Origin of the sequence: Leclercia sp. UBA1284, assembly GCF_002308415.1 — a bacterium.
In the GTDB taxonomy this organism is placed as follows: Bacteria; Pseudomonadota; Gammaproteobacteria; order Enterobacterales; family Enterobacteriaceae; genus Enterobacter; species Enterobacter pneumoniae.
In genome coordinates, this window is sequence record NZ_DBUS01000006.1 from 1,293,510 (window position 1) to 1,350,087 (window position 56,578).

56 protein-coding genes (2 of these 56 only partly in view) are annotated in these 56,578 nt (G+C 56.2%); 34 read left to right on the forward strand and 22 right to left on the reverse strand.

The annotated features are described in order from the left end of the window. Positions 1-85, reverse strand: partial view of an NUDIX domain-containing protein gene (locus tag B3511_RS09510; RefSeq protein ID WP_286781977.1) — the 5' portion only. It extends 500 nt beyond the left edge of the window; only the first 85 of its 585 coding nucleotides appear in the window; its start codon is at positions 83-85; its stop codon lies off the left edge, out of view. An 87-nt stretch (positions 86-172) separates the two neighbouring features. Here B3511_RS09510 and B3511_RS09515 point away from each other — a divergent pair, with 87 nt between their 5' ends. Further along, a complete protein-coding gene (locus tag B3511_RS09515) occupies positions 173-928 on the forward strand; it encodes a DeoR/GlpR family DNA-binding transcription regulator (RefSeq protein WP_046885638.1) in 756 nt (251 codons plus the stop codon). Positions 929-994: 66 nt separating this feature from the next. On the opposite strand, the gene B3511_RS09520 is transcribed toward B3511_RS09515, so the two are convergent. The 3 genes from B3511_RS09520 to B3511_RS09530 form a co-directional block, all read right to left on the reverse strand. Beyond that, positions 995-1,486 (reverse strand): GNAT family N-acetyltransferase, encoded by a 492-nt coding sequence (locus B3511_RS09520; RefSeq protein WP_286781980.1) that lies wholly within the window; start codon positions 1,484-1,486, stop codon positions 995-997. Next, entirely contained in the window at positions 1,474-1,740 is a 267-nt protein-coding gene (locus B3511_RS09525) for a DUF1778 domain-containing protein (RefSeq protein WP_040075705.1), read from the reverse strand. The genes B3511_RS09520 and B3511_RS09525 overlap by 13 nt, the downstream gene beginning before the upstream one ends. Positions 1,741-1,928: 188 nt before the next feature. Further along, positions 1,929-3,077 carry a PD-(D/E)XK nuclease family protein gene (locus B3511_RS09530; RefSeq protein WP_286781982.1) on the reverse strand — a complete coding sequence of 383 codons (1,149 nt, stop codon included), beginning with the start codon at positions 3,075-3,077 and terminating at the stop codon, positions 1,929-1,931. A 166-nt stretch (positions 3,078-3,243) separates the two neighbouring features. Here B3511_RS09530 and B3511_RS09535 point away from each other — a divergent pair, with 166 nt between their 5' ends. Further along, a complete protein-coding gene (locus B3511_RS09535) occupies positions 3,244-3,579 on the forward strand; it encodes a hypothetical protein (RefSeq protein ID WP_286781984.1) in 336 nt (111 codons plus the stop codon). 33 nt (positions 3,580-3,612) lie between these two features. On the opposite strand, the gene B3511_RS09540 is transcribed toward B3511_RS09535, so the two are convergent. Continuing rightward, positions 3,613-4,710, reverse strand: a complete 1,098-nt coding sequence (locus tag B3511_RS09540) for an NADH:flavin oxidoreductase (protein ID WP_286781986.1) — start codon at positions 4,708-4,710, stop codon at positions 3,613-3,615. Between the two features lie 120 nt (positions 4,711-4,830). Here B3511_RS09540 and B3511_RS09545 point away from each other — a divergent pair, with 120 nt between their 5' ends. From B3511_RS09545 to ampC, 5 genes are all read left to right on the forward strand, one after another. Then, the gene (locus tag B3511_RS09545) at positions 4,831-5,718 is read left to right on the forward strand and encodes a LysR family transcriptional regulator (protein ID WP_040075701.1); all 888 of its coding nucleotides are present in this window, start codon (positions 4,831-4,833) and stop codon (positions 5,716-5,718) included. A 266-nt stretch (positions 5,719-5,984) separates the two neighbouring features. Then, on the forward strand, positions 5,985-8,174 hold the full coding sequence (locus B3511_RS09550) for a TonB-dependent siderophore receptor (RefSeq protein ID WP_286781988.1): 2,190 nt from the start codon (positions 5,985-5,987) through the stop codon (positions 8,172-8,174). A gap of 131 nt (positions 8,175-8,305) precedes the next feature. Beyond that, positions 8,306-8,575: a type II toxin-antitoxin system antitoxin HipB gene (hipB, locus tag B3511_RS09555; protein ID WP_207291737.1), complete on the forward strand. Its 270-nt coding sequence runs from the start codon at positions 8,306-8,308 to the stop codon at positions 8,573-8,575. Further along, entirely contained in the window at positions 8,575-9,906 is a 1,332-nt protein-coding gene (locus B3511_RS09560; RefSeq protein ID WP_286781990.1) for a type II toxin-antitoxin system HipA family toxin, read from the forward strand. Before hipB ends, B3511_RS09560 begins: the two co-directional genes overlap by 1 nt. Positions 9,907-10,147: 241 nt before the next feature. Continuing rightward, entirely contained in the window at positions 10,148-11,290 is a 1,143-nt protein-coding gene (gene ampC / locus B3511_RS09565; RefSeq protein ID WP_286781991.1) for a class C beta-lactamase, read from the forward strand. Between the two features lie 32 nt (positions 11,291-11,322). Here ampC and B3511_RS09570 read toward each other — a convergent pair whose 3' ends face one another. Then, the gene (locus B3511_RS09570) at positions 11,323-11,694 is read right to left on the reverse strand and encodes a cupin domain-containing protein (RefSeq protein ID WP_286781993.1); all 372 of its coding nucleotides are present in this window, start codon (positions 11,692-11,694) and stop codon (positions 11,323-11,325) included. 157 nt (positions 11,695-11,851) lie between these two features. On the opposite strand from B3511_RS09570, the gene B3511_RS09575 reads away from it, so the two are divergent. The 4 genes from B3511_RS09575 to B3511_RS09590 all read left to right on the forward strand — a co-directional run bounded on the left by B3511_RS09575 (position 11,852) and on the right by B3511_RS09590 (position 15,143). Next, positions 11,852-12,745 carry a siderophore-interacting protein gene (locus B3511_RS09575; RefSeq protein ID WP_286781994.1) on the forward strand — a complete coding sequence of 298 codons (894 nt, stop codon included), beginning with the start codon at positions 11,852-11,854 and terminating at the stop codon, positions 12,743-12,745. A 63-nt stretch (positions 12,746-12,808) separates the two neighbouring features. After that, positions 12,809-13,168, forward strand: a complete 360-nt coding sequence (locus B3511_RS09580) for a DUF4440 domain-containing protein (protein ID WP_046885650.1) — start codon at positions 12,809-12,811, stop codon at positions 13,166-13,168. Between the two features lie 103 nt (positions 13,169-13,271). Then, positions 13,272-13,598 (forward strand): YebG family protein, encoded by a 327-nt coding sequence (locus tag B3511_RS09585; protein ID WP_212476104.1) that lies wholly within the window; start codon positions 13,272-13,274, stop codon positions 13,596-13,598. 708 nt (positions 13,599-14,306) lie between these two features. After that, positions 14,307-15,143, forward strand: coding sequence for an alpha/beta fold hydrolase (locus tag B3511_RS09590; RefSeq protein WP_286781997.1), 837 nt, complete (start codon positions 14,307-14,309; stop codon positions 15,141-15,143). A gap of 66 nt (positions 15,144-15,209) precedes the next feature. Here B3511_RS09590 and B3511_RS09595 read toward each other — a convergent pair whose 3' ends face one another. After that, positions 15,210-16,397: a PLP-dependent aminotransferase family protein gene (locus B3511_RS09595; RefSeq protein ID WP_040075691.1), complete on the reverse strand. Its 1,188-nt coding sequence runs from the start codon at positions 16,395-16,397 to the stop codon at positions 15,210-15,212. Positions 16,398-16,640: 243 nt separating this feature from the next. Between B3511_RS09595 and B3511_RS09600 the strand changes: the two genes are divergently transcribed. Beyond that, positions 16,641-17,411, forward strand: a complete 771-nt coding sequence (locus B3511_RS09600) for a hypothetical protein (RefSeq protein WP_212476102.1) — start codon at positions 16,641-16,643, stop codon at positions 17,409-17,411. 56 nt (positions 17,412-17,467) lie between these two features. Here B3511_RS09600 and B3511_RS09605 read toward each other — a convergent pair whose 3' ends face one another. Beyond that, the gene (locus B3511_RS09605; protein WP_286782000.1) at positions 17,468-18,526 is read right to left on the reverse strand and encodes an NAD(P)-dependent alcohol dehydrogenase; all 1,059 of its coding nucleotides are present in this window, start codon (positions 18,524-18,526) and stop codon (positions 17,468-17,470) included. A 110-nt stretch (positions 18,527-18,636) separates the two neighbouring features. Between B3511_RS09605 and B3511_RS09610 the strand changes: the two genes are divergently transcribed. The 4 genes from B3511_RS09610 (at position 18,637) to leuA (ending at position 22,442) form a co-directional block, all read left to right on the forward strand. After that, positions 18,637-19,038 (forward strand): winged helix-turn-helix transcriptional regulator, encoded by a 402-nt coding sequence (locus B3511_RS09610; protein WP_046885457.1) that lies wholly within the window; start codon positions 18,637-18,639, stop codon positions 19,036-19,038. A 45-nt stretch (positions 19,039-19,083) separates the two neighbouring features. Then, on the forward strand, positions 19,084-19,371 hold the full coding sequence (locus B3511_RS09615) for a VF530 family DNA-binding protein (protein ID WP_207291728.1): 288 nt from the start codon (positions 19,084-19,086) through the stop codon (positions 19,369-19,371). Between the two features lie 6 nt (positions 19,372-19,377). Then, positions 19,378-20,685, forward strand: coding sequence for a glycoside hydrolase family 10 protein (locus B3511_RS09620; RefSeq protein WP_286782004.1), 1,308 nt, complete (start codon positions 19,378-19,380; stop codon positions 20,683-20,685). A gap of 98 nt (positions 20,686-20,783) precedes the next feature. Next, a complete protein-coding gene (leuA, locus tag B3511_RS09625) occupies positions 20,784-22,442 on the forward strand; it encodes a 2-isopropylmalate synthase (protein WP_286782006.1) in 1,659 nt (552 codons plus the stop codon). Here leuA and B3511_RS09630 read toward each other — a convergent pair. The 8 genes from B3511_RS09630 to B3511_RS09665 form a co-directional block, all read right to left on the reverse strand. Continuing rightward, positions 22,439-23,203: an AraC family transcriptional regulator gene (locus B3511_RS09630; protein ID WP_286782008.1), complete on the reverse strand. Its 765-nt coding sequence runs from the start codon at positions 23,201-23,203 to the stop codon at positions 22,439-22,441. The two genes, leuA and B3511_RS09630, sit on opposite strands and share 4 nt — an antisense overlap. Positions 23,204-23,206: 3 nt before the next feature. Then, a complete protein-coding gene (locus B3511_RS09635) occupies positions 23,207-24,160 on the reverse strand; it encodes a hypothetical protein (protein ID WP_286782010.1) in 954 nt (317 codons plus the stop codon). Continuing rightward, positions 24,157-24,825 (reverse strand): hypothetical protein, encoded by a 669-nt coding sequence (locus B3511_RS09640; RefSeq protein WP_286782012.1) that lies wholly within the window; start codon positions 24,823-24,825, stop codon positions 24,157-24,159. Before B3511_RS09640 ends, B3511_RS09635 begins: the two co-directional genes overlap by 4 nt. A 119-nt stretch (positions 24,826-24,944) precedes the next feature. Further along, positions 24,945-27,020: a glycogen debranching protein GlgX gene (gene glgX / locus B3511_RS09645; protein WP_286782013.1), complete on the reverse strand. Its 2,076-nt coding sequence runs from the start codon at positions 27,018-27,020 to the stop codon at positions 24,945-24,947. A gap of 23 nt (positions 27,021-27,043) precedes the next feature. Beyond that, positions 27,044-29,542: a malto-oligosyltrehalose synthase gene (treY, locus tag B3511_RS09650; RefSeq protein ID WP_286782015.1), complete on the reverse strand. Its 2,499-nt coding sequence runs from the start codon at positions 29,540-29,542 to the stop codon at positions 27,044-27,046. Continuing rightward, a complete protein-coding gene (treZ, locus tag B3511_RS09655) occupies positions 29,539-31,329 on the reverse strand; it encodes a malto-oligosyltrehalose trehalohydrolase (RefSeq protein ID WP_286782017.1) in 1,791 nt (596 codons plus the stop codon). The genes treY and treZ overlap by 4 nt, the downstream gene beginning before the upstream one ends. Before the next feature lie 187 nt (positions 31,330-31,516). Continuing rightward, a complete protein-coding gene (locus tag B3511_RS09660; protein ID WP_286782019.1) occupies positions 31,517-32,731 on the reverse strand; it encodes a diguanylate phosphodiesterase in 1,215 nt (404 codons plus the stop codon). Between the two features lie 118 nt (positions 32,732-32,849). Beyond that, positions 32,850-33,311: a winged helix-turn-helix transcriptional regulator gene (locus B3511_RS09665; RefSeq protein WP_286782021.1), complete on the reverse strand. Its 462-nt coding sequence runs from the start codon at positions 33,309-33,311 to the stop codon at positions 32,850-32,852. A gap of 96 nt (positions 33,312-33,407) precedes the next feature. Here B3511_RS09665 and B3511_RS09670 point away from each other — a divergent pair, with 96 nt between their 5' ends. Then, positions 33,408-34,628 carry an MFS transporter gene (locus B3511_RS09670; protein ID WP_286782023.1) on the forward strand — a complete coding sequence of 407 codons (1,221 nt, stop codon included), beginning with the start codon at positions 33,408-33,410 and terminating at the stop codon, positions 34,626-34,628. Here the strand turns inward: B3511_RS09670 and B3511_RS09675 are convergent. Continuing rightward, positions 34,549-36,018 (reverse strand): alpha/beta hydrolase, encoded by a 1,470-nt coding sequence (locus B3511_RS09675; RefSeq protein ID WP_286782025.1) that lies wholly within the window; start codon positions 36,016-36,018, stop codon positions 34,549-34,551. The genes B3511_RS09670 and B3511_RS09675 overlap by 80 nt on opposite strands. A 274-nt stretch (positions 36,019-36,292) precedes the next feature. Here B3511_RS09675 and B3511_RS09680 point away from each other — a divergent pair, with 274 nt between their 5' ends. Genes B3511_RS09680 through B3511_RS09715 form a run of 8 tightly spaced genes read left to right on the forward strand, consistent with a single transcriptional unit; the run spans position 36,293 to position 44,117 of the window. Further along, positions 36,293-37,159: a MurR/RpiR family transcriptional regulator gene (locus tag B3511_RS09680; protein ID WP_286782027.1), complete on the forward strand. Its 867-nt coding sequence runs from the start codon at positions 36,293-36,295 to the stop codon at positions 37,157-37,159. An 11-nt stretch (positions 37,160-37,170) separates the two neighbouring features. After that, on the forward strand, positions 37,171-37,725 hold the full coding sequence (gene ddpX / locus B3511_RS09685; RefSeq protein WP_286782029.1) for a D-alanyl-D-alanine dipeptidase: 555 nt from the start codon (positions 37,171-37,173) through the stop codon (positions 37,723-37,725). 31 nt (positions 37,726-37,756) lie between these two features. After that, positions 37,757-39,295: an ABC transporter substrate-binding protein gene (locus B3511_RS09690; protein WP_286782031.1), complete on the forward strand. Its 1,539-nt coding sequence runs from the start codon at positions 37,757-37,759 to the stop codon at positions 39,293-39,295. Between the two features lie 42 nt (positions 39,296-39,337). Beyond that, positions 39,338-40,360 carry an ABC transporter permease gene (locus B3511_RS09695; RefSeq protein WP_040075672.1) on the forward strand — a complete coding sequence of 341 codons (1,023 nt, stop codon included), beginning with the start codon at positions 39,338-39,340 and terminating at the stop codon, positions 40,358-40,360. Beyond that, complete coding sequence (ddpC, locus tag B3511_RS09700; RefSeq protein WP_286782034.1) at positions 40,357-41,250, forward strand: D,D-dipeptide ABC transporter permease; 894 nt, start codon at positions 40,357-40,359, stop codon at positions 41,248-41,250. The genes B3511_RS09695 and ddpC overlap by 4 nt, the downstream gene beginning before the upstream one ends. After that, a complete protein-coding gene (locus B3511_RS09705; RefSeq protein ID WP_286782036.1) occupies positions 41,250-42,236 on the forward strand; it encodes an ABC transporter ATP-binding protein in 987 nt (328 codons plus the stop codon). The genes ddpC and B3511_RS09705 overlap by 1 nt, the downstream gene beginning before the upstream one ends. Further along, a complete protein-coding gene (locus B3511_RS09710; RefSeq protein ID WP_207293783.1) occupies positions 42,229-43,155 on the forward strand; it encodes an oligopeptide/dipeptide ABC transporter ATP-binding protein in 927 nt (308 codons plus the stop codon). Before B3511_RS09705 ends, B3511_RS09710 begins: the two co-directional genes overlap by 8 nt. Then, the gene (locus tag B3511_RS09715; RefSeq protein ID WP_286782040.1) at positions 43,155-44,117 is read left to right on the forward strand and encodes a mannuronate-specific alginate lyase; all 963 of its coding nucleotides are present in this window, start codon (positions 43,155-43,157) and stop codon (positions 44,115-44,117) included. The genes B3511_RS09710 and B3511_RS09715 overlap by 1 nt, the downstream gene beginning before the upstream one ends. Here the strand turns inward: B3511_RS09715 and B3511_RS09720 are convergent. Next, positions 44,114-44,863 carry an SDR family oxidoreductase gene (locus B3511_RS09720; RefSeq protein WP_286782042.1) on the reverse strand — a complete coding sequence of 250 codons (750 nt, stop codon included), beginning with the start codon at positions 44,861-44,863 and terminating at the stop codon, positions 44,114-44,116. The two genes, B3511_RS09715 and B3511_RS09720, sit on opposite strands and share 4 nt — an antisense overlap. A gap of 123 nt (positions 44,864-44,986) precedes the next feature. On the opposite strand from B3511_RS09720, the gene B3511_RS09725 reads away from it, so the two are divergent. Continuing rightward, positions 44,987-45,901, forward strand: a complete 915-nt coding sequence (locus B3511_RS09725; RefSeq protein WP_286782059.1) for a LysR family transcriptional regulator — start codon at positions 44,987-44,989, stop codon at positions 45,899-45,901. A 32-nt stretch (positions 45,902-45,933) separates the two neighbouring features. On the opposite strand, the gene B3511_RS09730 is transcribed toward B3511_RS09725, so the two are convergent. Both B3511_RS09730 and B3511_RS09735 read right to left on the reverse strand, forming a co-directional pair. After that, a complete protein-coding gene (locus tag B3511_RS09730; RefSeq protein ID WP_040075664.1) occupies positions 45,934-46,362 on the reverse strand; it encodes an OsmC family protein in 429 nt (142 codons plus the stop codon). 78 nt (positions 46,363-46,440) lie between these two features. Then, entirely contained in the window at positions 46,441-47,319 is an 879-nt protein-coding gene (locus tag B3511_RS09735; protein WP_046885435.1) for a LysR family transcriptional regulator, read from the reverse strand. A 109-nt stretch (positions 47,320-47,428) separates the two neighbouring features. Between B3511_RS09735 and B3511_RS09740 the strand changes: the two genes are divergently transcribed. From B3511_RS09740 to B3511_RS09765, 6 genes are all read left to right on the forward strand, one after another. Next, positions 47,429-48,280 (forward strand): Vmh family MBL fold metallo-hydrolase, encoded by an 852-nt coding sequence (locus tag B3511_RS09740; RefSeq protein ID WP_286782062.1) that lies wholly within the window; start codon positions 47,429-47,431, stop codon positions 48,278-48,280. Between the two features lie 51 nt (positions 48,281-48,331). Then, on the forward strand, positions 48,332-48,853 hold the full coding sequence (locus B3511_RS09745) for a VOC family protein (RefSeq protein WP_040075661.1): 522 nt from the start codon (positions 48,332-48,334) through the stop codon (positions 48,851-48,853). 140 nt (positions 48,854-48,993) lie between these two features. Further along, entirely contained in the window at positions 48,994-49,209 is a 216-nt protein-coding gene (bdm, locus tag B3511_RS09750; protein ID WP_040075660.1) for a biofilm-dependent modulation protein, read from the forward strand. Between the two features lie 95 nt (positions 49,210-49,304). Next, positions 49,305-49,442: a stationary-phase-induced ribosome-associated protein gene (sra, locus tag B3511_RS09755; RefSeq protein ID WP_040075659.1), complete on the forward strand. Its 138-nt coding sequence runs from the start codon at positions 49,305-49,307 to the stop codon at positions 49,440-49,442. A gap of 177 nt (positions 49,443-49,619) precedes the next feature. Continuing rightward, entirely contained in the window at positions 49,620-51,317 is a 1,698-nt protein-coding gene (locus tag B3511_RS09760) for an NAD-dependent malic enzyme (RefSeq protein WP_040075658.1), read from the forward strand. A gap of 494 nt (positions 51,318-51,811) precedes the next feature. Further along, positions 51,812-53,515, forward strand: a complete 1,704-nt coding sequence (locus B3511_RS09765; RefSeq protein WP_286782066.1) for an ABC-F family ATP-binding cassette domain-containing protein — start codon at positions 51,812-51,814, stop codon at positions 53,513-53,515. 41 nt (positions 53,516-53,556) lie between these two features. On the opposite strand, the gene B3511_RS09770 is transcribed toward B3511_RS09765, so the two are convergent. Next, the gene (locus tag B3511_RS09770) at positions 53,557-54,156 is read right to left on the reverse strand and encodes an inorganic diphosphatase (protein WP_233802374.1); all 600 of its coding nucleotides are present in this window, start codon (positions 54,154-54,156) and stop codon (positions 53,557-53,559) included. 273 nt (positions 54,157-54,429) lie between these two features. Here B3511_RS09770 and adhP point away from each other — a divergent pair, with 273 nt between their 5' ends. Then, positions 54,430-55,440 carry an alcohol dehydrogenase AdhP gene (gene adhP / locus B3511_RS09775; RefSeq protein WP_040075655.1) on the forward strand — a complete coding sequence of 337 codons (1,011 nt, stop codon included), beginning with the start codon at positions 54,430-54,432 and terminating at the stop codon, positions 55,438-55,440. A 32-nt stretch (positions 55,441-55,472) separates the two neighbouring features. Here the strand turns inward: adhP and B3511_RS09780 are convergent, their stop codons facing one another. Beyond that, positions 55,473-55,982, reverse strand: a complete 510-nt coding sequence (locus B3511_RS09780; protein ID WP_040075653.1) for an RrF2 family transcriptional regulator — start codon at positions 55,980-55,982, stop codon at positions 55,473-55,475. Positions 55,983-56,205: 223 nt separating this feature from the next. Here B3511_RS09780 and B3511_RS09785 point away from each other — a divergent pair, with 223 nt between their 5' ends. Further along, positions 56,206-56,578: the start of an NAD(P)/FAD-dependent oxidoreductase gene (locus B3511_RS09785; RefSeq protein WP_286782070.1), read on the forward strand. The gene runs 830 nt beyond the window's last position; the window shows 373 of its 1,203 coding nt (coding positions 1-373); it begins with the start codon at positions 56,206-56,208; the stop codon falls past the right edge of the window.

Sequence of the window (56,578 nt, forward strand, 5' to 3'; positions counted from 1 at the left end):
CGAAGGTGTACTTTTTCAGGCTATACCAGTCATCAGACAGGATTGTGGTATCGATAATACGTACTTCTGCACGTTTTGATTGCATGTTTTACTCTCCCTCGGTAGTCTGACCATCATAAGCAGCACATTCGTGCAAGATCAAATTAAAACGTGCAACTTCAGGAATAACCCGATGCTCACCAGTCAACGTAAACAACGCATCCTTGAGAAACTCAACGCCGAAGGGCAGGTATTATCGGGCGCGTTAAGTCTTGAATTCGCGGTCTCTGAGGACACCATCCGCCGTGATCTGCGCGAACTGGCGGCAGAAGGGCGCTTGCAACGCGTTCATGGCGGCGCGTTGCCGGCTTCGGGCGCGGTGGCCAATTTTGCTGAACGAAAAACGTTGCGCACCGATGCGAAAAAGCGGGTGGCGCAGCAGGGGGCATCGCTGATTTCAGCCGGGCAGGTGGTGATCATTGATGGCGGGACGACTACCGGTGAACTGGTGCGCTGTCTGCCGGACGATCTGGCTATCACCGTGGTGACGCACAGCCCTGGCATTGCACTGGCGCTGGTTGAACATCCGCTGATTGAGGTGATCCTGATTGGCGGTCGGCTCTTTAAACACTCGATTGTCACCGTCGGCGCGGCCACAATTGAGGGTATAGAACGTATTCAGGCGGATCTCTTCTTTATGGGGGTTACCGGTATCCACCCCGAGGCGGGGCTGACAACCGGTGATTACGAAGAAGCGTGTATCAAACGTGCATTTTCCGGCAGAGCAGCCGAAACGGTGGTGATGGCGTCGCCAGAGAAGATTAACAGCGCCTCGCCGTTTCAGATCGGTCCGCTCTCCCTGGTCAACACTCTGGTGGTCGAGCCGGATACCGACGCCGCGTGGGTGAAGGCGATACGCGCAAAAGGGATAACCGTTGTGGGTGCTTAATCAGTCGCGGAGAAGAGCAAAAAAAGCGGGGCCGGCAAATGTCAGCCAGGCTCACAGCCTTATTGCTCAAGTCATTATTGGCAAACGCAGGAATAAGGTTCTCTCCTGCGTTTGTGAAGGGGTGAACCCGTGATGGATGTAAAACTGCCTGGCGCGGTCAGAAATAGCATGAACCATAATGGCCCGTACGCCAATGTTCTCAGCCACCCGGCAGCAGCGTAAGACGGCGTCATGGAGTAAATCAGCGCCGAGTCCTTTGCTGTGAAAACTCGCGTCAACGGCAAGCCGGGCCAGAATGATGACGGGGAGCGGCTCGGGCATATTCCTGCGCAGGCTTCCCGGTGCAACAGCATGGGTGACGCTACCGGTCGCGAGAGAATAGTACCCAACCACCTGAGACGCGTTGCCCCGGCATACCACAAATGTCCTTGCGGGTCCCATGGATTGATTTTTTAATCCCCGGTGCTTAATCCATTCGTCCAGTGCAGCTTCACCACAGTGAAATTCAGCGAGAATATGTGACGAATTCAATGGTACTGGAGCCGTTACTTTTCCCACTGCGGTTTTCTCGCCAGGAGTTTATCCATCGCCGGATTAGCAGTCACCGGGGCATCCAGCATCTCGATAAATTCGGCATATTGTTCATCGTTAAGATTAAACATACGGCGGTCAAGGATGACGTTCTCAGCTGCCTGGCAGGCCATCTCCAGGATAAAATCGGTGCGTGATTTATGGAGAATCTCAGCGGCAGCATCAATCAGGGCTCGCTGCGCTTCTTTTGCCCGGATATTAAGCTGAACATCAGATTTCATACTTCCTCCTTTGTATAGCAAATGATATACACAGCTTAGCACTGATGTATAGCAAACGCTATACAGGCTTTATGCGAAGCTCGCCCTGGACACTGCAATTAATTCTGTCAGCAACCCGATTTAACGCATGACCTTTTGAATGGCAAAAAGGTGTCACTTCTGCTTTGCGTTGACTCTACTGGAAAAGGTTAGCGGGGCAGTTCAACGACAAACGCGTTCTCTGTTAACGAGCCCTCAATAAACAGCGCCATCTCTTTCAATAGCTGTCGGCTTTCCTCCAGCGTACCGTTCGGCGTGCCGAAGGAGATCGTTAACTCTTTGCCGCTGCGCGACAACAGGATCTCTTCATCATCTTTGTTGGCGGCGGGGAGGAACAGCGCAGAATATTTGTTTTCCTCAATCGCCTGATGCAGGGTGGCCAGCTCCGGACAATCCGCCACGTTCACTATTCCGTTGACGTAGAACTTCATGGTCTGGCCATTTTCCGCCGGATAGTAGACCAGCGTCACCCAGCTGGTTTCATTTCCCCAGCCTTCCGGATAGAGATGAATCGCCTTGTAATCGCCCTCCCAGTTATTCACCCGGTGGCGACAATTCTTATCGGGGAAGATCTCTGCCATCGTCAGCTTAGCGGTTTCAATCATTGCCGCCTCAAACTCCGCTAATAGCGCGTTGGCTTTCAGTAACTGCTGAAAGTTTTCCGTCACGAAGGTCTGCTTGTCGTTATTCATGATCTGCTCAGGTTCCTTTCCACTTAGCGCATAAAGATGGTTTAAAAATTCGGTGTAGAAAACATGCCACTTGCTGAAAGGGAGGCGCGCCTGGTCGTGTCCCAGACGGTTTCGGGCCGCGTCTACCAGCGTGGAGTAGTTGATAAATGGCCAGCCTGCCTGTGGCGGACAGCGGTTAGCGTCTGGCTTCACAATGCAGGTATAGATTGGCTGCCCATTGTCCACACAGCTTTCAAGCAACTGCTGGTAGCTAGCAAAAGGGTTATTAATGGCGGAAAAGGTTTTATGCTCAATGCCGATAATAAAATCCTGATGATAAATCAGCAGATCGAGAAACTTGCCGTCTTCTGTTATGACCTCCCGGCTGACCTCAAGAGACGTGGTATCCAGCGCGTCGCCCTCGTTGCCGATGTTCAGGCAATGTAGAAATGCGTTTAACAACCAGGGCGGCACCCCCGCGTTTTCCCCCATAAACAATGCCAGCAGATCCGAGGTGGGGTTTTCCAGATATCCCGAACCGCCTGCGGTAAAGAAATTCACTTCTGGAACGGCCTCTGGCGGCAGAGAATCCAGTTGCTGCAAAAAATCGGTGCTCAGGTCACTCATTTTCCAGTCTTTTCTATGGCTTACAGTCCGGTGATCCTACCGGACACAGGCGCCAGGCAATGCGCGAATTAACCCAGAAGTTTTGTGGGTTTTGGGCCTTTCAGGCGTATCGGCACGCCATGGCCTATTATTCAGAGAGTAATGACTGGAGTTACTGGAGTGCATGATGATCAAAACAATACGTATTGTGTCGCTCGCTTGCCTGCTGTTGGGTGGCTGCTCCAGCAGCCCACTGACCCCGCAGGAGCAGAAGTATCAGCAAATCAAAGAGGCGGCCCGCGTCTGCTCGGAAGAGGTGAAAGCACACACGATGGAGCTCTCCACCGAGGGGCAAACGGCCGACAGCACAGCAACGACCGTGGATTATGATATGGGGGATGGATTGCCGCCGCGTACGGTGGATTCCCGTTCATCACCGGTGATGGATAACGGGACGCCGGGCAATGCCTGGACTGCGTGCATGAAGCGCAAAGATGCGCTGGTACCCGAACTGAAGATCTGAGCCCGGACAGAATCCGGGCTGCGCGGGGTGTTATCAGACCACCAGCTCGCTCTCTTTAATATCCGCAATGGGTGAAAGAATCGCGTTATCAAAATCACGCGGTGTCGTACCCGCGGCAATACGGTTTGGCCAGTCATGATTGGCCAGGGCACCCCGGCCCAGGGAGATAAAATCAGCCCCCATTCCCATGACTTCTTCCGCTCGCGCCTTATCATGCAAACTGCCGTTCGCCATTAGCGTCAACTGTGGGGCGTATTTACGCGCCAGTTCCACCAGCGAGAGCGGGTTGTCCGGGAAGGCCGGCTGCCAGGCTTCGTGCTCGGTGAGATGCAGGTAATCAATGCCCGAGTGCGCCAGCAACGTAAACACGGTGCGCGCATCCTCTTCGCCATTAGCCCATTTATGGAAAAAGTCGTTAACCTTGCCCTGAGAGAGACGTATGCCGACAACCACATCTGCGCCTACACGAGCACGTACCGACGCGATCACGTCCAGGCTCAGACGCAACCGCCCGGCGATATCGCCACCCCAGCGGTCGTTGCGCGTATTGGTATAGTCGGTGAAGAACTGATCGAGAAGATACCCGTTAGCGCCGTGGATCTCCACGCCATCAAATCCGGCAACGTTCACGGCGTAGCTGGCGGCATCGGAGAAGCTGTCGATAATGGCGCCGATCTCGGCTTCATTGAGTGCGCGTGGAACAGGGTATTCACCTTCACCCCGGTAGAAGGCCATCTGTTGACCGACCGGGCGAATAGCCGACGGGGCCACGGTACCGCTCAGATAGTGGTTTCCCTGTGAGAGGGCGCCCGCATGCTGGATCTGCGCGAAGATTTTACCCTGCTGACGGTGCACGGCGTCGGTGACGCTACGCCAGGCGGCCGCCTGCTGCGGGCTGGTTAGCCCCGCCTGGAAGGCATAGGTTTGTGACCATGCCCGATCGATATAGATCCCCTCGGAGATCACCAGCCCGAAGCCGCCGCGCGCAAAATCCTGATAGTACGACTTCATCCTTTCCGTGGCATGCCCATCGACGGTTGCGGTGACGCGAGTCATGGGGGCCACCACAAGGCGGTTTTTTAGCGCGACATGCCCAATGCGGCCAGGGATAAGAAGGGGGGAACTGTTCATAAAAGTCCTGTCAGTTTTAACTCTTTTACGCACTATAATCACTGACGAATACGCTATAAACCGGGCAAAATGATAAGGCTGTATATCATTTATCGTTATAATCGCCATCACGGAGTTACTATGAATCTTCAGGATGTCTCGCTGTTTCTGGCGATCACCGAAACCCGTAGCCTGACGCAGGCTGCGAAGCGGCTGGATGTTACGCCGATGGCCGTCTCACGCAGGCTGGCCTCTCTGGAACAGGAACTGGGCACCCGGCTACTGCAACGCACAACCCGTTCGGTGTCGTTAACCCAGGAAGGGATGGAGTTTTTGCCCTATGCCCGGGCGCTGGTGGATGCCGAAGCGGGGGCGAAAGCGCTCTTTTCTCCCACTACACAGGGGGCTTCCGGACTGTTACGGATCACGGCGCCCACCGGCTTTGGGCGGCGTAATATATTGCCGCTGGTGCCCGGGTTACTTGCGGCGAATCCGAAGCTCAATATTGATCTGCAGCTCGGAGAAGACGTGGTGGATATTGTCGGCAGGGGTATTGATGTGGCGATCCGAATTGCTCCGCTGAAAGACTCGAACCTGATTGCACGTAAGATTTGTGATAACCCCCGCATTGTCTGCGCCTCGCCGGCGTATCTGCACGCCTTCGGTCATCCCCAAACCCTGGCCGACCTGGCGGAACATAACTGCTTACGTCTGACCAGCGTGCCGCAATGGGTATTTGAGCGTGATGGCGAGATTATAAGCGCCGCCGTAGAAGGGCGTTTCAGCTCCGATAACGTAGAAGGGGTGCGCGAACTCTGCGTACAGGGGTTGGGGTTGGTACAGTTGACCCGCTGGGATGTATTAAAGGAGCTCAACGACGGCACGCTGGTCGAGATCGTTCTGGCGGATGTGCGTCCGCAGTCGCTCTCCATCTGGGCGGTACTGCCCACCACACGTTTCCTTCCGCTGCGAGTGACCACCTTTATCGATACCCTTAAATCGTCATTAACCTCTCCAGCCAGAGATTAACCCTGTTTAATGAATGGGCAAAAAAAAGGTAGGGAGTGGATGTTGTTCCAAATAATCAAGCCGTTAAAGAAAGACTTACTGCCTTCCTGTTAATGAATTATTACATTCCGCATTGTTTAAGTAACAGAAATAAATATCATAACGAGAATCGTTTCGAACAAAGCCCGCAGGCTGAATACGATTCTTACCCCCTGTTTTTGCGCGATAAAGCTTCATCGTACGGCCTGCGTTACGTTTAACCTCCACCTACAGGAAACGTTACACCCATGCAGCGTCACTTTTTATGGGCTCTTAATCCATGCCTGCTTGCTCTTTTATCCACCCCAGCCTGGGCGGCAGCCGCCGAAGAGGACGAGCTCGTTGTCTCGGCCAGCCGTTCGCACCGTAGCGTGGCGGAAATGGCACAAACCACCTGGGTAATTGAACAGTCTGAGATTGAGCAGCAGGTTCAGGGCGGGAAAGAGCTGAAAGAGGTTCTTGCCCAGCTAATTCCCGGTATGGATGTCAGTAGCCAGGGACGAACGAATTACGGCATGAATATGCGTGGTCGTTCCATGATGGTGATGGTGGACGGGGTTCGGCTTAACTCTTCGCGTAGCGACAGCCGACAGCTTGACGCGATCGATCCATTTAATGTCTCACGTATTGAGGTTATCTCGGGGGCCACAGCGCTGTACGGCGGCGGAAGTACCGGTGGCCTGATTAACATTGTCACGAAAAAAGGGCAGTCGGAGAGAGAAGTTGAACTGCAGACTGGGATAAAAAGCGGATTTAACAGCCATAACGATCATGATGAAAACGTGGCGGCCGCGGTAAGCGGTGGCACAGACCGCGCTTCCGGTCGACTCTCTGTGGCGTATCAGCGCTATGGTGGCTGGTACGATGGCCACGGTGACGAAGTCATTATTGATAACACCCAGACGGGGCTGCAGTATTCAGACCGTCTTGACGTGATGGGCACCGGTACGCTGGATATTGACGACCATCAGCAGATTCAGCTCACGACCCAGTACTACAAAAGCGAGTCGGACGGTAAACACGGTCTCTATCTTGGTGAGAACTTCTCTGCCGTTACCGGGCAAGGTAAAGCTTATAACTCGGGCAACCTCGACGCCGATCGTCTGCCAGGCACCGAGCGGCATTTGATCAACCTCCAGTACTCCAATACCGATTTTCTGGGCCAGGATCTGGTTGCGCAGATCTACTACCGTGACGAAAAACTGACCTTTTATCCTTTCCCGACGCTTGCGGGCGGCAGCGTGGGGAGCATTGGCGCCTCTCAGCAGAATACCGATTACTGGGGCGGCAAATTGACGCTCAACAGTCAGCCTGTTGACGACCTGACCCTGACGTATGGGGTGGACGCAGACCATGAGACCTTTGATGCCAATCAGCAGTTCTTCGACCTGACGAAGGCCGCGCAGAGTGGGGGGATGGATCTGCAGAATGCGTACCGGGTGGGGCGTTATCCGAGCTACAGCATTACCAACCTGGCGCCGTTCCTGCAATCCAGCTACGACATTCGTGCCATTACGCTCAGCGGCGGCGTGCGCTATCAGTACACACAAAACAAAGTCGATGACTTTGTGGGGTATAACCAACAGCAGGCCATTGCCCGGGGGGATGCCCTCTCTGCCGATGCCGTACCTGGAGGAGAGACCAGCTATAACAACCTGCTGTTTAACGCCGGTATTCTGGGGCGTGTGACGGAACGCCAACAGGTGTGGTTCAACTTCTCTCAGGGATTCGAAATTCCCGATCTGGCGAAGTACTACGGCTCTGGCCGTTATCAGCTGGTGGACGGTCATTATCGTCTGATCGATAGCGTGAACGTCAACGACTCCAGACTCGATGGTATTAAAGTCAACGCCTACGAACTGGGGTGGCGTTATAACGGCGATAACCTGCGTACGCAGATTGCGGCCTATTACTCGCTGTCTGATAAAACGATCAATATTAATAAGACGGATATGACCATTAATATTGAGGACGACAAGCGCCGGATCTATGGCATTGAAGGGCAGGTTGACTACTTCTTCCCGGACAGCGCATGGAGTACCGGTACCAATTTCAACGCCATCAAATCAGAAACGCAGGTGGATGGACAGTGGCAGAAGCTCACCGTCGATAGCGCCAGCCCGTCGAAAGTGAGCGCGTGGCTTACCTGGGCGCCGGGTCCCCTGAGTCTGCGCGTGCAGAGCACACAGACGTTTGACGTGTCGGACGAAGCCGGTAAAAAGATCGACGGCTATAACACGGTCGACTTACTGGGCAGCTACGAACTTCCGTTGGGTAAGCTGAGCTTCAGCGTCGAAAACCTGCTCGATAAAGATTACACCACCACGTGGGGGCAGCGTGCGCCGGGTCTCTATAGCCCGACCTACGGCGATGCCGGCCTCTATACCTATAAAGGGCGTGGCAGAACCTTCGGCCTGAACTATTCCGTTCTGTTTTAACTCGTCATCTTATGTGCTTTCACCTTCCGCTGGCCCCCTCCGGGCCAGCAGTGGCTTGACTTTATCCCCGATAAGGGATAAATCTGTCTATATCCCTTGTAGGGGATATTCACCGCCATCCTGAGAGTGATATGAAACCACCCATGATCTACAGCCCCGTGCAGCTGGCAAATTACCTGAAATTAACGCGTCAGAAGAATAACTGGACCCAGAGTGAACTGGCCCGAAAGATTGGTATCAAGCAAGCCACGGTGTCGAATTTTGAAAACAACCCCGACAACATCACCCTGACCACTTTCTTCAAGCTATTACAGGCGCTGGAGTTAACGATGGTGCTATATGATAAGGGTGAAACGGTCGAGGATAGCACCTCTATTCAGCATCAGGATGTAGAGTGGTAATGCCTAAGCTCGTGACGTGGATGAATAATGAGCGAGTTGGTGAGCTAACAAAGCTCCCTAACGGCGCGCATACCTTTAAATATGATCGTGAGTGGCTCTATAACCGCCACGCCAGGCCCATCTCGCTGTCGCTCCCCTTGCAGACCGGCACGCTCACCTCTGATGCGGTCTTCAATTTCTTTGACAACCTGTTGCCGGATAGCGCTGTCGTGCGGGATCGCATTGTTAAACGTTATCAGGCGCGCTCAAAACAGCCCTTCGATCTGCTGGCGGAAGTGGGCCGCGACAGCGTCGGTGCCGTGACCTTGCTGCCCCCGGATGCGATCATCTCTGTCCCGATCATGCGCTGGGAGGCGCTGGATGAACCCCGGCTCGAAAAGGTGCTCTCTGCTTATCAGGCCGATATTCCGCTTGGCATGATTAAAGACGAGAACGATTTTCGTATTTCAGTGGCGGGTGCCCAGGAAAAGACGGCGCTGTTACAGATTAACGACGCGTGGTGCATTCCGAAGGGGATAACCCCCACCAACCATATTATTAAGCTGCCCATCGGGGAGATCAGACAACCCAATGCCACCCTGGATCTTCGCGACAGCGTGGATAACGAATATTTCTGTCTGGCCTTTGCCAGGGCGCTGGGCCTGGCGGTTCCTGACGCCACCATTATTACCGCAGGGCAGATTCGGGCGCTGGCAGTGAAACGTTTTGACCGCCGCTGGAACGCCGATCGCACGATGTTGTTGCGATTGCCGCAGGAGGATATGTGTCAGGCCTTTGGTTTACCCTCTTCGGTGAAGTATGAATCCGACGACGGGCCCGGTATTTTGCCGATTATGTCGTTTTTGCTGGGATCGAGTGAAGCCTTACAGGATCGCTATCACTTTATGCAGTTTCAGCTCTTTCAATGGCTTCTGGCCGCGACGGACGGGCACGCCAAAAACTTCTCGGTGTTCATCCAGCCTGGCGGCAGTTACCGTCTAACCCCGTTTTACGACATTCTTTCAGCTTATCCGCTGCTCGGCGGGGCGGGTCTGCACATCAGCGACCTGAAGCTGGCGATGGGGCTCAAGGCTTCCAGAGGGCGAAAGAACGCTATCGATCGTATTTATCCGCGTCATTTTTTTGCGCTGGCAAAAGAAGTGGGGTTTGCACAAAGCGAGATGGAGAGGATCATGCAAACCTTCGCCCAACAAGTTCCTGATGCGCTGCGTCGCGTGAACGATGCGCTTCCGGCTGGTTTCTCCAGCAGGGTAGCTAAAACCATTACCGCCGGGGTGCTGCGACTGCATCAGCGTCTGGTAAATGGATTATCCCTTACAGCGGATAAGTAATGAATTATCCCTTAGCGGGGATAAGTCTGCAGGTTAACCTTAGATTCTCTTCACCCGCAGAGAGTCTGTTCAGGTATGAAGCATTACCGGGCTGGTGGCACGAAAGTACCTGATTTTAGGCTTATAATGCGCGGGGCAGAATATGATAATTCCTCTCTCTGCCGTGCTATTTCTGTTTATTCAGAAGCCATTTTACTTAACGCGATGATGAAGCGATCGCCCCTGAAAGAAGATAACCGCAATGAAGAAAATCGCCCTCTGTTCTCTGTTGGTTTTACTGTCTGGCTCCTCTCTGGCAGCTACTACCAGCCCCACAAATATTGCCGACGTGGTCACGCCGGTCATCACCGCGCTGATGAAAGAAGAGGCGATACCGGGTATGGCCGTTGCGGTGATTTATCAGGGAAAACCTTACTATTTCACCTGGGGGCTGGCCGATGTCGCGGGTAACAAAGAGGTCAATCGACAAAGCCTGTTTGAACTGGGTTCGGTAAGCAAAACCTTTACCGGCGTGCTGGGCGGCGAGGCGGTGGCGCTGGGAGAGGTAGCCCTGGACGATCCCGCCAGCCGGTATTGGTCCGCATTGTCGGGCAAACAGTGGGAAGGGATCACGCTGCTGCATCTGGCCACCTATACTGCAGGGGGCTTACCCCTGCAAGTGCCGGACGATGTTACCGATCGGACGTCGCTTGCAAATTTCTATCAGCAATGGCAGCCGCAGTGGGCACCGGGTACGAAACGCTTATACGCTAACAGCAGTATTGGCCTTTTCGGTGCACTTGCCGTGACACCGTCACGTTTGAGTTTTGAGAAGGCGCTGGGTGACCGGGTACTTAAACCCCTGCAGTTAAATCATACCTGGCTTCAGGTTCCACCGAGTGAAAAACAGCACTACGCCTGGGGCTATCGCGACGGAAAACCTGTTCATGTGTCGCCGGGCATGCTGGATGCCGAGGCTTACGGCGTGAAAACCACCATTGTCGATATGGCGGCATGGCTACAGGCCAATATGCAGCCCGCTGGAATAAAAGTGCAGTCGCTTAAACAAGGCATGACGCTAGCCCAGTCACGCTACTGGCAAGCAGGCGCAATGTATCAGGGGCTGGGCTGGGAGATGCTTGACTGGCCGGTCAGCGAACGCACGCTGGAGGAGGGCAGCGCCAATACCTACGCGCTGTCGCCGCAGAGCGTAGAGAAAATCACGCCGCCGACACCGCCCGTGAGCGCCTCCTGGGTGCACAAAACCGGGGCTACCGGCGGATTTGGTAGCTATATCGCCTTTATCCCGGAAAAGGAGATCGGTATCGTGATGCTGGCCAATAAAAACTACCCGAATCCTGTGCGTATTCGGGCCGCGTACCGCATTCTTGACGCCTTACAGTAAGCCGCAGGGCCTGCTTCGGCAGGCCAACAGACCTACCAGTCGGGATCGTCATCCGGCAGGTCTTCCTGAGTCCACTTTTCACTTAGATGGATATCCAGAGTCTCCAGGGGACTGGAACCGGTATTCTTGAACTTATGCGGCACGTTGGCCGGGCCGAAGAGGACGTCGCCGCTTTGCGCTTCAATAACCTCTTCGCCGATTTTAAACAGCGCTGTTCCGCTAAGGATGACGAAGATTTCCGGGTAGGTGTGGACGTGCAGTGATGGCCCGGCGCCATACGCTTCCTGGGTATAGCGCAGGACAGAAACCTGAGTACGAAACACCGTACCGTCGAAATTGCCGTTTTTAAGATCTGGCAGGGATAACCATGCGCCAGCATCGAGCTTCTGAGCTTTATCCGTCATAGAGGAACGCCTTTTTTTAGTCATGCCTCCCTAAAGGATAGTCTTTCGATCCTGAATTTCCTCACCCGTTTCGGGGCGGTAATAAGCATTCTCATTATCATTTCCGTTTGCTACTATCGGTCTCTCTAACTGTTCGTTATGGCTGTAAGGCGGTGTTATGTCGGCTGTTCAAAGTTATCGCTTATTCAACGTTGTGCTGGCGCGAAAAGAGAGGCTTTCCCCCTCGATGCTGCGCTGCGTGTTTAGGGGTGACGAGGTGCGTCATATGAAAATAGATGCGCCGGATCAGCGTATTAAGCTGCTTTTCCCGTCGCTGAATGGCACCCCGTCGGCGTTAACGCCCGACGGTTCCTGGTGGGAACAGACGAAGGCACTGCCTGAAGAGTATCGTCCTGTACTGCGCACTTATACACTGCGTCGCGTCGATGTTGAGGCCGGGGAAGCGGAGGTAGAGTTTGTCATGCACGGGACTGATGGCCCGGCATCTGCCTGGGCGATGGGCGCACAGCCGGGCGATGCGCTGCAGATGGTGGCGCCAAACCGTGATTACCCAGAAGATAGCGGTGGGTTTGAGTGGAATCCCCATCCAGAAGCCGAACGGGGGCTGATTATTGCGGACGAAACGGCGTTGCCCGCAGTGAAGGGTATTCTGGAACAGGTGGCCCATCGCGATACGCCGCCTCAGATTCAGCTATTCCTTGAAGTGCCGAAGCAGGGCGATTGTAGCGATCTCAGCGCCTGGCCTTTTGCAGAAGTGCACTGGTTAGCGCGTGAACTGACCGGTGCCAGCTACGGCGAGGCGCTACTCCAGGCGGTAAAACAGCATGTGATGTTGCCTGACTATGCGCTGACCCGCTGCCAGGAAGTGCAAGAAGAAGAAGAGGGCGAATTACTGTGGGATCGCGCCGAAAGCGATAACCGCTTCCACGGTTGGGTAGCAGCAGAATCCACGACGGTTAAACATCTTCGACGTTACCTTATTGGTGAACGCAACGTGTCGAAAGAAACGATCAGCTTTTTGGCTTACTGGGCGCGTGGCCGCCGTGCGTAGCGGTGCGGCCTCTTATGTGGTTGAATAGGCCCAGGAATTAATCCGTCTGCGAGGTTGGCCGCAGTGACACTTCTTGAACAATTAACAGAGCTTGAATGTTCACTTCATAACGTCCGGCGAAAGGATGGCGAATGGCTGGAAAAGATCCTTCATCATGAGTTCAGGGAGATTACACGTTCCGGTGTATGGGTTAGCCGCACGGAAACCATTGAAGCGCTGACGCACGAAGACGCCACCACGCTGATTCAGAGTAGCGATTTCCAGCTGATCTCCTTAAAAGAGAATGTCGCTCTATTGCATTACCGAACCTTCAGCCCCGATGGCAGCAGACGCGCTCTTCGCACATCATGCTGGATATGCGGTGATGATGGGCAATGGCAGCTAAGGTTTCACCAGGGGACACCAGAAGCTGATGGCGCATAGCGCGCCAGCGGGGTTGGCCTGGGGAGTACAAATAAACAACATTCCGGCTGCAACACCATTCCGGAACTGTTATACTGTATATAAATACAGTGGGAGGCGTGAAATGGCTGTTGAAACAAAATTTGTAGTCGTAAGAAAAGGTGAAGAGAAAATGACATTTGCCAGTAAGAAAGAGGCGGACGCTTACGACAAACTGCTTGATATGGCAGATGCGTTCACCGACTGGCTGCTGCAAAGCGATATGCAGATGGATGAAACACAGGCTGAAAATCTGGGTCTGTATCTCGCCGAGCAGAAAGAGGCCGTGCAGCATATTCTGCGTACCAGTAAGCTCCCTGAATCAAATAGTGCCACAAGCGCAACGCCAGATGAGACCGCAGAGTCTGATGTGGCCGGCAGTAAGAAAATCAGGGCAGTGAAAGCAGCCTGATCGCCAGAGTATCTCATCGCTAATAACGACGCCGTAAGTGGGAAACCGCTTGCGGCTTTTTTTATGTCTGTGTGGCGCTGAGACTGAGTGACTGAGTGACTGAGTAACTGAGTAACTGAGTAACTGAGTAACTGGGTAACTGAGTGAGTAGAGCGTTGGCGAAACGGTTTGTACGTCGGCCTGGATACGTCAAAAAGATAATGCCGGTGATGAGAAGGAAAACGTCGCTAAGCGGCGGTTGTGGCAACAATCATAGAGTCCCGTGCAACAGACCAACGCAGCTGAGTCAAAGATGAGATGTGTGTGCCGAAGCCGGCCACAGCAATCAGCCATACAAATACCGTAGAATTGAGCTTATAATCCATTGATGCGCATAATGTATATTATGTTAAATGAAGTAATTACGTACTCAGCTTTAGATTCCCTGACCTCTGTTCCCCAACTAACTGACCTCATCCCCGTCCTCTTCATGCGTTTGCTCGTTCATCCCCAATAAGAAAACTAAGCCATCAGCGAATTTTTACGCAGCACTGTATTTATATACAGTGCACAGTGTTTGCCACATTATTCCCCTTCCCTTTCTCACCCTTGAATGCAGGTACTGCTTCGCTACACTACACTTCAACACGGCATGTTATCGCCATCCGATTGCCTGTTCACCAGCGCAACATCCATCCCGACTTTTATTCATTTCGCGAGAGGTCAATCATGTCATTTGTGACGACAAAAGATAATGTCAGTATCTTCTTCAAAGACTGGGGTCCTAAAGATGCACAGCCCATCTTTTTCCATCACGGTTGGCCACTCAGCGCCGATGACTGGGATAATCAGATGCTCTTCTTTTTATCCGAAGGCTTTCGCGTGATCGCGTCCGACCGTCGTGGCCATGGGCGTTCCAGTCAGGTCAGCGACGGGCATGATATGGATCACTATGCAGCGGATGTCTCGGCGGTGGTTGAACATCTGGATCTGCACAATGTGGTGCATGTCGGCCACTCCACCGGTGGCGGCCAGGTGGCGCGCTATGTCGCACAATATGGTCAGCCACAGGGGCGCGTCGCGAAGGCCGTGCTGATCAGTGCGGTTCCGCCACTTATGGTGCAAACGCCAGATAATCCGGGCGGTACGCCGCTGGAGGTCTTCGATGGTTTCCGGCAAGGGCTGGCAGCTAACCGGGCGCAGTTTTACCTGGATGTCGCCTCGGGTCCGTTCTACGGATTCAACCGCGACGGCGCCGACATCTCTCATGGCACTATTCAGAACTGGTGGCGTCAGGGAATGATGGGCAGCGCAAAAGCGCACTATGAAGGCATTAAAGCGTTTTCAGAAACCGATCAGACCGAAGATCTGAAGGCGATAACCGTACCCACTCTCATTCTTCAGGGTGATGACGATCAGGTGGTCCCCTATAAAAACGCCAGCCTGCTTCAGGAGAAACTTGTCTCTGACAGCACGCTGAAAGTTTATCCTGGCTATCCGCACGGTATGCACACCACTCATGCGGAAAGCATCAATCAGGATCTTCTCGCCTTTATACGGGGCTGATCGCCCTGCCCTTTAATGAGCAATGCCGCATGCGCTAAGGCGTATGCGGCATATTTCATGGGTAACTTAACCCGGCAGCGAGGCTTTCAGGCGACGCACCGCTTCCTGCAGGTTTTCATCGGTCACGCTGACATAAGACATGCGTAAGGTACTGTGGTCCGGTTCATTACAGTAGAAGAACTCGCCCGGCACGTACACCACGCCGTTGTTGAGGGTCGTTTTCAGCCATTCCGTGGTATTCATCTCGTATTTGAATTTCGCCCATAAGAACATCCCGCCCATGGGTTTATGGAAGGTCAGATGATCGCCCAGCTCGCGTTCAACCAGCTGGCACAGCGTCTCGCATTTATGCTTATAGGCTTTGCGGATCAGCGCAATTTGCCCTGGCAGACGACCACTTTCCAGATAATGATAAGTGAGGGATTGGGACAAGGTACTGGTATGCAGATCCGTCGCCTGTTTCAGGTTCACCACCTGCCGTTTAATCCAGGCCGGCACCACCAGCCAACCCACCCGTGCGCCAGGCGCGAGGATTTTTGAGAAGGTAGAGGTATAGATGACGTTATCGCTGTTATCCATCTCTTCAGCCCAGGCTTTCAGAGGCTTGAAAGTGTTATCGGTAAAGTTAATCTCGCAGTAGGGATCGTCTTCAATAATCACAAAATCATAGCGTTTAGACAGCGCCACCAGCTGTTTACGGCGATGCTCAGCCAGCGTCACCCCGCCCGGGTTGCCAAAGGTGGGAACGATATAGACGGCTTTGATTTGGGTGGTTTTCACCAGCGCTTCCAGCTCGTCGATAATCATCCCGTCGCCGTCGGTTCCAACAGACATCAGGTTTGCTTCGGCCAGCTGCATAACCTGCAGTGCCGCCAGGTATGTCGGGCGTTCAACCACTACGATATCACCCGGATCGATCAAAGCACGCGCCAACAGATCCAGTGACTGCTGAGAGCCAGAGGTCACCACCACATCATCGATATCGCAGTGAATGGCGCGCTCCCCCAGCAGCTGGCAAATGGCGCCGCGCAATTCCGGGCTCCCTTCGCTCAAACCATACTGGAAGGCCTCTTTCCAGGCGCTGGAGAGCACCTTCTCCATGGCCATCTCTAATCCTTCGCGATCGAACAGTTCCGGATTAGGAATGCCGCCGCCGAGAGAGATGACCCCTTCCATTTTGCTGTGCTTCAATAACTCACGGATTGCCGATGACTGAAGATTCTGGACCTTTTTTGCTATTTTGTTCTGCGACATCTTCCCTTACCCATTTATTAATGTATCTCAGACTTATTATCACATGCGCAACAATTTGATAACCGTTTAATGGCCCAAATCGATATGTCCCGCCATATTATCCCTCCCTGGTCTGCTTTTCAGGCATGGAACGGCGTTTACGGACGCGTAAAAATAGCCAATCTGATGGCGTAAATTGTTCTTTAATCTCCTAAGTACGCACGCTAAGCTCCGCTCACACTCAGTATATTAAGAAACACTATCATGAAACTAGAGCAGTTCAGCGGTCTGTTAACCACGTTAACGCATGACTTCACCAAAACGCTGCCAGGGGAGCTATTGCTGACGACCGAAGGCGATATCACCACCTTTTATGCCCCCTTTGACTACATTAATACCCAGGCAAAAATCGTCTTGTGCGGCATTACGCCAGGTTTACAACAGGCCAGCCGGGCGCTGGAAGAGGCGCAGCGCCATTTACGGATGGGAGCCACCGTCGAGCAGGCGAGAAAAGCGGCAAAAGAGACGGGCAGCTTCGCCGGTCCAATGCGCAGTAATCTTATCGCTATGCTGGATCATATTGGTCTGCCCGATATTCTGAAAATTGAGCGCTGCGCCCAGCTATTCGGAACGCACAGCCACCTGGTTCATTACACGTCAGCGCTGCGCTACCCGGTGTTTATCAAAGGGAAAAATTACAGCGGTTCGCCTGGCATGTTGCAGCGCGCCAGTATGCGTCAGCAAATTGATACCCATCTGGCTGAGGAGATTGCGCTGCTGGGGCCTGAATGTCTGTACGTTCCTCTTGGCCCTAAAGTGACGGAAGTGTTTCTGCATTTGCAAGCACGCGGGCTGCTCAAACCGGAGCAACTGCTTGACGGCCTGCCTCACCCGTCCGGAGCGAACGCCGAGCGCATCAGTTACTTCCTCGGTAAGAAAGCGCGCGCTACGTTATCAGCCAAAACCAATGCCGATACGATTGATAATGCCAAAGCCAGACTGCTGGCGAAGATGGCTACACTGCAAAATCGTTAACGGTTTAGATGACAAAAGCCAGCAAACCATGAGCCTGCTGGCTTTGAGTAGAGAACTTAACTCGCTGACCAGCGCGTCCCCTGCATATCTATCACAAACCGGTAGCGCACATCGCCTTTCAGCATGCGACTAAACGCCTGTTCGACTTCGTTACCGGTAATCAACTCGATATCGGCGGTAATGTTGTGAGCACCGCAAAAATCGAGCATCTCCTGAGTCTCTTTAATACTGCCAATCGATGAGCCGCTAATGCTCAGGCGTCGGAAAACCATTGGCGTGATATCCGGAGAGAGATGCGGACTGTCCGGAATGCCCACCAGCACCAGTCGTCCGTTGGTTTTCAGCGTTGCGAGCAAGGGATTCAGATCGTGTGGGGCCGCGACGCAATCAATAATGATATCGAGCGAGCTCTGCACCTCGGCCATTTGCGCCGCATCGCGGGATACCACCACCCGCTTCGCACCCAGCCTTTTCGCATCCGCCCCCTTTTCCGGGGAGGTGGTGAAGAGCGTGACCTCCGCGCCCAGCGCGCTGGCCAGTTTCACCGCCATATGCCCCAGCCCGCCGAGACCAACCACCCCTACGCGATCGCCCGCCTTCACGTTGAAGTGGCGCAGCGGAGACCAGACGGTCACGCCTGCGCAAAGCAGCGGCGCGACCCCTGCCAGAAGCAGATTCTGCGGCACTTTGACCACGAAATGCTGATCGACAATCACATTCTGGGCATAGCCGCCCCAGGTGCTCTCACCGGTCACCTTGTCGATACCGTTATAGGTTGCGGTAAAGCCAGCCTCGCAGTATTGCTCCTCCTGCTGTTGACAGAAATGGCACTCGCGGCAGGAGTCAACCATCACGCCTACGCCGACAATGTCTCCCGGACGCAAGCGATCCACATTGCTGCCGGTCGCCACCACGCGGCCAACAATTTCGTGACCCGGAACCAGCGGATAACGGCTCACGCCCCACTCGTTACGCGCCATATGCAGGTCGGAGTGGCAGACGCCGCAGTAAAGAATTTCAATATTGACGTCCTGCTTTTGCAGGGGACGCAGGGTAATGTTCCCGGAGACCAGGGGTTGTGTCGCCTCATGGGCAACTAACGCTTTAACTTTCATGCCACCTCGCAATGCACTGGCTTTTCTCAATCGAAGGCGGCAGACTTTACGTAAACGGGTTCACAATTGATAGTAGTCACCATTTGGTGACCATAAATGAGGAGCACGCCATGCCCGCCTGGGTAGACGGAAAACTGTTTTTTTACGCCGATTCACCGCCGCGCCGGTTAATGGATCTCTTCTCGGTCAAATGGAGCACCATGGTGCTGCACGCCCTCTACCACTGGCCGGACGATCGCGCCCGCACGGGCGAGCTGCAGCGCAGTCTGCAGGGGATCTCAAAAAAGATGCTTTTTCAGACGCTTAAAGAGCTGGAGCAGCGCGGACTCATTAGCCGACACGTCTATGACGTTATCCCGCCCAAAGTGGATTATCGCCTTACCCCGCTGGGCCGAACCTTTGCCGAACCTATAGAGCAGATGTACCAATGGGGGCTGGATAACCAGGCGGCGCTGGATCAGATGCAGGCATGCTATCAGGCTGCGATAAACACGCAGAAAACCGGCGGATAATGATGTAACCTTTCTTAGCGATAAATGACAACAAACGGACACAGCATGTCAGCACAAATTTCGAAAGATCCTCTGCACGGCGTTACCCTCGAGATGCAAATTAACGCTCTGGTGGCGCGCTACGGTTGGGAAAAGCTGGGTCAGCTTATCAAGATTAATTGTTTCAATAGCGACCCGAGCGTGAAATCCAGCCTGAAATTTTTACGCCGCACACCGTGGGCACGTGCAGAGGTTGAAGCCCTGTATCTCGATAGCCTCGACGAACCCGCACCGGAATCCGCGCCGGCGCCCACCGCCAGCCCCTGGTCCAATAATCGCCATACAAAGAGCTGACACGCCATGATGCGAGACGTTACACGGTCGGGCATGCTGCTCGCCTGCGCCCTTTTGTTAGCCAGCTGTACCTCTGAGCCGCCAAAATCGTTGGTCACCCCGCTGCCGCCAGTAGCAAAACAGCCGGTGCCAGACCAACGTCAGCAGGATAATCAGCCGATGCGTGGCGTCTGGCTGGCCACGGTCTCTCGTCTCGACTGGCCGCCGGTAAACTCGGTGAATGTCAGCAGCCCCGCGCTGCGTATACGACTGCAGCAGCAGGCATTAATCACCAAGCTGGACAACCTCAAAAGCCTCGGCATCAACACCGTCTTCTTCCAGGTCAAACCGGACGGCACCGCCCTGTGGCCATCCCAAATTCTGCCCTGGTCAGATATGCTGACGGGCACCATTGGCCAGGATCCGGGCTACGACCCCCTGAAGTTTATGATCGATGAAGCGCACAAGCGCGGAATCAAAGTGCATGCGTGGTTCAACCCGTATCGGGTTACCACCAATACGAAACCGGGCACGATTACGGCGTTGAGCCGGACCTTGCCGCAAAATCCGGCCAGCGTGTATGTGCTGCATCCTGACTGGGTTCGCACCTCCGGCGACCGCCTGGTGCTCGACCCCGGCATACCCGCAGCGCGGGACTGGATCACCAGCATCGTGGCCGAAGTGGTGGAACGCTATCCGGTAGACGGCGTGCAATTCGATGACTACTTCTATACTGAAACCAAAAGCTCCACCCTCAACGATACACAAACCTGGCAGCAATATGGCCAGGCCTTCGCCTCGAAAGCCGACTGGCGCCGCGATAACACCCAGCAACTGATTGCGCAGGTGTCGCGTACCATTAAGCAGATCAACCCTAACGTGATGTTCGGCGTCAGCCCTGCCGGGGTGTGGCGTAACCGTTCGCACGATCCCGCCGGGTCCGATACGCGCGGAGCCGCCGCGTATGATGAATCTTTTGCCGATACGCGGCGCTGGGTGCAGCAAGGGCTGCTGGATTACATCGCCCCGCAGATCTACTGGCCATTTTCCCGCGATGCCGCGCGTTACGACGTGCTGGCAAAATGGTGGGCCGAGGTAGTTAAACCGACCAAAACCCGGCTCTATATCGGCGTGGCGCTCTATAAAGTGGGCGAACCGTCGCGTAACGAGCCCGACTGGACGGTCAACGGCGGCGTACCGGAGCTGCGTAAACAGCTTGATCTGAACGACACGATGCCTGGCATCAGCGGCACGATCCTCTTTCGCGAAAACAACCTCAATCAACCGCAGGCCCAGCAAGCCGTTAGCTATTTACGCAGCCGCTGGGGCAGTTAGCCCTTCGGTTGTCCAGTTCTCACAATCCTCTGTCCAGGGCGCTAAAGCAGCGCCCTTTTCTCCTGCGCACAATGGAATGAAAACCACAGGAGATGATCATGCTGAGTCACCCGCAACAGAAATATCGCCCCTTCCCGCCTCTTAACCTGCCCGATCGCCGCTGGCCATCACAGCAGATCACCCAGGCCCCGCGCTGGCTCTCTACGGATCTGCGCGACGGTAACCAGGCACTCGCTGAGCCCATGGACAGCGAACGCAAACGTCAGTTCTGGCAATTACTGCTGGCCTGCGGCTTCAAAGAGATTGAGGTAGCTTTCCCTTCTGCGTCGCAAACTGACTTCAACTTCGTCCGTGAGCTGATTGAAGAGAATCTGATCCCGGACGATGTCACCATTCAGGTATTAACCCAGGCTCGGGAAGATTTGATTCTGCGCACCTTCGACTCCCTGCGCGGGGTGAAACGGGCCACGGTGCATCTTTATAACGCCACTGCCCCGCTGTTTCGTGAGCTGGTCTTCGGCCTGGAGAAAGCGGACATCATCGCCCTTGCTACTCGCTCAACACGCCAGATCCGCCAGCTGTGTGAACAGCACCCGGAAACGCACTGGCAATATGAATACTCGCCTGAGACCTTCTGCTTCACCGAGCCGGAGTTTGCGCTGGAGATTTGTGAAGCGGTGGCGGATATCTGGCAACCATCGTCCGACCGCCCGATGATCATCAATCTGCCGGCGACGGTTGAAGTGAGCACCCCGAATGTTTACGCCGATCAGATTGAATTTTTCTGCCGCCATTTTTCCCGCCGCCAGGATGTCTGCATTAGCGTACATCCGCATAACGACCGGGGAACCGGCGTCGCCTGCGCCGAGCTGGCGGTCATGGCGGGAGCCGATCGCGTGGAAGGCTGCCTGTTTGGCAACGGCGAACGCACCGGCAATGTCTGCCTGGTGACCCTGGCGATGAATCTCTATAGCCAGGGGATCACCCCGGGGTTGCGCTTTGATGATATGAAACAGGTGGTTGAGGTCGTAGAGCGATGCAACCAGTTGCCGGTGCATCCTCGCCATCCGTGGGCCGGTAGCCTGGCTTATACGGCGTTTTCCGGTTCGCATCAGGATGCGATCAAAAAAGGGTTCGATGCGCGTAAGCCCGGTGAGCCCTGGGCAATGCCCTACCTGCCGGTCGATCCCCAGGATATTGGCTGCAGCTATGAAGCGGTGATCCGTGTGAACAGCCAGTCCGGGAAAAGCGGCAGCGCCTGGCTGATTGAGCAGAATCACGGTCTGAAGCTCCCGCGCGCATTGCAGCAGGATTTTAGCCAGCACGTACAGCGTGAAACCGACGCCCATGGCCGGGAGATGACGCTCAACGCCCTCTGGCAACTGTTCCGTACCCGTTACCGGCTGGTGCCGCAGCCCCCGCTGGCGCTGAAGGAGTATAAAAGCGAAAGCCAGCAGAATGGTCAGTTAAAGCTAAATGCTACGCTGCAGGTGGCCGGCGAGCAGCGCAAAATAGAAGGATATGGCAACGGCCTGCTCTCTGCCGCAGCCCAGGCTGTCTCGGGGCTCATCAGGCAGCCGGTGGTGATTAAGGATTACCACGAGCACACCCTGGGGGAACGCAGCGACAGCCGCTCAGTAGCCTATATTCGCTGTCTGTTTGCCGATGGCAGCAGCCGCTGGGGCGTGGGGATAGATAGCGACATCTCCCGCGCGTCGCTGCAGGCGTTCTTCAATGCAGCGCAGCTGGACGATTAACCATCCTGAAAATAGTCGCTGGGTGATATTCCCATCACCCGGCGGAACATGGTCGTAAAGGCGCTGTGGCTGCCATACCCCAGCTCCAGCGCGACGGTCAGTACCGCCTGCCCCTGCGCCAGCCGAATCAACGCCTCCATCAGTTTCGCCCGCCGCACCCACTCTCCCCAGGTGAGCTGGGTTTGCTGCTGGAAATGGCGGTTCAGGGTACGTTCACTCATGTTCACCTGTTTTGCTGCCCGGCTGCTGCTCCAGTCTTCTGCAGGCGACTCGCGCATACGCGCGCAGAGCTGGCGCAACACCTCACTGGTCGGTTCGGCCAGACCAAAAGGCAGCACCGACATGCCGCGTATTTCATCGAGAATAAGTTCATAAATGCGCTCGTCCCGGCTGCCGGGCGCATACTCTTCCGCCAGATCGAGCGAGGCCACAATCAACTCCCGCAGCAACGCCGTAACCTGCACAATCTGACAGCTGGCGGGGAAATCAGCCCGCGCCAGCGGATCGATAAACAGCGTTCTCGCCGCCACCTGTCCGGTGATCCGCAGCGAATGCCGCGTGCCGGCCGGTAGCCAGACCCCCCGCCCCGGCGGCACCACCCAACTGCCGAGCGGTGTGTCTACCCGCACCACCCCGCTCAGGATATGCAGCAGCTGGGCGCACTCATGCTCATGCCAGGGCTCACTCTCTCCGTGGGCGTAGTCATGGGCAAAAGGCACCAGCGGCCGGTGGGTAAACGAAAAGGTTAAGAGGGTGGTCATGGGTTAGCCGACCTTTTGCCCCACCGGAACCGGATCCAGCATACGAATAGCGTCAAAAGGATTATTCAGCAGTTGGCATTGAGGGACTTTTAACGCCAGTGCCAGGGTGTTCTGACTGGATAGCATCTCCGACTGTGTTTCAAGCTGGCGAAAATTAACGACATCTGTTTTCAGCACATCCAGCGCTTCGCGACTGATCACATGGGGGCTGAGGGCTCCGGTTTTTTTCAGCTCTTGCAGACGATGGCGAAGCAGCGCATTCGAGTCCGCGTTACGCGCAAAATATCCCTGGGCGATATCGTCCTCTTCAAGACGAATATGAGTCTGGCAGAGCACAAAGGTAGCTTTGTTCTTGAGATCCGCCACCAGCATCACAAAGTGAACATTCTCGATAAACGCTTTGTTATCGAGCCCGTCGAGCATGCTTCTAAGCAGGGTATCGAGATCGTTCAGCGCCCGGCGCAGCGGGGTAATATGCAGGCGAATGAACTGATGATCGCTCTGCTTCTGGTTGGCATAGAGTGCCTCTTCAATAGCCGCCAGTGCGCTGCTTTTAATCTCACTGATTTTGATTAACTTACTAAAACGGGCTTCATCCAGCAGCTGCTCGGCCTTGTGATCCAGCGCGTCAATTTTTTCGCTGATCTCTTCCAGCTGTTGACCGAGGGTCTCAGTCGTCTGCTGCGCAGACATGATATTTATCGCTGAAAGCGAAGCCGTTTGACTGGCGAGCTGTTCCATTACCTCTGCATGATTCTGGCCCAGCTGTTTCTCAAGCTGCTCCAGCGGGCTTTTTTGACCAGGCTGCCCTTCTTGCGGGAAGATAAGATGTTTAACGATCTTACCTGCAACATCGCGAATAGTGCCGCCATGAATTTTTAGCTCCCCGGATTCAATACGGGCAATAATGTCTGCCGTCAGCGGTAGAGCACGTTCAAGAATCACTGAAAAAATCATAGGTCGATCTCACTGGCATAGTTTTCTGCAGCCAGACGTGAACGAATACTGCCAATAATCAGCACCGCCGGAATGGTCACGCTGTAGGCTGTGCCGGTGAAGGCAAACAGCACCCCCGCCACGCCGGTGAGCACGCCAATAAACTGTCCGGCGACCGGTATCGCAGCAACCACACCGCGACGCAAAATAAAGGTGCCGACAGCCATGAGCGCCGGGGTCATACCCAGCAGGCTTCGGGCGGCGGCGTTTTTGGCGTCGGTTAACATTTTTTGGTCGTCCAGACTTTCCCGCAAAACCTGTTCAAAGGCTTCACGTTCGCTATCAGAAAGTTTGGCTTTATAATCGGCAATCACTTTCTCGGCGATTTTCTCTTCGATTTTAATCAGGTCGCTTTTCAGATCGACTTTGGCACCGACTTTCTCCGCAACATCGCAGACGATTTCACGGTAATTCACTCCGCGTCGACGGAACAGATTCATCACCGTATCGCCTCCCATGCTTTGCAGCTCAATGGTCAGTTTTAACGGGTCACGTTCTTCTTTACTGATATCGGCGGATCGCTTACTCGCTATCACCTCGGCCAGAAATGCCTTCTCCTGGTCACTTGCTTGCTGCAATAGAGGATAAAGATCCTGATCGTTACGGGCAAAATCGATGCTTTTCATTTTTGTAGTTTCTGCTTTGCTGTGTGATTGATGGTGAGAATGCTACTCAAAGCAAGCATAACGTCAAGGAATCAATGAGATGAAAAGCAGAGCCAGCGTTAACTGGCTCTCAGGAGGCTTCAGGATTTGCTAAAGAGGGTGATACTGCGAGCGGCCAGTTGCCAGACCGTCTGGTCTTCCTGCGTCGGTGATGACGGGTTTTCACCGGCAGTCGACAGTTGCAGCATCCAGTCGTTGTCGTCGAGGTGCGGGAGCTGGAATGTCACCTCGTCTGTTAACGGATTAAACAGCATCAATACATCGTGCCACACGCCCTCTTCGCGCTGCAGATCCGGACGGCTGATGACGACACCGAGCGTGGCGCTGGCATCCCAGTGCTCATCCTGCTGTGGCCCGCCGTCCGGGTTAAACCAGTGGATCTCCAGCCCGTCGCGCCAGTTTTCTCTGCGTAATAAGGGTTGCTCCGCGCGCAGCTGAATAAGCTTGCGGGTAAATTCCCGCAACGCATCGGCGCTCGGCGGCAGGTTTTCCCAGTGAACCCAGGAGATCTCGCTGTCCTGGCAGTAACCATTATTGTTACCCATCTGACTGCGGCCAAACTCATCCCCGGCCAGCAGCATCGGGGTGCCATGCGACACAAACAACGAGGTGAGGAAGTTACGTTTTTGCTGTTCGCGTACGGCATTAATGGCTTCGTCTTCGCTCGGCCCTTCGGCACCGTAATTGCAGGAGCGGTTATCGTTGTGGCCGTCGTTATTGTCTTCGCCGTTATCCTCGTTGTGTTTGTCGTTATACGACACCAGGTCGTTGAGGGTAAACCCGTCGTGTGCCGTAACAAAGTTGATGCTGGCCCACGGGCGGCGACCATGCTGATCGTACAGATCGCCGGAGCCCAGTAGCCGAGCGGCAAAATCAGAAGAGACATTATCCCCGCGCCAGTACTCACGCACCGTATCGCGGTATTTGTCGTTCCATTCCCCCCAGCCCGGCGGGAAGCCGCCAACCTGATATCCGCCGGGGCCGATATCCCAGGGCTCACCAATCAGCTTCAGTTTAGAGAGCTGCGGATCCTGCATAATGGCGTCAAAGAAGCCGCCACGCGGGTCAAAGCCCTGCGGTTCGCGGCCCAGAATGGTGCCCAGGTCAAAACGGAAACCGTCGATGTGCATGGCATCCGCCCAGTAGCGCAGGGAGTCCATCACCATCTGCAATACCCGCGGGTGCGAGGTGTTGACGGTATTACCGGTCCCGGTGTCATTAATGTAATAGCGGTGCTGATCCGGCAGCGTGCGGTAATAGGCGAAGTTATCAATGCCCTTGAACGACAGCGTTGGACCCAGTTCATTGCCCTCTGCGGTATGGTTATAAACCACATCCAGAATCACCTCGATGCCCGCGTCATGATAGGCGCGAACCATCTCACGAAAACCCTGTATTCCCCGTGGGCCGTAATAGTGCGGCGTCAGGGCGAAGAAGCCCAGGGTGTTATAGCCCCAGAAGTTCTTCAGCCCTTTATCAAGCAGATGTTGATCGTGGGGGAACCAGTGCACCGGCATCAGCTCAACGGAGGTAATGCCCAGACTTTTGATGTAGTCGACCGAGGCCTGATGCCCCATCCCTTCAAACGTGCCGCGCAGCGCCTCAGGAATGGCCGGGTTAAGCTGGGTAAAGCCTTTCACGTGGGTTTCGTACAGCACCGTATGGGGCCAGGGCACCGCCGGACGATTATTATCCTGCCAGTCGAAGGCGTTGGGGTCGATGACCCGGCATTTAGGGGTAAACGGCGCGCTATCGCGGGTATCGAAGCTCAGATCCAGATCTTCATGCCCCATCTCATAGGCGAAGTGGGACGGGTCCCACTGAAGCTCGCCCACCAGTTCCCGCGCATAGGGATCGATTAAGAGTTTATTGGGATTAAAACGGTGCCCGTTTTCAGGATCGTAAGGGCCGTAAACGCGATAGCCATACAGCGCACCGGGCTGAAGATCCGGGACATAGCCGTGCCACACCTCGTGGGTGAACTCGGGTAGCTCCAGCCGGGCAATCTCCGTTTTACCGCTGGGATCGTACAGGCAGAGCTCAATGCGCTCGGCATGTGCAGAAAAAATCGCAAAATTGACCCCTTTTCCGTCGTAATTGGCCCCTAACTGATGGCTGGACCCTGCCTGAATGTCGAAATGATTACCGTTTGGCATGCTTATCTCCATGTGTAACACGCTCAGTCGCAGGCGACCAGTACCCGCCAGCACCACTGTGCAGAGGCTAATTCAAGGGTGTCGTTAAGGGCGAACACCTCTTCTGTAAAGAGATCCCGATAACGGCGTCCGGCCAGAGGCTCAGGCAACGCGACGGAAGTCTGGGGCCATAACGCGGCGCCGGTATAGCTGGCCGCGGCAAAAACCAGCCGGGGGGCGACAACAATCACCGCGTCGTTGCCGTCGGTGCGGGCAAAGGCGATGGCCTTCTCTGCCTGTTCGCCGTGGGTAATCAGCGCCACATAGTCACCCCGGCGGAAGAGCGCCGGTTTGTCCTGACGTAGACGTAACAACGTGGCGGTTGCAAACTGATTAACCTGTCCGCTGCGCCAGCTGGCTTCCTGGTTGAACACGTTCCGATCCGCGTCGCGTAGCTGCTGCGCCAGCCGGGGGTAATCGGGCTCACGGCGGTTGTCGGGGTCGACGAGGCTGAAATTAAGGGCTTCACTGCCCTGGTAGATGTCCGGTACGCCGGGTGCGGTAAGTTTGATCAGCGTCTGGCTCAGGCTGTTGACCAGCCCGGCACGAATAAAGGGCTGCAGTGAATCGCAGAAATCCGTTAAGAAGGTCTGATTCTCGGCGCTGAGCAGATGGCGGGCATACTCCAGCACCACCGTTTCGTAGGCTTCGTTGCTATCCACCCAGTCGGTACGAAGCTTGGCTTCGCGCAGGGCTTTTTCCACAAACTCCAGGAAACGCGTCTCCAGCGCCTTCAGCCCGTCGTGATCGTCCGGCCTCAGCGCAGGCGGCCAGACGCCGGCCAGCGCCTGATAGAGCATCCAGGTATCGGCGGCTTTCGGCGCCGTCCCGTCATTCAAGAAACGAACATGCGTCTGGTTCATCTGCCGCCAGCGCGCCACGCCTTCGGCCCACTGAGTGGGTGCTTCGGTCAGAGTATAGAGGCGAGCACGGGCATCTTCCCCGCGCTTGGTATCGTGAGTAGAGGTGCCGGAGAGCGCATCGGGCTGGCGTTCCCGACGGGTCGCCATCTCCTGATGAAAACGGGTCAGTGAAAAGCCCCGCGGCACCGGTTCGGCGCCGACTTCATTCAGCGCCAGCCCCATGTTCTGGCGGAAAAAGAGAGTATCTTCCACTGATTTGGCCATTAACGGCCCGGTAAGTTGCTGGAAGCGGGTGCGGAAGCTGTTCGCCTGGGCCTGATTCACCACCGCACCGGTCATGATTCGGGTAAGCAGATCCAGCGCCTGCGCATCGGCATCGACCTGAGCGATGACCTGCTGCAACAGGCGCAGATCCGCCGGAGGCAACCCCGCTTCGGTGCCGTAAGTGCGGTAGACCGGGAAGGCTAACAGCAGCTCGCGCAGCGCATGGCGCAACGTCTCTTCGTCGGGCTGCTGCGGCTCGTCGTGGGCGATAACATTAGCCAGCCCTAACAGGGTGGCAAACTCGCCGGCAAAATTACGATCCACCATCAGCCGGCGGGCAGCGCGCAGTTCGGCATGAGGATCGGAGGTTTTACCCACTACCTCGTCCCAGGCCTGACGCAGGGTATCCATCTTTTCATCATCCACCAGCACTTCCGCCAGCGAGGCGATAAATTCATATCCTGTCGTGCCCGAGATGGGCCAGTCGGCAGGCAGATGCTCCCCTTTGCCGAGGATCTTCTCGACGGTGATGTAGCACTCCGCCCCCGCCTCCTGGCGCAGACGCTCCAGATAACCTTTTGGATCGGCCAGACCGTCCACATGATCCACCCGCAGCCCGTCCACCGCGCCAGAGCGGACCAGGGCCAGAATCAGCGCATGGCAGTCATCAAAAACGGCGGGATCTTCGACCCGAACGCCGACCAGGCCGGTAATTTCAAAGAATCGCCGCCAGGAGAGATCTGACGCCGCATCGCGCCAGCTGCTGAGCCGCCAGGGCTGCTGCTCATGAAGCCGGGTAATGGCCCCGGGATCGGACAGGCTCAGTACCTCTTCCTCGCGCCCTGCCCAGCTGGCAGGCGTCAGGGGGTAGAAGTTTTCAAAATAGGCCAGCGCGGGGCGGCCAGTATGGGGGTCGCGCTGAATGGTGATATCCCCCTGGGCCACCACCTTGTCAAAATCATCCCCCAGGAAAGGCAGGGTCAGGCGGCGCGACCAGTCGATATCGAAGTGGTGGGCGTAACGGCTCTGCTCGCCGTACTCAATCACATCCCGCCACCAGGGATTTTCCAGCGAGGTGGACATATGGTTGGGCACGATATCCAGAATCAGCCCAATACCCGCCTCTTTCAGGGCACTAACCAGCCGCTCGAACCCTGCCCGGCCACCGATGGCCGGATCGATTTCGTTCACGTCGGTCACGTCATAGCCGTGAGTGGATCCGCTGGCGGCGGTAAAAATTGGTGAAGCATAGAGATGGCTGATACCCAGCTGCTGCAGATAAGGCACCAGACTGACGGCACGATCGAAGGTCATGCCATTACGAAACTGAATACGCCAGGTCGATACGGGAATCATCGGCAGGCTTCTCCCTCAGCAAAACAGACAATAATCGAATTTGGCGTCAGTGCTTCAGCGCCTTCAGGCCAGACAAAAAGCGTGTTACCCGGCAGCTCAGGCGCGGTCAGCGTGCGGTCGCTGACATTAAGCGCCAGGGAGAGCGTGCCCTGCGCAAAGTGCCAGCAGACGGCAATATAGCCAGGTGCGGTATGCAGGACTTTCCCCTGGCACGCCTGTGCGCCTGTCAGTAAAGGAACAATCGCCTGCTGGCGCAACAGCAGCAGCTGGCGGGTAAAGCGTAGCCAGGATTTACCGCTCTCACTGGTCAGTTTCTGCCAGTCAAGCTGCGAAGCGGTAAAGGTGGTCAGCGCGTTAGGATCGGGAACATCCTCTCCGTCGTGCCCCGTATGGCCGGCAAACTCTTTTGCCCGCCCTTCCCGCACCGCCCGGGCCAGTTCGCCGTGGAAATCAGTAAAGAACAGGAAAGGATGGGTTTCGCCGTACTCTTCCCCCATAAACAGCAGTGGAATGTGTGGAGAGAGCAGCAACATGGCCAGCAGCACCCTGGTGCGCTCCGCACCCGCAAGCGTAATTAACCGCTCACCCTGGGCACGGTTGCCTACCTGATCGTGGTTCTGAATAAAATCGACAAAGGCCAGCGGCGGCTGATTACGGCTATTCACTCCGCGCGGTTTCCCGCTATGCGGCGACACCTCTCCCTGATAAGCAAACCCCTCGGTCAGCGCGCGGGCAAGCCACACCTCTGGCGCATCGGCGAAATCTTCGTAGTAAGCGTGGGTTTCACCGGTCGCAAAAACATGCAGGGCGTTATGCAGATCATCATTCCATTCCGCGGTAAACAGCGGCGGTTGCCCGCGCTCATCCCGGGGATGCAGATCGATACCGTTGCGGCTATCTTCCGTGGTCAGATGGATCGGCCGGTCGGTAATGGTTTCGCGAATACGTGTCGCGATCTCTTCCAGCACGTGCGGCTGGCGACTGTCTTCGATATGGTCAATGGCATCAAAGCGCAGCCCATCGAGGCGATATTCACTTAGCCAGTAGAGCGGTAGGCCGATGATAAACGCCCGGACCGGGTCCAGATCATAGGCGATACCATTGCCCCAGGGCGTCATGCGATCCGGGTGGAAAAAGTCCGGGGATAATCTCGGCAGGTAGTTGCCTTCAGGGCCAAAATGGTTGAGCACAATATCCAGCACCACGGATAAACCCAGCCCGTGAGCGGCGTCGATAAAGGCTTTGAAATCGTCCGGCGTACCGTACGCACTGTGCGGCGCGTAAAGCAGGACGCCATCGTAGCCCCAGTTGCGGTTGCCCCCTGTCTGGGAGACCGGCATCACCTCTATCTGAGTGATCCCCAGCTCTGCCAGGTATGGCAGTTTACTGATGGCACTGCGAAAGGTGCCCTGAGGCGTAAAGGTGCCGATATGAAGCTCGTAGACCACCGTCTCTTCCCACGGGCGGCCTTGCCACTCCGGGTATTGCCAGACGTAGCTATGGGGATCGACCACCTGTGACGGGCCATGAACATCCCCCTGCTGCGCACGCGATGCCGGGTCTGGCAACGCAGTGCCATCGGCAAGCACATACTGATAATTGGCCCCGGCAGGAAGGTCGTTCAGGGTGATGTCAAACCAGCCATCCCCCGCTGTCTGCATGGGATAATCGTGCCCTTCCACCCGCAATGTCATCTGCTGTTGGCCGCTGGCCCACAGCCTGAAACGCACCGCGCCTGTTTCCAGACGAACGGCACCCCACTGTTTTGATACCTGTTCTGACTGCATACGATCACCTCGTTTTACCCGAACTGCCCCTGGGCTGCTTAACTGGATGGTTACGCGGAGGAGAAAAGCCGTAACATGACGTGAATGCTTAGCGCACGAAGATAAACTATAGACCAGGTTAGCGCTGTGCTGTGGCGGGTGTGCGAACAATTAACAGGTGGCGGGGAGGCCCCGCCAGGGGAAGGGTTCAGGAGGCGATGTGTGGCCAGTTGATGGTACCCACGCCGTTAAGCTGTGGGCGGGCGAAGAGGAAGCCCTGGAAGCGCTTAATCCCGGCCGTTTCCAGCCAGCACCACTCTTCCATCTTCTCAATTCCTTCGGCCACCAGGGTGATGCCCAGGTCGGCGCAGCAGCTGACGATAGATTTCACGATCGCCTGTTTCGGGCCGCTGAGGTGAATATTGCTGACAATCTCGCGGTCGATCTTGATTTTATCGGGCTGGAAACGGGTCAGCAGGGACAGCCCCGCATAACCCGAACCAAAATCATCGATAGCCAGACCGATACCGGCGGCGCGCAGCTGTTTGATCGCGCTATTAAACTGATTGAAACCGGAGATCATCTCGTTCTCCGTCACCTCAATGACCACCTGCTCCGGCACCAGACCATGGCGCAGGATCTGCTCCATCAAAAATTCCACCGCGCCGGGCACATTTACCAGCGACATCGGCAGCAGATTGATGGCGATTTTATGATCGCCAATACCAATTTTTTCGGCCAGCGCGAAGGCATACGCCTTGGTTTGCAGATCCACTTCGTAAACTTTATCCCCGTCGATAGCGCTGAAAAAGCGCTCCGGGCTGCCTCCGTCATTACTGCGGATCAGGGCTTCCAGTGAGGAGATTTTTCCTTCACCAGGCTCGACAATCGGCTGCAGGGCGAACTGGCACATCTGGTTATCGATCAGCTCACCCCGCGCCGGGCCAAAGGGGGCCTGCTCCTGGGTGAGTATCCACCGTTCAGGAGACGAGGTCGCGGCAGGCTCTGGCCGCTGAGTTTTGCTAATAAATTGCTGAATGAATTTGAAAACCCGGTCTTCCGAAGCCAGATAGCGTTCTATTTTGCTGTAGTCCAGCACGGAGGTCAGGACAGATTTCGGCGTCTCAACGCGCAGATCGAAAAGCAACATTCCCACGTTTTCAAAACGACGACGCGGGCCATAATCGCGCATCAGCTCCACCACGCTATGGTGCCGCCTGTCGTCCCGGATGGTCTTGAAAAGCGTATCGACGGTCTCTTCTGCCCCCTCGAGAATTTGCAAAAATTCCGTACCGTTGAAGAGCAAAATACCGGTGACACCCAACTTCACATTGCTGTGCTTCGCTTTTTCAATCAAAGCGGTGAGAGATAACAATTCGCAGGAGGAATTTAACTGGCTTCGGTAGATAAGTGTAGTCAGCACAGCGATGGGTCCCGGTCGGTGAAATGTTGTTATAAGCTATTGTTTAGCATACTTCATATTGTGCTACTAAAGATATCGTTGCCGCCTGTGAATTATACACATTCTGAAATGAACATAACTAATTTGAATGCTTGCCGTCGGGAGCGATAACACGGCGGGTTTCTCGGGCCTCCACTCGGGTGCCATCCTTATCCGTGACCTCCAGTTTCGCGAGGGGTTGCCCATCGGCCGTTTGCAGAAGAGACATCGCCTCGCCTTCGTTAAACAGGTTCATCTCACCCCATTGACGCAGGCAGACAACCAGTGGGAAGAGCGCCTCACCACGCGCAGTGAGATGATAAGCTTTATATGCCCCCCCTTCGCTGGCTGGGGTCTGCATCAGGATGCCTGCCTCTGTCAGAGTTTTTAGCCGCGCGGCCAGGATATTTTTGGCCACGCCGGTACTCTTCTGAAAATCACTAAAGCGGGAAATTCCGTCAAACGCGTCGCGGATAATCATCAATATCCAGCGATCGCCCAGCACATTCACGCTGCGGGCTACCGGACAGGTGGTGGTGATAAACGTCTCTTTGTGCGTCATAAAGTACCCTCTACGTAAAAACTGGTTGCAAATAAAAACCAGACCAGGTGATAGTAATCTGGTTTTTATTTAAAACCAGTTTAGAGGGTAATGCAAATGAGCCTGACCGAATCGTCACGCGCCACGCCGCTGCTCACCTCCCGGCAGCTGTTTCTCTTCGCCGTGCTCTGCGCGTTTGCGGTAGCCAATGTCTATATGACCCAGCCCCTTCTCGACCAGATTGCCCATGACTTGCACGCGCGTACCGCAAGCATGGGATGGATTATCACCGCGACCCAGACGGGCTATGGGCTGGGGCTGCTGTTTTTAGTGCCGCTGGGCGACAGAGTGAATCGTAAAACGCTGATCGCCTCATTGATGCTAATGAGCAGCCTGCTGCTGGCGATCGCCTCGCAGGCAGGGTCACTGCTGATGCTCAGCACCCTTATGGGTGTGGTGGGACTGCTGGCGGTGGTGGTCCAGATTGTGGTGGCCTATACCGCCAGCCTGACGGAGAGTGCGCGCCGGGGCGAAGCGACTGGGAGAGTGACGAGCGGCGTGGTGCTGGGGATCTTACTGGCGCGAGTGGTGGCCGGGTTGCTTGGGGAGTGGAGCTCCTGGCGTATTGTGCTTCTCTTTTCTGCCCTGGCGATGCTGGGCATGGCGCTGCTTTTTATCCGCACCGCGCCGCAGGAGGAAACGCAGAAGCCGCCTCGCCCCTATAGCGAGCTGCTGCTCTCGCTGTTTGCGCTCTGGCGGGAACTGCCTGTGCTGCGGGTGCGCGCCCTCCTCGCTCTGTTGATTTTTATGGCTTTTAGCCTGCTCTGGACTTCGCTGGTGTTCCCGTTAAGCGGTGCGCCGCATGACCTCAGCCCGGGCCAGATTGGTCTGTTCGGGATAGCGGGCATTGCCGGGGCGCTGGCGGCGCGTCAGGCTGGTCTCCTGGCGGATCGCGGCCAGGGGCAGCGGGTCACAGGCGGGGCACTGTTGCTACTGTTACTGAGCTGGGGGCTGATGGCCTGCGGCGAAGGGTCTCTTATCATTCTGACGCTGGGCATCATTCTGCTGGATTTTGCCGTACAGGCGGTGCACGTCACGAGCCAGAGCCTGATCTTCGCGCAACGCCCGCAGGCAACCAGCCGTCTGGTTGCGGTGTATATGGCTTTCTATTCGCTGGGTAGCGCCAGCGGCGCGTGGCTCGCCACCCATTTGTGGGCCTGGGGTGGCTGGCACGCCGTCTGTGCTGCGGGCGCGTTCATCAGCGGGCTGGCGCTGGCGTACTGGGCGCTGTTTGCACGATCCGCTGTAACAGATAGTCGTAGAAAGGGTTCGAGGTAAGTCGCATCATGGCGTCCATGCCGGCGATCAATCCCCCCGTTTCGCCACGCAGGGCCGCATTACCCAGATTTATGCCAAACCACTGCGGATCGACTGGCCGGGTACCGTAGAGATCGTCCTGCGGCGGGAACGGCAGCGCCACGTGTGAGAGGGAATAGATATCTGCCGGCCAGGGGGTAGTGAGCGGCGTAACCTGCGCCGCCACTGACCCGGCGGGCAGCCTGCGCGCGACCGTTTTCAGGGTCTGCGCCGAGGCATTGGTCACCACCGTCGTCGTATAGCGGCGCGGCGGCGGCGGTAACAGCGCATCAACCGAAAGATACGCCCCCGGACGCAGAAACGGGCGCAGACTGGCGGCCTGGTTGATGTCAAAAATGACCAGCTCGCTGCCGTTAGACGGAAGCAGATTAAACAGCATATCCACCACCGCACGGGTGCTGACGGTGCTGTCCATAACAGACTGGAAGGCCAGTACCGGAGGAAGCGCCGTCAGGCTCTGCTTATCGGCATAACGGCGGATCTGCTGTTGCAAAGCCTGGGTCAGTTGCCAACTCTGGCGCGCCCCGTTCACTGGGAATGAGTTGTATTTAAAGGGATTGTATTCCGGCTGGATATTCAGCCATGCCGCTTTGGCGAAGGGCGGAAGCAGCGCGGGCAGCCCCGCCAGCCCGGCAAAACGGGCGAAGGCGCTGACGCCAATCATCGGCGAAATCAAAATCAGCTGCTGGGGTTTCGCCAGGTGGTTGTCATCAAGGGCGTCGAGAGCGTATTTCAACGCCAGCGCCCCGCCGTTGGAGTAGCCCACCAGATGCAGCGGCACCTTTGCCCCGCCAAGACGACGGGCTTCACGCACGGCCAGACGGGTCACCGCCATCCACTGCTCCCACTCCACATCACTGAGCGCGCCCGGTGCGGTACCGTGGCCCGGCAGACGCGGCACGACGGCCACAAATCCACGCTGTTGATAGTCGGCGGCGATGCGCTGTACGCTGTAGGGGGAGTCAGTTAGTCCATGCAGTAACACCACCGCGCCGCGTGGCGTACCCTCAGGCAGCAGCACCCGGGAGCAATTCCCCTGCAACGAAAACTGTCCGGGCCAGACCAGGCTGTTGCGATAATAGCGGTTCAGCGGCGTCTGCTCGTCACCTTTTGTCTTATCCACCACGTCGCGCTGTAATGCCTGAAAGATCAGCGCTTCCTGACGCAGATAATCGGCAAACGTCGCCTGATCAATATCGCGCGCCGACATCTCCGGCGCAGTCCAGGTGTGCCACGGGTGCAGCGCGGGGCCGGTCTGCGATTTATAAATCCGGAAGGCCAGCAGCACGATCAGGACGACGCCCAGTACCTTAGCGACAATTTTCACGGTGGAGAACAGCTGGGCGCGCATGGGCTTCCTTTCCAGAATGGGATTGACGCTATCTTAGCGCGTTTCTCCCGGCCCACAAAAATGTGATGCCCGTGACGTATTCACTAATTTCATACCTTCAACGCGGCCTGGCTGCACCAAAAGTGCGCCAGGTTGCACTAATGTTACTCATAAGTTAATTGAATATTGCAGAGAAACCCGCCATTTCTGGCATGGGCTGGATTGGCACGCGTCCTGCATTGTTAATCAGGTAACAGTTTTTCCGGTGATGACAACCCGTTAACAGCGAGGCGGCATGACTCCACACACTGAATTTCTGGCGCGTATAGAACGCGGTTTTAGCCAGCTGACCCCTACCGAAAAACGGGTTGCGAGCTGGCTGCTGGCCCATGCGGGTCAAATCCCGTTTGAAACGGCAGAGAGCATCGCGCAGGCCACCGGCACCAGCGGTATCACCGTGGGACGTTACTTACGCAAACTGGGCTATCGCAATCTGGATGATGCCAAAAAAAGTCTGCGCGAATGGCCTGTCGCCCCCTATCAGCCCTGGGGGATGAAAGAGCGTCTCGACTCCTGGCACCAGCAGCAGACGCTTCCTGACCGGGCGCAGCGCTCTCTCGCGCTGGAAATGGATGCTATCGGGCATGTCTACCAGCTGGCGCAGAGCGAGGGTTTTCAACGGGTGGTACACCATCTGGCCACAGCTGACGCGGTTTTTGTGCTGGGGATCCAGTCCACCCGCGGCATCGCTAACGCCTTCTTCAGCCATCTGGAGTATCTGCGTCCGCGCGTCATTTATAGCGAAGGGCTCTCCGGCAGCTGGGTTGAGTCGCTCAACTCCGGCTTTAGCCACCCCTACGTGGTACTGACCGATACCCGCGCTTACTCCTCGGTGGCCCGTCAGTTTTGCCGGGTAGCCTGTGAGCGACAGATCCGTACCGTACTGATCACCGATATCTGGTGCCCCTGGGCGCGGGATTACTCCATCGATCTTCTGCAGGTGAAAACCGATACCGGCCACTTCTGGGACTCCCTGGCCCCGGTGAGCTGCCTGTTTAACCTGCTGCTGTCGGGCGTGGTCCAGGCGTTGGGCGATGCCCTGCCCACCCGCCTGGCGGCAAACCGGCAATTACAACAAGAGTTTGGTCAATTCGAACGTTAAGGAGCGGAGCTATGCCCGAAGAGTGTCAACTGGTCGACGTCGCCAGGACGTTTCCTACCCTGCATATCGACCTGAAGTATGCCACGGCCGACAACATTACCGGCCGCCCTGTCTACCGCGAGGCGCGCTGTCTGCTGCATCCGGATGCCATTACCGCGCTGGCGAAAGCGATAAGTATTGCCGACCTCGCCGGTTTACAGCTGCTGGTGTATGACGCCTATCGCCCGCAGGCGGCCCAGGCTCGCCTGTGGGAGGCATGCCCGGATCCGCAATACGTGGTGGATGTCTCTACCGGCTCGAACCACAGCCGCGGTACGGCTATCGACGTCACGCTGATGGACGCCCGCGGGACGGTGCTGGATATGGGGGCGGGCTTTGACGAAATGCACGACCGCTCTCACGCCTTTCACCCCTCCGTTCCGTCCGAGGCGCAGCGCAATCGTCTGCTGCTGAACGGCATCATGGCCGGCGGGGGATTTGTTGGCATCAGTTCCGAATGGTGGCACTTCGAGCTGCCGCTTGCTGCCAGCTATCCGCTGCTTGAAGACCGTTTCGCCTGTTTTTGACGCACACCTTTTTACTCGCTGGAGCCTTGCTATGAACACACTCAACCTGTTTCGCCCCGCGCTGATTGCCGCGGCCCTCGCCCTGGCGCTCCCTGCCGCTCAGGCCGCGGTGCCGAAAGATATGCTGGTCATTGGTAAAGCCGCCGACCCGCAAACCCTCGATCCGGCCGTGACCATCGATAATAACGACTGGACGGTGACCTACCCCTCTTATCAACGTCTGGTGCAGTACAAGCCGGGCTCAACGGAGATTGAAGGCGATCTTGCCAGCGGCTGGAAAGCGTCCGAAGACCAGAAAACCTGGACCTTCACCCTGCAAGACAACGCCCGTTTCGCCGACGGCACCCCGGTCACCGCTGAGGCAGTCAAGGCCTCGTTTGAGCGGCTGCTGAAAATTGGTCAGGGACCGGCAGAGGCCTTCCCTAAAGATTTGCAGGTCGAAGCGGTGGATGCGCACACGGTGAAATTCATTCTGAACCAGCCGTTTGCGCCATTCCTCTATACGCTGGCCAACGATGGGGCCTCGATTATTAACCCGGCGGTCCTGAAAGCTAACGCGGCGGATGATGCGCGCGGATATCTGGCGCAACACACGGCCGGGTCCGGTCCCTTTATGTTGAAAAGCTGGCAGAAAGGCCAGCAGTTAATCCTGGTACCCAACCCGCACTGGCCGGGGAAAAAACCGGCGTTTAAGCGCGTTTCGGTGAAGATCATCGGTGAGAGCGCTTCCCGCCGTCTGCAGCTTTCGCGGGGTGACATCGATATCGCCGATGCCCTGCCGGTGGATCAGCTGACCGCCCTGAAGCAGGAGGGCAAAGTGGCCGTGGCCGAGTACCCCTCCCTGCGAGTGACCTACCTCTACCTGAACAACAGCAAAGCGCCACTGAACCAGGTCGATCTGCGTCGGGCCATCTCCTGGTCTACCGATTATCAGGGGATGGTGAAAGGGATTCTGAGCGGCAACGGTAAGCAGATGCGCGGCCCCATTCCTGAGGGGATGTGGGGCTTTGACGCAACGGCCCAGCAGTACAGTCTGGACGAAGCCAAGGCCAAAGCGGCGCTGGAAAAGGTGAAAGAGAAACCGGCCAGCCTCACCTTCCTCTACTCAGATAACGATCCGAACTGGGAGCCGATCGCCCTCTCTACCCAGGCCAGCCTCGGTAATCTCGGTATTAACGTCAAGCTGGAAAAACTGGCGAACGCCACCATGCGGGATCGCGTAGGCAAAGGCGATTACGACATGGCGATAGGTAACTGGAGTCCGGATTTCGCCGACCCGTACATGTTTATGAACTACTGGTTCGAATCGGACAAAAAAGGGCTGCCGGGTAACCGCGCTTTCTATGAGAACAAAACGGTCGATTCGCTGCTGCAAAGTGCGCTGAAGACCACCGACCAGGCCGAACGGACCAAAGATTACCAGCAGGCGCAGAAGATCGTGATCGACGAAGCGGCCTACGTCTATCTGTTCCAGAAAAACTACCAGCTGGCGATGAACAAAGAGGTCAAAGGTTTCACCTTTAACCCGATGCTTGAGCAGGTGTTCAACATCGCCACGATGAGCAAATAAGCGTGAGCCGGCGCCGGGGGCCCGGCGCCGCAGGAGGGGCGTATGACATTCTGGAGCATTGTGCGGCAGCGCTGCTGGGGGCTTATCCTGGTCGTGGCTGGCGTCTGTATCATCACCTTTATTATTTCGCACATGATCCCCGGCGATCCGGCGCGTCTGCTGGCAGGCGACCGCGCCAGTGAGGAGATTGTGCAAAATATTCGGCTACAGCTGGGGCTCGACCAGCCGTTATATGTGCAATTTGGCCACTACGTGAATGCGCTAGCACACGGCGATCTGGGGACGTCGATACGCACTGGCCGCCCGGTGGCGGAGGAGCTGAAGGCGTTCTTCCCGGCGACCCTCGAACTGGCTTTCTGCGCCCTGTTGCTGGCGCTGCTCATTGGCGTGCCGCTCGGGATTTTGTCGGCTGTTTACCGTAACCGCTGGCTGGATCATCTGGTGCGCCTGATGGCCATCACCGGTATTTCGACCCCCGCTTTCTGGCTGGGTCTGGGGGTGATTGTTCTCTTTTACGGTCAGCTACAAATTCTGCCCGGCGGCGGCAGGCTTGACGACTGGCTGGATCCTCCTGCTCATTTCACCGGCTTCTACCTGATAGATGCGCTGATCGAAGGCAACGGCGAAGTCTTCTTTAATGCGCTTCAGCACCTGATTTTACCCGCCCTGACCCTGGCCTTTGTCCACCTGGGGATTGTGGCGCGGCAGATCCGATCGGCGATGCTGGAACAGTTGAGCGAGGATTACATTCGTACCGCCCGCGCCAGCGGTCTGCCGGGCTGGTACATCATTATGCGCTATGCCTTGCCGAACGCGATGATCCCGTCCATCACCGTGCTGGGGCTGGCGCTGGGCGACCTCCTCTATGGCGCGGTGCTGACTGAAACCGTCTTTGCGTGGCCGGGAATGGGTGCCTGGGTGGTGACCTCGATTCAGGCACTGGATTTTCCGGCAGTAATGGGCTTTGCGGTGGTGGTATCGCTGGCCTACGTGATAGTCAATCTGGTGGTGGATCTGCTCTATCTGTGGATCGACCCCCGTATCGGGCGCGGAGGTGCTGAATGATGTTAAGCCAGGAAACGCCAGTGACCGTAAAGGCCACGCCGCCCCGCATCGACTGGGCAAAAATAATATGGCTGCTGCGCCAGAGTCCGCTGACGCTGGTGGGCGGGCTGATCATGCTCTTGATGCTGCTGTTAATGATCCTGTCACCCTGGGTTGTCCCGCACGACCCGAATGCGCTCGATCTCACCGCGCGTTTACAGGCGCCGTCGGCGAGCCACTGGTTTGGTACCGATGAGGTCGGACGCGATCTGTTTAGCCGGGTGCTGGTGGGTAGCCAACAATCCATCGCCGCGGGGCTGGCGGTGGTGGTAATAGCCGGTGGCATTGGCTCACTGCTGGGCTGTTTCTCGGGTGTCATCGGCGGACGTGGCGACGCCATCATTATGCGCGTCATGGACATTATGCTGTCGATCCCCTCGCTGGTCCTCACCATGGCGCTGGCCGCGGCCCTGGGGCCAAGCCTGTTCAACGCCATGCTGGCAATTGCTATCGTCCGTATTCCGTTTTATGTGCGCCTGGCGCGCGGTCAGACGCTGGTGGTACGCCAGTTCACCTATGTGCAGGCGGCGCGCACCTTTGGCGCGTCACGCTGGCATTTGATCAGCTGGCATATTCTGCGCAACGCTCTGCCGCCGCTTATTGTCCAGGCATCGCTGGATATCGGCAGCGCCATCCTGATGGCGGCCACGCTAGGATTCATTGGGCTTGGGGCTCAGCAGCCCACCGCTGAATGGGGGGCGATGGTGGCCGTTGGGCGTAACTATGTGCTCGATCAGTGGTGGTATTGCGCCTTTCCGGGTGCGGCCATTCTGATTACCGCCGTGGGTTTTAACCTGTTCGGCGACGGCATTCGTGACCTGCTTGATCCGAAATCGGGGGGAAAACAGTAATGGGAGACGCAGTCTTAGCCATCGACAATTTACACCTGAGCTTTCCGGTTTTTCGCGGTGAAGTGCATGCTCTGAACCGCGTCTCGCTGGAGGTTAAGCGCGGCGAAATCGTGGGGGTGGTAGGCGAATCGGGCTCCGGTAAATCGGTTACCGCCATGCTGGCAATGCGCCTGCTGCCCGAGGGGAGTTATCGCATTCACAGCGGTCAGGTGTCGCTGCTCGGGGAGGACATGCTCACTGCCCACGAAAAACAGCTGCGCCAGTGGCGTGGCGCCCGGGTGGCCATGATTTTTCAGGAGCCGATGACCGCCCTTAACCCGACCCGGCGCATCGGCCGACAGATGATGGAGGTGATCCGCCAGCACCAGCCGCTCTCCCGCCGCGAGGCGCAGCAAAAGGCCATTTCGCTGCTGGAGGAGATGCAGATCCCCGATGCGGCGCGGGTGATGGATCGCTACCCGTTCGAACTCTCAGGGGGGATGCGCCAGCGGGTAATGATCGCCCTGGCCTTCTCCTGCGAGCCGGATCTGATTATCGCCGATGAACCCACCACCGCGCTGGATGTGACCGTCCAGCTGCAGGTGCTGCGGTTGCTGAAGCATAAAGCCCGCGCCAGCGGCACCTCGGTGCTGTTCATTAGCCACGATATGGCGGTCGTTTCGCAACTCTGCGATCGACTGTATGTCATGTATGCCGGAAGCGTGATCGAAACGGGGGCGACCGATGCCCTGATTGCCCATCCGGTGCATCCCTACTCTATCGGCCTGCTGCAGTGCGCCCCGGAAAATGGCGAACCGCGCGAAATGCTGCCGGCGATCCCCGGCACCGTACCCAACCTGACCCGTTTGCCCACGGGGTGCGCGTTTCGCGAACGCTGCTTCGCCGCCGGGGCACAATGTAGCCAGATACCGCCGCTCTCACCGCACGGTGCCACCGGCCAGCTCGCGGCCTGCTGGTATCCGCAACTGGAGACTCGTCATGTCTGAAGTATTACTTGAGCTTAATCGCGTGCATGTGAATTTTCCGGCGCGGAAAAACTGGCGGGGACGGGTGACAGAACAGGTTCATGCCCTGAACGGACTGGATTTGCAGATAAAACGCGGTGAAACCCTGGGGGTGGTCGGGGAGTCGGGGTGCGGTAAAAGCACCCTTGCCCAACTGCTGATGGGCATGCTGAAGCCCAGCACCGGCGAATGCTGCCATCATGACCGCAGCGGGATGCAGATGGTGTTTCAGGATCCGCTCTCCTCCCTCGATCCGCGCCTGCCGGTCTGGCGGATCATCACTGAACCCGTGTGGATAAAAACGCGCAGTAACGAACGCGCCCGCCGCAGTCTGGCCGAAGCGCTGGCGCAACAGGTGGGCATTCGCCCCGAATATCTTGATCGTCTACCGCACGCCTTTTCTGGCGGGCAGCGCCAGCGAATCGCCATTGCCAGGGCATTGTCATCGGACCCCGATATCATCGTGCTGGATGAGCCTACCAGCGCGCTGGATATTTCCGTGCAGGCGCAAATACTGAATCTGCTGGTCAATTTACAGCGTGAGCGGACGCTAACCTATGTGCTGATTTCCCATAATGTCTCGGTGGTCCGGCACATGAGTGACCGGGTGGCGGTGATGTATCTGGGGCAGATCGTTGAGCTGGGCGAGACACAGCAGGTACTGAATAGCCCTTCCCACCCTTACACCCAGCTGCTGCTGGACTCGGTACCGAAAACCGGCGCGCCGCTGGATGATGCCCTGGCATTGCGAAAAACCGATCTGCCGGGCAATCGTCAGCTGCCGACGGGCTGCTATTTCCGCGACCGCTGTCCGTTGGCCACCGCAGGCTGCGAACAGCCGCAGGCGCTTGCCACGGTTTCGGGTGGCCGTGCGGTGCGCTGTTGGCGTAAGCTTGAGTAATGCGTTTATTACTTGTTTTGGCCTTTTTACCCTCCCTGCTCTGGGCGGCACCGCTGGTGCCGCTGCCGGGGTTTACCCGCCCCCTGCCGCACACCCTGGCCGGAAAGTGTGTCGATCTGCCTGCCCCCTGGACCGGGGCGCTGGATTTTCCCAGTAAATATGCAGGTTCAGACAGCGCGCGCGCCACCCTGAACCCTGCAGCGGAACGCGCGTTTCGCGCCCAGACCCAACCTATTGTCGAATTTGAACGCGGTATCTCGACCATGGTCTGGCGCTATAAACAGAGCGGCGATCCCGCCACGCTCAACTGTCTCCTGAAGGGTTATCGCGCATGGGCCCGCACGGGGGCATTAACCTCAATCCAGACCAACCATACCGGTCGGGCAATGCGTAAATGGGCGCTGGCCACTCTCGCTACAGGCTGGATGGCGCTGCAACCGCAGCCTGAAGACGCGCAGGTTGCGCACTGGCTCGGGGAACTGGCTGACCTGGTGGTGGCAGACTGGGACGGTCTGGCGCTGCAAAAAACCAATAATCACAGCTACTGGGCAGCCTGGGCGGTGATGGCCACGGCGGTTGCGCTCGACCGTCAGGATCTGTACGAATGGTCAATAAAGGTGTTTCGCCTTGCCGCCGGGCAGATCGCCGCCGATGGGCAGCTACCTAACGAACAAAAACGCGGTGCACGCGCGCTGGCTTATCATAATTACGCCCTGCAACCGCTGGTGATGATCGCCAGCTTTGCTGCGGCGAACGGACAGGATCTACTGAAGGAGAATCAGGGTGCCCTGGGGCGGCTGGCGGGATACGTTCTGAGCCAGAGAGACACCGATCCGGTGTGGCTGGCGCCCTGGTGCAATCTGACCCGGTGTAACGCCACGACGCGCGCCCTGCGTGACGCCCGTCAACCGCTTGAAAGCCGCCGTCTCGGCGGCAATCTCACGCTTATTTATGCGCCCTAGATCTGCGCCATACCGCCATCGACAAACAGTTCGGTGGCATTGATAAAGCTGGCGGCATCGGAGGCCAGGAAAGCCACGGCTTTACCCACCTCTTCCGGTTCGCCAATGCGTTGCAGCGGGACCTGAGCGGCCAGCGCGTCGAACACCCCCTGGCGCTGCTCTTCCGGTACCAGATCGCCAAGTCCTGGGGTTTTAATCGGGCCAGGGCTTACCACGTTAATCCGCACACCGCGCCCCTGTAAATCCAGCGCCCAGGAGCGGGCAAAGTTACGTACCGCCGCCTTGCTGGCGCTGTAAACACTGAAATTAGCCGTTCCCATCACCGAGACCGTAGAGCCGGTCAGGATCACCGAAGACCCATTCGACAGCAGCGGCAGCGCCTTCTGTACGGTAAAGAGCACGCCGCGCACGTTAGTGGCGAAAATACGGTCGAAATGTTCTTCGGTAATTTCCCCCAGCGGCAACATGTCGCCGCCGCCCGCGTTGGCAAAGAGGATATCCAGCCGCCCGGCCTGTTCTGCGATCTGTCCATAAACCTTATCGAGGTCGGCAAGCTGCGATGCGTCTGCGCGGATGCCGGTGGCAGCATCGCCCAGCGCGGTCAGCGCTTTCTCCAGTTCGGCTTCGCGACGACCGGTGATGTACACCGTCGCCCCCTGCGCAATTAACTCTTTGGCCGTTGCCAGACCGATTCCGCTGGTGCCGCCGGTGACGAGTGCGATTTTTCCATTCAGTGCGTTGTTCATGTGATTTACCTTGTGGTTGCGTTAGTAACTGTCTGTGGGGCTAATCTAACGCTTGCCGGATTAGAGAAAAATTAGCAAAAATGGAAATGACTCTTTCTGTGTGTGCATAATCGAGGGCTGGCTGTGGATCAATTATTGGCAATGCGCGCGTTTGCGCGAGTTGTAGAGAGCGGGAGTTTTACCCGGGCGGCAGACTCGTTGAATATGCCGAATGCGACCCTCAGCAAACTGGTAAAATCGCTGGAAGCGCATCTGGGCGTACAGCTATTACAGCGCACCACCCGTCGGGTAAACGCTACGCCTGAAGGGCGCGAGTATTACGAGAAAGCCTCACGAGTGCTGATTGATATTGAAGATATCGACACCGCCTTTAATACGGCAAAACAACAGCCTCAAGGGCAACTGCGCATCGACGTGGGTGGCTCAACGGCGCGGGATGTGCTCATCCCCGCACTGCCAGATTTTATGCGCCAGTATCCCGGCATCCGCCTGGAGCTTGGCGTGGCCGACCGGCCGGTTGATTTGATCCGCGGCAGCGTGGATTGCGTGATCCGCGGCGGCGCGCTGGAAGACTCGTCACTGATTGCGCGGCATATCGGTAATGCGGAGATGGTGACCTGCGCCACGCCCGCCTATCTGAAGCACCACGGCACCCCCGCCTATCCCGAAGAGCTACGCAATGGCCACCGGCTGGTGAGCTATCTCTCCCCGGTCACTGGCCGGCCTTTTCCCTTTCGTTTTTCCGACGAGGATGGGGTGCGGGAAATGGTGATGCCCCATGCCATCGGCATCAATGAGAGTAATGCTCACCTGGCCGCGGCGGTGGCAGGTATGGGTATTGTGCAAACTTTTCGCTATTCGGCTGGTGAATTGATACGGGAAGGGAAACTGGTTGAGATTTTGGTGAAATGGCGGCCGCCACGGTATCCGTTTTATGTGGTCTATCCACAAAACCGGCATGTGACGCATCGGTTGCGGGTATTTATCGACTGGCTGACGGCAATCTTCCCCGGGGGATTGAATGGCCCGGGGCGTTAATGGATAGCCGGGCGCGCGGCCCGGCCAGACCATTAATTCAGTTTATAGTCCAGGGTGATCTCAGCGTTCAGCACCTGCGACACCGGGCAACCGGCTTTGGCCTTCTGAATAATGCCGTCGAACTGCTGTGGATCAATGCCAGGCACAGTCACTTTACTCTCCAGGGCAATTTTGCTGATGGCAAAACCGCTGTCCGTTTTATCCAGTGACACTACCGCTTTGGTATCAATAGAATCGGCTGTGTAACCCGCTTCACCCAACATCAGCGAAAGCGCCATTGAGAAACAGGCTGCATGCGCCGCGCCGATCAGTTCTTCCGGGTTGGTACCAGCCGCCCCTTCAAAGCGAGTATTGAAGCCGTAGGGCTGCTGGTTGAGCACGCCGCTTTCGGTAGAAACCGTCCCTTTACCGCGTTTGATGTCACCAGACCAGTGTGCCGAACCGTGTTTATGAATCGTCATGCTTGTTCTCCTTTTGACATACAAAGGGTTAAGTATAGACCACCCTTTTTGCCTGACCCGAAACACGGATAATTCTTGTTAATTGCGCAGATGTTGTTCAACTGCGTCAAGGAAAAGGCGCAGCGCGGCGGGCTGGTATTCGCGTGACTGATAGATACCGAAAATAGACAAGGGCTTAGGCGTGAGTTCGGGCAATACCGGCACCAGTTCACCCTGCGCCAGAGCAGCCTGCGCCTCCTGCTCGGGCAGCATGGCAATTCCGCAGTGGGCTACCGCAGCAGCCAGTAAGAGCGATGAGATACTGGCGCTGAGATTACCCCCGACGGCTACGCTCAGCCCCTCCCCCTCAGGGGTGATAAATTGCCAGGACTGCCCGGCAAAAAAGCTGTAATGCAGACAGTTATGCTGAGCTAATGCCTGCGGGTGCTGCGGTGTGCCATGGGTAGCCAGATAGTGCGGCGAGGCGCAGAGCACTGACCTACAGCGCCCCAGCTTACGGGCAATCATGCCCGGCTCCGGGTTATCCGTGATGCGAATAGCGACATCAATCCGTTCACCCACCAGGCTGACCGGGTGATTATTCACATCCAGCTCGACGCGCACCTGCGGGTAGCGCGCCAGAAAATCAGGCAAAATGGGGGCAAGCATATGGAGGGCGGTAAAATGGGCGCAGGCGACGCGTAACGTACCGGAGGGCAGATCGCGGGGTGCATGGCCCTCGATCTCGTGCGACAGCTGCGCCAGCGTACGGGTTTTCTGCAGCACGTTCTCCCCAGCCGCCGTCAGCGTGAGCTTACGGGTCGAGCGGTTCACCAGACGGGTTCCGGCCCACTTCTCCATCTGTTCCAGATAGCGGCTCACCATCGGGCGTGAAATGCCCAGCGCACGGGCTGCCGCGCTCAGGCTCCCCAGTTCACATATGCGGTTATAGACCTGAGCGGCAATGACGCGATCCATGAAAACTCCATTTGTTCGATTTATGAAACTAAGCATGTCTTGTTTCAGTAATTCTGGCAAATGCGCTGAGGGGTACAATAGCGGCTTTGTTGCTAACCGAGACCCGAAGATGAAGCTTACCCACCTTGCCGTACTGTGCACCCTTATCACCCCCGCCGCCTTTGCGGCCCCCTTGACCGTAGAGAGCTATAACCCGCAGGAGAACGCGATTTTTGCCGTCTCCTCAACGCTGGTTTATGGCCCGAAAGAGGCGGTCCTTTTTGATGCGCAGTTCAGCGTGAAAGATGGCGAAGCGCTGGTCGAGAAAATTCATCGCAGCGGCAGGAAGCTGAACAAAATTGTGATCACCTCCGGCGACCCGGATTTCTACTTTGGTCTGCAGCCGCTGGTGAAGGCTTTCCCGGAGGCCAAAATTCTGGCAACCCGGCAGGTAGTGGATCACATTAACGCCACCAAAGAGGCAAAACTGCAATTTTGGGGACCGCAGATGAAAGACGGTGCGCCGACTACTCTGTACGTGCCGCAGGTGCTGGCCTCCACAACTTTTATGATCGACGGCGAAAAAGTGTCGATAGAGCATGCTGACGATTACGCGGCTTACGTCTGGATCCCGTCCGCGAAAACCATCCTGGGGGGAACCGGCGTTTCCTGGGGCATTCACGTCTGGACGGCGGATACGCAAACCAAAGAATCCCGCCAGCAGTGGCAACAGACGCTGGCGGCGATGGCGGCCCATCAGCCAGAGCGGGTCATTCCGGGGCATTACCTCGGTACGCCGCCTGCAGGAGCGGAGGCGATTCGTTTTACTCAGCATTATCTTGCCCAGTTTGAAACTGCCCTGGCGCAGCATAAAACATCGGCGGATGTGATTAACACCATGAAAAAAGCCTATCCTGACCTGGCTGAAGTTAGCTCGCTTGAGTTAAGCGCCAAAGTGAATACCGGCGAAATGAAGTGGTAATAAGCTAACCTCCTCCTGCTATAGTGAATAATTCGTATAGCAGGAGGAATGATGCAAACGACAGTAAGAGGTATTGACCACATAGGTATTACGGTGCCTGATATTGAACAAGCTACGTTATTTTTAGAACAGGCACTGGACGCGCGCGTTTTATATCGCTCTGTCGAACCCGGCAGCGAGAATATCGACCCTGAGGCACAGCAGCATACGTTAAGATTATTCCCCGGCACGGAAATACGCGCCATCCGCATGCTGGCCTTGCCGCACGGCCCCGGTATCGAACTCTTTGAGATGCACGGCCCACACCAACAGTCCCCCGCCCGCCCCAGCGATTTTGGCCTGCAGCACTTTGCTGTCTATGTCGATGATTTTTCGCAGGCAATCAGCCGTTTTACCGCAGCCGGCGGCGAAATATTTACCGAACCAAAAGCGCTCTCTTTTCCCGCTGAAAAAGGAGAAGGTAATGCGTTTTGTTATGGTAAAACCCCATGGGGGAGCGTGATTGAATTGATCTCGTGGCCTTCGCCAATGCCTTATGAAAAATATACGAAACTGCGTCGCTGGAAGCCATAATATATTCTTCAAATACAGTTTGATGATATTTTTATTTCCAGGACGAATCTTAAACACAGCGGTAAAAATATTTGTCATTCTGAATGCGTATTATGTTTTTGCGAGCCGTACCATTAAACAGAGAACGACACGGAGGCAACATGTTTAATTATTATTCTGCGACCAACTCTTCCGCACAGCCGGAACTGGTAAATGCCATTGCACAGGGTTTACGTGCCGAAATGGGTGCTGTCACCGAAGATGACATTTTGATGGAGCTGACCAAATGGGTCGAAGCGTCAGACAATGACATCCTCAGTGATATCTACCAGCAGACCATTAACTACGTGGTTAGCGGTCAGCACGCAGCTTTATAAAAGCCTGCTAAGCTCAATGGGCAACCTTCAGGGTTATATTTCGTTTGCGTAAGCAGACTGGTCCTTAAAACTATCAACAGGATTGAGGAGTTAAGATGAAATCGAACCGTCAGGCACGTCACATTCTGGGGCTGAACTACAAACTCTCTAACCAGAGAAAAGTGGTGATTGAAAACAATCAGGAGTCAGTTACCACCCATGCGACCGGCAGAAAGCGCCACGCAGACAAATAAAGCACACACTGTGATGCGAAACGCCATCGATTTTATCGGTGGCGTTTTTGTTTCCAGAGTGCGGAAATTAATATTCACCTCATTTATACTACCCCCCACCGCAGCCCTGAAGCCAGGCCATCGATGCTGAAAAACGACAATGCCAGGGACCGGATATTCAAAAATTAAGTGAGTGACATGGACAACAAACTGAAAAAACATCGTTCCCTTTACATCCCCTATGCCGGCCCTGTCCTGCTGGAGTTCCCGCTTCTGAACAAGGGCAGCGCCTTTAGCCTGGAAGAGCGCAGCAACTTCAACCTGCTCGGCCTGTTGCCCGAAGTGGTAGAAACCATTGAAGAACAGGCGGAACGCGCCTGGATCCAGTACCAGGGCTTCAAGACTGAAATTGATAAACACATCTACCTGCGCAATATTCAGGACACCAACGAAACCCTCTTCTATCGCCTGGTACAAAACCACCTCGAAGAGATGATGCCGGTCATCTACACCCCGACCGTTGGCGCCGCCTGCGAACGTTTCTCTGAAATTTATCGTCGTTCCCGCGGGGTGTTCATCTCTTACCAGAATCGTCACAACATGGACGATATTCTGCAGAACGTGCCGAACCACAACATTAAAGTCATTGTGGTCACTGACGGGGAGCGCATCCTCGGCCTGGGGGATCAGGGCATTGGCGGAATGGGGATCCCTATCGGCAAGCTGTCGCTCTACACCGCCTGTGGCGGCATCAGCCCGGCGTATACCCTGCCGGTAGTTCTGGATGTGGGCACCAATAATCCGCAGCTGCTCAACGACCCACTCTATATGGGCTGGCGTCACCCGCGTATTACCGATGAAGAGTATTATCAGTTTGTGGACGACTTCATCCAGGCGGTTAAACATCGCTGGCCGGACGTGCTGTTGCAGTTCGAAGATTTTGCCCAGAAGAACGCCATGCCGCTGCTTAACCGCTATCGCGATGAGATCTGCTCTTTCAACGATGACATCCAGGGCACCGCTGCCGTCACGGTGGGTACCCTGATCGCCGCCAGCCGTGCGGCAGGCAGTCAGCTGAGTTACCAGAAGATCGTCTTCCTGGGCGCGGGTTCTGCCGGGTGTGGTATCGCCGAGCAAATTATCGCCCAGACCCAGCGGGAAGGATTAAGCGAAGAGCTGGCCCGTTCGCGCGTCTTTATGGTGGATCGGTTTGGTCTGCTGACCGACGCGATGCCAAATCTGCTGCCGTTCCAGAGCAAACTGGTGCAGAAACGCGACAACCTCAAAAACTGGGATACCGACAACGAAGTCCTCTCCCTGCTTGACGTGGTGCGTAATGTTAAGCCGGATATCCTGATTGGCGTCTCTGGCCAGACGGGTCTCTTCACCGAAGAGATCATCCGCGAGATGCACAAATATTGCGCTCGCCCGATCGTGATGCCGCTCTCTAACCCGACATCTCGTGTGGAAGCGACGCCGCAGGACATTATCGCCTGGACCGAAGGAAACGCGCTGGTCGCGACCGGCAGTCCGTTTGCGCCGGTGGTGTGGAAGGATAAAACCTACCCGATTGCCCAGTGCAATAACTCCTACATTTTCCCGGGTATCGGCCTTGGGGTCATTGCCTCTGGTGCTTCGCGCATTACTGACGAGATGTTGATGTCAGCCAGTGAAACCCTGGCCAAGCACTCTCCTCTGGTCAATAACGGAGAGGGGCTGGTCCTGCCTGAGCTGAAGGATATCCATGTGGTCTCCCGCGCAATTGCGTTTGCCGTGGGCAAGATGGCGCAACAGCAAGGCGTGGCGGTGAAGACCTCCGCCGATGCGTTGCAGCAGGCGATTGATGATAATTTCTGGATGCCGGAGTACCGGAGTTATCGTCGTACATCGATTTAAGATCGTAACGGTAACGTCGGTTGTCATGCCAGTCAGTTAAGCAATCCGGCGTCGCTAAGACAGTAGAGTGGAAAGGTTCCGTTCACTAAGGCATCTCTGCGTTATGCCGCTTCCTCTGCGGTGAACGGAACAATTCCACCCTGCTTAACCGATCGGCAATGACAACCTCGGTTGCCGTTTTTTTTGCTGACGCTCTGTGCCTTATCCGTTACTTTGCCCTTTCACCGCTAGCCAAAACCCTTCCGTCCCGCTACACTCCCCTTACCCATAAATCTAATGAATATATAAGGAGGCTAATTATGCTGTACTGTGAAATCTTTCTGTTTTCACGTACTTATGGTGATCGCACCTGCTCAAGCGTTATCGATATCGTGCTGCGATAACTTCGGCTTGAGCGAAGATACCATTCACTAAACCCTTCTCTCGGGCTTACCGGGTTATCGTCAGCGTTGTTTGACGAGGCATTTTCATGCCTGTAACTCTTGAGTAAGCAAATGAGCACATTACTAACTGCACAATCCCTTCGTGTTGATACAGCGTTTGGCACGCTTTTCGACAACCTCTCCTTTACGCTGAAAAAAGGCGACCGCATTGGTCTGCTGGGCGATAACGGCTGCGGGAAAAGTACCCTTCTGAAGATCCTCGACGGCACCGACTCGCCACTTACGGGCACGGTGACGCTGGCCGGACACTGCCTGATGGCGCGTGTGGAACAGCACCTTCCGGAGGCGCTCTATCCGCTGTCGTTGCTGGACGCGGTACTGGCACAACTCCCTGCACCCGAGCGTGACAGCCTGCGCTGGCGGGCAGAAACGTTACTTGCCGGCATGGGTTTTGCCAGTCAGGATCTGGCGTTAACATCAGCAACGCTCAGCGGCGGGCAGCATACCCGTCTGCTGCTGGCGCGAGCGCTGATTCGCGAGCCCGATCTCTTGCTGCTGGATGAACCCAGTAATCACCTCGATCTGCCTACGCTGCTCTGGCTGGAGACGTTTTTACAGCGCTGGACGGGGAGCTTTGTGCTGGTTTCGCATGATAGACAACTGCTGGATGCGGTGACCAACGGCAGCTGGATCCTGCGCGACCAGCGCCTGCACTACTTCGCCCTTCCCTGCACCCAGGCGCGCCGCGCACTCTCTGAGCGGGACGAAAGCGATGCACTTCGCCACAAAGCCGAGCAGAAAGAGATTGACCGGATCGCCGCCAGCGCCAAACGGCTGGCAACCTGGGGCAAGGTCTATGACAACGAAGATCTCTCCCGCAAAGCGAAGCAGATGGAACGTCAGGTCGAACGGCTTAAAGAGAGTCAGACCGATCTGACGGCAGGCTCACCCTGGACGTTAACCCTGCGTGGCGACGCCCTGCGTGCTGACCGTCTCCTGGAGATGACAACTCTTGCGGTGCCGCCCGCGCCGGGCCAGAGCCCGCTCTTTACGCTGGATAGCGCCCGGCTAAAAAGCGGCGACCGGGTAGCCATAGTCGGGCGTAACGGCTGTGGGAAATCATCGCTGATGAGGCTTATCTGGCAGCAATTTATCGCCGGGCAAGCCGCTGAGGCACTGAATATCCACCCGCGGGTTACGCTCGGTTATTACGACCAGACCCTGCATCAACTGCCGGATGACGCCAGCCTGCTGGAAGCACTGGCGCCTTTCGCTGCCGATCCTCAGCGTCGCAAAATGGCCCTGATTAGCGCTGGCTTCCCGTGGGTACGGCACGGTCAGGCCGTGAGTACCCTGAGCGGCGGCGAGCGTTCGCGGCTACTGTTCGTTGGGCTGACGCTGGCGCGATTTAGTTTGCTGATGCTGGACGAGCCGACCAACCACCTGGACATGGAAGGCAAAGAGGCGCTGGCCGGGACCCTGGAGCAGTTCGAGGGCGGCGTACTGCTGGTGAGCCACGATCGTCAGTTAATACGCCAGAGCTGTAATCGCTTCTGGCTCATTGAGGACGGTAAGCTTAGCGAGTGGCATGATGCCGACGCGGTGTTTGAGCGTCTGCGCCATAGCGTCCAACTTCCGGCGGTAGCTGACGACTCCGTTGACGTTCAACACGAGGAAAACGAGGATCTGCTGGAACGGCTGATTGCCCTGGAGACACTGCTTGCAGAAGATCTGGCGCGCAAGCCTAAACATCAGAAACCCCTGCTGCAGGCGCAGTGGCGTGAGGCCATCGACAGGCTAACGGCACAGCTATAAACCACAGCCCGGCGGCCTTGCGCCGCCGGGCTGCATAGCAGTTATTGCGCAGGTTTCGCTTTCCAGGCATCCCATGCCTGTTTAATTTCCTGCTTCGCGGTCGCGGCATCGTTAAAGCCATTCAGCTCCACTTTTTTGCGCCCTTCCGGCAACTCCTTATAGACGCGGAAAAAGGCTTCCAGACGTTGCTGCTCAATCTTCGGCAGATCGCTCAGCTCTTTAATGTCATCGTAGGTCGGGTCGATTTTGCTTGCCGGTACGGCCACGATTTTGTCATCTTTTTCACCGCCATCGATCATCTTCAGCACGCCAATGGCGCGCAGTTTGATCAGGGTGCCGGGCGCCATCGGCGCACGGGTATAAAAAATAACGTCCAGCGGATCACCATCCCCTGCCAGCGACTGGGTCAGGGACCCGTAGTTCGCCGGATAGGCCACCGGCATAGACTGGAAACGATCGGCAATGATAAAGCCCGTTTTGGCATCGGTTTCGTATTTAATAATCCCGCCAGCCGGGATTTCAGTGACCGCGTAAAACTCTTCCGGATTATTCTCCGGCTGCGGGAACTCAAGAATATTTTGGGCCTGAACGGAGGCAGATAACAGCAGGCTCACGGCGAGCACTTTTTTGACCAGGTGCATTGTCTTTTAACTCTTTGGTTATTAGGAAGACAACACCTTACGGAGCAAAAATGTCAGAAACATGACGGTTTGTTGACGAAACCGATAGCCTACCATTCATCATAGTTATTAATCATTCAGCCCCTCCCACCAGGCAAAATACCGACAAAATTATTACATTATGTTGCTCTGCCCTTGCCGGATTGATTGAAAGAATTAATCCTTAAGAGGTATGTCGTTAGTACGATATGCCGGACCTGCCTCGCAGATCTCATCATGAACATGGAGAAACATATGAAAGCTGCAGTTGTGACAAAAGACCATCATGTGGACGTGACCGACAAAACCCTTCGCGCACTCAAGCATGGCGAAGCGCTGCTGAAGATGGAGTGCTGTGGCGTGTGCCATACCGATCTTCACGTTAAAAATGGCGATTTTGGTGACAAAACCGGGGTGATTCTCGGGCATGAAGGTATCGGGGTCGTGAAAGAAGTTGGGCCGGGCGTCACCTCCCTTAAGGTGGGTGACCGCGCAAGCGTCGCCTGGTTCTTTGAGGGATGTGGTCATTGCGAATACTGTAACTCGGGCAACGAAACCTTATGCCGCACGGTAAAAAATGCCGGCTATTCAGTGGACGGTGGCATGGCTGAAGAGTGCATCGTTACCGCCGACTACTCGGTCAAGGTGCCGGACGGTCTGGGGTCGGCAGAAGCCAGCAGCATTACCTGCGCCGGAGTGACTACCTACAAAGCGGTGAAGATTTCAGACATCAAACCCGGCCAGTGGATTGCTATTTATGGCTTGGGCGGCCTGGGGAACCTGGCGTTGCAATACGCTAAGAATGTCTTTAACGCCAAAGTGATTGCCATTGATGTCAATGACGAACAGCTGAAGCTGGCGGCGGAGATGGGGGCCGATCTCACTATCAACTCGCGCACCGAAGATGCGGCTAAAATCGTTCAGGAGAAGGCCGGTGGTGCCCATGCTGCCGTGGTGACCGCAGTGGCAAAAGCGGCCTTCAACTCAGCGGTGGATGCCGTGCGTGCCGGTGGCCGCGTGGTTGCCGTGGGCCTTCCACCCGAAGCGATGAGCCTGGACATTCCACGTCTGGTGCTGGATGGCATCCAGGTCGTAGGCTCTCTGGTGGGCACGCGCCAGGATCTGACCGAAGCGTTCCAGTTTGCTGCGGAAGGAAAAGTGGTACCGAAAGTGGCCCTGCGTCCGCTGGGTGATATCAACGCCATTTTCAAAGAGATGGAACAGGGCCAGATCCGTGGCCGTATGGTGATTGATTTCCGCCAGTAAGTCTTAACCCTCGTCTTAGGACGAGGGTGCTTTCAGTTAGAACTGCGCCTGTCGGCAATCCACTCCTGCACTTCAATCTGAAAGGTATCCGGCGCTTTACGGAACATCTTGCGTGCCAGATCCAGAATGGTATGCCGGGATAACTCCTCTTCCATCCGCTGCTGCGCACTGTCCATCACCGAACGGACGCCGCACGGCCCTTCGCAGGCCCAGGCGGGAGGGGCTTCATCAAACAGCGCCAGCCGCTGTCGCACTTCGCGACATTCGAACATGTTCTTCTGGCCATCGATGGCATGCGCCACGTCCAGCACGGTGATCAACTCGGCCGCACGCGCCAGCTTAAACCCTCCGCCCTTACCTTCGGTGCTGATGACCAGCCCGGCGCGGGAGAGGCGCGTAAATATTTTGCCCAGGTAGTCATAAGGCACGCCCTGCAGTTCGGCCATTTCCCGCACGCTCATTTCGCGCTCATTGCCCTTTGCATCCACCATGCACATCAGGCTGTGAATACCGTATTCCACACCGGAACTGTAAAAGGCCATGCGTAACTCCGTAATGATTAATCCTGGTTAGTATAGCGTTAGCGTCCTTCTGAAAACTAGTCCGAACCAGATCGCAAGCCTAACCTGTTATTTAACAAGAATATTTATTGCAATCCAAAATTCGTGCTTGCGCTTAACTCAGAAAACTATTGTCGCAGTTAACTACGACAAGTATAGTTGGAGTCAGGTCAGACATAGAGCCTGACGCGTTTAAGGAACGAAGATGAAGAAGCAACTTTTGATTGTGGGTAGCGGCTTTGCCGGAATGTGGGCGGCGGTCAGTGCTGCGCGTGTAGCTGAACTGAGTGGCAGCGATGACCTTCAGATCGCCGTGCTGGCCCCCGCTGCCGAGCTGCGCGTGCGTCCGCGTTTTTACGAGGAAAATGTCGCCGGGCTACGTGCCCCATTAAGCGACCTGTATGCCGAGCTTGATGTCGAATTTATCGCAGGTCACGCAGAACGCATTGATACTACTGAAAAAACGGTCTGGTACCGCGCACAGGATGGCGGCACGTCGCTCAGGAACTATGACCGTGTGATCCTGGCAACCGGTAGCCAAATCCGTCGTCCTGCCATTAACGGCCTGGCAGAGTATG

Excerpts from the sequence above, each read along its gene's own strand:
- B3511_RS09515 (WP_046885638.1), top strand. The coding sequence starts at position 173 with ATGCTCACCAGTCAACGTAAACAACGCATCCTTGAGAAACTCAACGCC.
- B3511_RS09525 (WP_040075705.1), bottom strand. The coding sequence starts at position 1,740 with ATGAAATCTGATGTTCAGCTTAATATCCGGGCAAAAGAAGCGCAGCGA.
- B3511_RS09530 (WP_286781982.1), bottom strand. The coding sequence starts at position 3,077 with ATGAGTGACCTGAGCACCGATTTTTTGCAGCAACTGGATTCTCTGCCG.
- B3511_RS09535 (WP_286781984.1), top strand. The coding sequence starts at position 3,244 with ATGATCAAAACAATACGTATTGTGTCGCTCGCTTGCCTGCTGTTGGGT.
- B3511_RS09540 (WP_286781986.1), bottom strand. The coding sequence starts at position 4,710 with ATGAACAGTTCCCCCCTTCTTATCCCTGGCCGCATTGGGCATGTCGCG.
- B3511_RS09545 (WP_040075701.1), top strand. The coding sequence starts at position 4,831 with ATGAATCTTCAGGATGTCTCGCTGTTTCTGGCGATCACCGAAACCCGT.
- B3511_RS09550 (WP_286781988.1), top strand. The coding sequence starts at position 5,985 with ATGCAGCGTCACTTTTTATGGGCTCTTAATCCATGCCTGCTTGCTCTT.
- hipB (WP_207291737.1), top strand. The coding sequence starts at position 8,306 with ATGAAACCACCCATGATCTACAGCCCCGTGCAGCTGGCAAATTACCTG.
- B3511_RS09560 (WP_286781990.1), top strand. The coding sequence starts at position 8,575 with ATGCCTAAGCTCGTGACGTGGATGAATAATGAGCGAGTTGGTGAGCTA.
- ampC (WP_286781991.1), top strand. The coding sequence starts at position 10,148 with ATGAAGAAAATCGCCCTCTGTTCTCTGTTGGTTTTACTGTCTGGCTCC.
- B3511_RS09570 (WP_286781993.1), bottom strand. The coding sequence starts at position 11,694 with ATGACGGATAAAGCTCAGAAGCTCGATGCTGGCGCATGGTTATCCCTG.
- B3511_RS09575 (WP_286781994.1), top strand. The coding sequence starts at position 11,852 with ATGTCGGCTGTTCAAAGTTATCGCTTATTCAACGTTGTGCTGGCGCGA.
- B3511_RS09585 (WP_212476104.1), top strand. The coding sequence starts at position 13,272 with ATGGCTGTTGAAACAAAATTTGTAGTCGTAAGAAAAGGTGAAGAGAAA.
- B3511_RS09590 (WP_286781997.1), top strand. The coding sequence starts at position 14,307 with ATGTCATTTGTGACGACAAAAGATAATGTCAGTATCTTCTTCAAAGAC.
- B3511_RS09595 (WP_040075691.1), bottom strand. The coding sequence starts at position 16,397 with ATGTCGCAGAACAAAATAGCAAAAAAGGTCCAGAATCTTCAGTCATCG.
- B3511_RS09600 (WP_212476102.1), top strand. The coding sequence starts at position 16,641 with ATGAAACTAGAGCAGTTCAGCGGTCTGTTAACCACGTTAACGCATGAC.
- B3511_RS09605 (WP_286782000.1), bottom strand. The coding sequence starts at position 18,526 with ATGAAAGTTAAAGCGTTAGTTGCCCATGAGGCGACACAACCCCTGGTC.
- B3511_RS09610 (WP_046885457.1), top strand. The coding sequence starts at position 18,637 with ATGCCCGCCTGGGTAGACGGAAAACTGTTTTTTTACGCCGATTCACCG.
- B3511_RS09615 (WP_207291728.1), top strand. The coding sequence starts at position 19,084 with ATGTCAGCACAAATTTCGAAAGATCCTCTGCACGGCGTTACCCTCGAG.
- B3511_RS09620 (WP_286782004.1), top strand. The coding sequence starts at position 19,378 with ATGATGCGAGACGTTACACGGTCGGGCATGCTGCTCGCCTGCGCCCTT.
- leuA (WP_286782006.1), top strand. The coding sequence starts at position 20,784 with ATGCTGAGTCACCCGCAACAGAAATATCGCCCCTTCCCGCCTCTTAAC.
- B3511_RS09630 (WP_286782008.1), bottom strand. The coding sequence starts at position 23,203 with ATGACCACCCTCTTAACCTTTTCGTTTACCCACCGGCCGCTGGTGCCT.
- B3511_RS09635 (WP_286782010.1), bottom strand. The coding sequence starts at position 24,160 with ATGATTTTTTCAGTGATTCTTGAACGTGCTCTACCGCTGACGGCAGAC.
- B3511_RS09640 (WP_286782012.1), bottom strand. The coding sequence starts at position 24,825 with ATGAAAAGCATCGATTTTGCCCGTAACGATCAGGATCTTTATCCTCTA.
- glgX (WP_286782013.1), bottom strand. The coding sequence starts at position 27,020 with ATGCCAAACGGTAATCATTTCGACATTCAGGCAGGGTCCAGCCATCAG.
- treY (WP_286782015.1), bottom strand. The coding sequence starts at position 29,542 with ATGATTCCCGTATCGACCTGGCGTATTCAGTTTCGTAATGGCATGACC.
- treZ (WP_286782017.1), bottom strand. The coding sequence starts at position 31,329 with ATGCAGTCAGAACAGGTATCAAAACAGTGGGGTGCCGTTCGTCTGGAA.
- B3511_RS09665 (WP_286782021.1), bottom strand. The coding sequence starts at position 33,311 with ATGACGCACAAAGAGACGTTTATCACCACCACCTGTCCGGTAGCCCGC.
- B3511_RS09670 (WP_286782023.1), top strand. The coding sequence starts at position 33,408 with ATGAGCCTGACCGAATCGTCACGCGCCACGCCGCTGCTCACCTCCCGG.
- B3511_RS09675 (WP_286782025.1), bottom strand. The coding sequence starts at position 36,018 with ATGCGCGCCCAGCTGTTCTCCACCGTGAAAATTGTCGCTAAGGTACTG.
- B3511_RS09680 (WP_286782027.1), top strand. The coding sequence starts at position 36,293 with ATGACTCCACACACTGAATTTCTGGCGCGTATAGAACGCGGTTTTAGC.
- ddpX (WP_286782029.1), top strand. The coding sequence starts at position 37,171 with ATGCCCGAAGAGTGTCAACTGGTCGACGTCGCCAGGACGTTTCCTACC.
- B3511_RS09690 (WP_286782031.1), top strand. The coding sequence starts at position 37,757 with ATGAACACACTCAACCTGTTTCGCCCCGCGCTGATTGCCGCGGCCCTC.
- B3511_RS09695 (WP_040075672.1), top strand. The coding sequence starts at position 39,338 with ATGACATTCTGGAGCATTGTGCGGCAGCGCTGCTGGGGGCTTATCCTG.
- ddpC (WP_286782034.1), top strand. The coding sequence starts at position 40,357 with ATGATGTTAAGCCAGGAAACGCCAGTGACCGTAAAGGCCACGCCGCCC.
- B3511_RS09705 (WP_286782036.1), top strand. The coding sequence starts at position 41,250 with ATGGGAGACGCAGTCTTAGCCATCGACAATTTACACCTGAGCTTTCCG.
- B3511_RS09710 (WP_207293783.1), top strand. The coding sequence starts at position 42,229 with ATGTCTGAAGTATTACTTGAGCTTAATCGCGTGCATGTGAATTTTCCG.
- B3511_RS09715 (WP_286782040.1), top strand. The coding sequence starts at position 43,155 with ATGCGTTTATTACTTGTTTTGGCCTTTTTACCCTCCCTGCTCTGGGCG.
- B3511_RS09720 (WP_286782042.1), bottom strand. The coding sequence starts at position 44,863 with ATGAACAACGCACTGAATGGAAAAATCGCACTCGTCACCGGCGGCACC.
- B3511_RS09730 (WP_040075664.1), bottom strand. The coding sequence starts at position 46,362 with ATGACGATTCATAAACACGGTTCGGCACACTGGTCTGGTGACATCAAA.
- B3511_RS09735 (WP_046885435.1), bottom strand. The coding sequence starts at position 47,319 with ATGGATCGCGTCATTGCCGCTCAGGTCTATAACCGCATATGTGAACTG.
- B3511_RS09740 (WP_286782062.1), top strand. The coding sequence starts at position 47,429 with ATGAAGCTTACCCACCTTGCCGTACTGTGCACCCTTATCACCCCCGCC.
- B3511_RS09745 (WP_040075661.1), top strand. The coding sequence starts at position 48,332 with ATGCAAACGACAGTAAGAGGTATTGACCACATAGGTATTACGGTGCCT.
- bdm (WP_040075660.1), top strand. The coding sequence starts at position 48,994 with ATGTTTAATTATTATTCTGCGACCAACTCTTCCGCACAGCCGGAACTG.
- sra (WP_040075659.1), top strand. The coding sequence starts at position 49,305 with ATGAAATCGAACCGTCAGGCACGTCACATTCTGGGGCTGAACTACAAA.
- B3511_RS09760 (WP_040075658.1), top strand. The coding sequence starts at position 49,620 with ATGGACAACAAACTGAAAAAACATCGTTCCCTTTACATCCCCTATGCC.
- B3511_RS09765 (WP_286782066.1), top strand. The coding sequence starts at position 51,812 with ATGAGCACATTACTAACTGCACAATCCCTTCGTGTTGATACAGCGTTT.
- B3511_RS09770 (WP_233802374.1), bottom strand. The coding sequence starts at position 54,156 with ATGCACCTGGTCAAAAAAGTGCTCGCCGTGAGCCTGCTGTTATCTGCC.
- adhP (WP_040075655.1), top strand. The coding sequence starts at position 54,430 with ATGAAAGCTGCAGTTGTGACAAAAGACCATCATGTGGACGTGACCGAC.
- B3511_RS09780 (WP_040075653.1), bottom strand. The coding sequence starts at position 55,982 with ATGGCCTTTTACAGTTCCGGTGTGGAATACGGTATTCACAGCCTGATG.